The sequence below is a fragment of the Lysinibacillus macroides genome, assembly GCF_001281525.1.
GTDB lineage: Bacteria > Bacillota > Bacilli > Bacillales_A > Planococcaceae > Lysinibacillus > Lysinibacillus macroides.
This window is the reverse complement of record NZ_LGCI01000014.1, coordinates 134,611-192,281: the sequence shown is the minus strand read 5'-3', so window position 1 is coordinate 192,281 and position 57,671 is coordinate 134,611. Positions and strand designations below refer to the sequence as shown.

The following is a 57,671-nucleotide window of genomic DNA, read 5'->3' as shown; positions in this document are numbered from 1 at the left end:
GAATGGTCCAAATAATAATGATTTTTTATTATCAATATAACGTGTATCGAGATGTGGAACAGACATTGGTGGCGCACCAACTTTTGCTTTTCCATATACTTTTGCATGGTGCTGATTAGCAACCTCTTGATTTTTACATGCTAAAAATAGACCGCTAATAGGGAATCCACCAATATGTTTTCCTTCAGGAATACCCGATTTTTGTAGCAACTCTAAGCTTCCTCCACCAGCGCCAAGGAAAACAAAGTTGGCTGTGTGATATTCCATTTTACAGCCATCTAAATCATGAACATGCACTTCCCATGAACCATCACTGTTTTGTTTTAAGCTTTCAACACTATGATTGTAGTTAATATCAACATCTTGTGTTTTTAAATGATCGAATAACATACGTGTTAAAGCACCAAAGTTAACATCTGTACCCGCATCGATTTTCGTTGCAGCAATGTCTTCATCTGCTGGACGATTCTCCATAATCAATGGAATCCAATTTTTTAGTGTTGCAGGATCATCAGAAAATTCCATTCCCTCAAATAATGGATTTTTCTTCATCGTTTCATAACGTTTTTTTAGGAATTCAACATTTTCTTTTCCCTGTACTAAACTCATGTGTGGTAGAGGCATAATGAAGTCTTGTGGATTAGCAATCAACTTATTGTTTACAAGATACGACCAAAATTGCTTTGAAACTTGGAACTGCTCATTCACATTAATCGCTTTTTTGATATCAATGGATCCATCTTTTTTCTCAGAAGTATAGTTCAACTCACATAGCGCAGCATGTCCAGTTCCCGCATTGTTCAACTCATGAGAACTTTCTTCTCCTGCTTTTTCTAGCTTTTCGAACACTGTAATTTTCCAATCTGGTGCTAATTCTTTGAGCAGTGTTCCCAAAGTTGCACTCATGATTCCGGCACCAATTAAGATAACATCTGATTTAATTTGTCTGTTACTCATTTTTACCTTCCTTATATATTAAGATTTGCAGAAAGGATGTAAGCTCTCCTGCTTAGAAGTACAGTAAGCCTTGGAGTAACCGTGGAGCACACCATTTCTGTATCAATTATTACCTTCTTGCAGTTTATCACAATTAATTCAAGAATAAAATATCAACAATTTATATGAGGCTTATCCGTTTTTTTCGAGCCTTTCTATTCATAATTCAAGCAAAAAACCTCCTATTATTTTATAGGTAATTTAGATGATATGAAATTATCGGCAGCTAAATAGTTGACATTTTGATATAAACCAATTCTTTATGTTGTTATATCTATATAATAACATAAAAACAAGGAGATCGCCTTTTTTCTAAACTAGCTCCATATTCATAAGAATTTTATCAAGAAACAGCTATTTTGAATTAATCTTTTAACACTATTCCCCTCTATTTTTTTAAAAACATCCCAAGCATCTTTATCTATTCCGTCAGATGCCTCTATTTATTTTTCTGTAATATTATTTTTTAAAAACAATATCATTATATTAAGATATATTTATTCTCCATATTTTTTAACAGTTAATTCCTTACGACTCACTATATAGCTTACTACTACGTTTTCAATAAGAGCTGTATCTTCATATGAAAGGCTTCCTCTAAATTCTAATGTATCATTGTTCTTCCATACAAGATGATCTGCATAGCTATAGCTTTCATGGTCCATGCGAATCCACGTAGTTAATTCTTTTTGTGCCCCGTATTTGACCCTTGCCGACTCTATTAATTCAGGACTTCCCAGCCCTTCTTCAATATTAAGTATCTCCACAAAATCACTTTTATTAGAATTGGTGACAATTGCGACTAAATTCCGATCTGGCGAAGGAATGATTTCTTTAATATACATTGATGGCGTTGAAAAGCTAACACTGGTTTCAAGCCTATTCTCTTTAATACGCCAAAGAACATTTTGACTACCATAATCCGAATAATTATTAAATAATGTAAATATGATACTATCATCTGCCAATTTATATACATATGGACTTTGAAATTTTTGTGATAAAATATCCACTGCAAAAGCCGCCGCATCAGCAATTTTTCCATTATCATCTTGCATAAAAGGCTTAATTTTTGTAAGTGCCTTCTTTCTCATCTTTTGATTATTAAAGCTTTCAACTAACCTATTAATCGCTATATAAATATACTCGTCATTATCACTATCTAAAGCCTTTAAAAACTTATCAGCATCATATTGTGTAACTGGCATTAACTCTATATTTTCTGTTGTTAAATAACGAATATAAAGCTCCGCATTTTGATTTTTATAGTAAACCGCTGCTAATGAGGCTGTGGAAATAGAACTGATAATCATCAAACATATAGCTATAGCTATCCACTTTTTAGGTAAATTTGTTCTCTTTATTTTCTCTCGACCAGCCGCTTCAATTAAATCTTCATCAATTAAGCCAATCTCTTTATATAAATCCTCTTTCTTCATAATTGAATCCCCTCCTCTTCCAAATAAAATCTTAGTTTATTACGCGTCCTAAATAATCTAGTTTCACCTTGCTACTACTCATTTGAAAATGTATTGCAAGCTCAGCAATGGAATAAGAATACCAATACCTATGAATAAATAAATTACGGGATTGCTGATCTATCGTATATAAAAATTGACTAATATACTTTGCTATTTCGCCAGCCTCATACTCTGTTTCAACCGTATATGGAGAGGCAATACACTCTTCCAGCTCGGCTAATATCATATTAAATTCAGGATTTCTCTTTTTAGCTGTATTATAGCTATATCTATCAAGTGCTATATTACGCATAATTTTGCCTAGAAACACTGCTAGTCTTTTCGGTATGGTTGGGGGTATTGTATGCCAAGCTGCCAGATATGTATCATTTTCACATTCTTCAATATCTCTATAGCTTGACAAAATATTCCTTGCTATCACCTTACAGTAAGCACCGTATTTATCCTTCGTTTCCACAATAGCTTGTTGGGAGCGTTGGATATAGAGAGCAACTATTTTTTCATCTTCCATACATTTCTTCTCCTTTTATTCACTGTTACTTATTAAAGTAGAAAATCTTTAAAATTGGTTGCACTTTAGAACAAAAAATTTTTGTCAACCTTCAATGGCCATATGCTATCCATCTCATTCAAAAAGCCGTACTTGCACAGAGCAAATACGACTTTTTCCACATGCCTTTACAATAACTTCATCAAAAGCTGATAAAACAACCCTTTATATTGAATATCAAGTACACCAGCAATAATAATGACGATAATTATTAAAAATACAAACATCTTCTTATTTTCGGAAATCCATTTCAATAGAGACCACTCCTCTAGCTTTATAGTAAACATCTATAAGTATAGATGAGGTTCCTGCATAATAGTAATCCCTATTTATGTAAAAATAATGTCATTACACATAAGAATATTTGCAATAAGCATTAAAGGCTTAAGCCCATCTATTTGGACTTAAGCCTCTCTACATTTTATTGCCCTGTTATGTTTTCCTTCATTTCATGTAATTGCTGCTTAATCTGCGCTAGGTATTCTTTGTTTTGCTGCACTGTATCTAAATGTTCACCATATTGTTCTGCATTGACACGCGCATTTTCCGCATGCTCTATTTGATTAAAGGCATGCTCTATCGCTATCTCCTCTGGGTGTGATTTCGCATGCTTTAACAAACGATCGGCTTTTTGAACAGAATTACTAAACAATGTACTAGGATGATCTTGCTTCCAACTTGTATCTGAGTGTTTCGCCACTTTATCCATCTTCCCTTCTTAAAAAAGTTAAATGTTCTAAATATAGTATTATAAACAATTCAAAAAATATAACCTGAAGAACACCACATATTATTTCCCAGGTTATAAAAAGGAACTAAGGCATACACCTTAGTCCTTCTTCTCAATGTGTTGAATAGCCGTCAAATATATCTTAGTGCCATGCAGTTCGCTCGCTTACAGGTTGTTTGGTATCTGTTTTCTCTCGCATTTGGGCTAAGTTATTTACATTATCAAGCTCAAATTCAGATCCAAACTCCCCCTGCTGAAGCTTTTGGTGATGATGGTTGCTTTTGCTTGCACTTCTCGCCCCATTGACTTTTGCACTGTTACGATTGTTCTTCATATTTGACATAACCATCCTCCATTGATTATTTGAAAGGTTATAGAGCCATTTGGTTTATAAACCTTTCATCCCTAAAGTTTGCCCATGACTAGAAATTTTATGAATAAAAGCTTTGGATGCTTCTCTTGTTAGACATAAAAAGTCATTATTTAGGGTAAATATATTGGCGTATCTTTACTTATTATCATTCCCAAAAGTTTGAAAAAATTTTTTAAGATCCTTGCAATCCTATTTTCTTTTTGGCTATAATACTTGTATACAAGTATACTTAAAAATAAAAAAGGTGATATTATGAGCGAATCTAAGGACTATTTATATCCACAAAAATGGCTTTCTAAGGCTTCGACAGGAGATCGCGTCGCATATGAACTTAGAATGCGGATTATTGCAGGCATAATTGAAAGCGGTACCATTCTTTCTGAAAATAAATTGGCTGCTGATTTTGAAGTAAGCCGTTCACCTATCCGTGAAGCATTAAGAACACTGTCATCTGAAAATATTATCCGCTTAGAAAAAACAGGCGCTGTTGTACTAGGCTTGTCAGAAAAAGAAATTGAAGAAATTTATGATGTGCGTTTATTGATTGAAACATTTGTGTTTGAACGCCTTATCAAAATAGATACAACTAACCTAGCCATGGAGCTTAGTAAAACCTTAGAAATGATGAAGGTTGCCATAAAATATAATGACGCTGATGAATTTTCTTATCAGGATATACTGTTCCATGAAGCCATTATTCGCTCCATTGGACACTCTTATATCACCATGATTTGGAATAACCTAAAGCCAGTAATGGAAGGTTTTATTCTGCTATCAATGCGGATGCGCTTTAAAGAAAAATATGAAGATTTTGATCGGATTATTAAAAACCATGAATTGTACATTGATGCTATTAAAACAAAGGATAGAAAGCTTATGATTAAATCCTTGCATGAAAACTTCGATGATGTCCAAGGTAAGGTAGAAGATTTATGGAGATCTCAAATGCTATCTAAAGGAGTTGAAGCACAAGATGACTAGCTATATGTTAGGGGTCGATATCGGGACTACAAGCACAAAAGCTGTTCTATTCAGTGAGCAAGGCAAAGTAATTCAACATGAGAATATTGGATATCCGCTTCATACACCTGATATTTCAACAGCTGAGCAAAATCCAGATGAAATTTTTCATGCTGTCCTTCAAGCTATTAAAAATATTATAAAAGATCATTCGGACAAGCCGCTTTTATTTATTTCCTTTAGTAGTGCTATGCATAGTGTTATTGCCATAGATGAAGACGATCAGCCATTAACGCCTGTTATTACATGGGCAGATAATCGTAGCGAAGCATGGGCACATAAAATTAAAGATGAATGGAATGGACATGAAATTTATAAAAGAACAGGTACACCTATTCATCCAATGTCACCGTTAAGTAAAATTACATGGCTTGTCAATGAATACCCTGAAATAGCAAGTAAAACAAAAAAATATATTGGCATTAAAGAATACATTTTTAAAAAGTTTTTCGATCAATATGTGGTCGATTATTCATTAGCTTCAGCTATGGGTATGATGAATCTTCATACATTAGATTGGGATGAAGCCGCATTAACAGTTGCAGGTATTACAAAAGCGCAATTATCTACGCTTGTGCCAACAACTAAGCAATTTACTAACTGCAATGCTAAGTTAGCAAAACAAATTGGCATTAACCCACAAACACCTTTTATCATTGGTGCAAGTGATGGTGTCCTATCCAATTTAGGAGTCAATGCCATCAAAGAAGGAGAGATCGCTGTCACAATTGGCACAAGTGGTGCGATTCGTACAATTATTGATAAACCAAAGACAGATGTGAAAGGTAGAATTTTCTGCTATGCCTTAACAGAGAATCATTGGGTTATTGGCGGACCTGTCAACAATGGCGGTATGATTTTCCGCTGGATTCGAGATGAATTTGCTTCTTCTGAAATTGAAACAGCTAAAAGATTGGGCATTGATCCATACGAAGTATTAACGAAAATTGCCGAACGTGTTAGACCTGGTGCTGATGGATTACTATTCCATCCATATTTATCAGGCGAACGGGCACCTTTATGGAATCCAGATGTACGCGGTTCATTTTTCGGCTTAACCATGTCCCATAAAAAAGAGCATATGATTCGAGCTGCCCTAGAAGGGGTTATTTATAATCTCTATACGGTTTATTTAGCTTTACTTGAATGTATGGAAGGCCCTGTCACTCGTATTCAAGCAACAGGAGGCTTCTCACGCTCTGAAATTTGGCGACAAATGATGGCAGATATTTTTGAATCAGATGTAGTCGTGCCTGAAAGCTATGAAAGCTCCTGTTTAGGTGCTTGCATTTTAGGCTTATATGCTACTGGAAAAATTGATTCCTTTGAAATTGTTGCTGAGATGATCGGTGATACGTATAAACATACACCAAAAGAAGAAGCTGTAAAGGAATATAGACAGCTACTGCCTATTTTTATACGTCTTTCACGACTATTAACAGATGACTATACAGCTATTGCCGATTATCAAAGAAACTTAAATAAATAAGCTTCAGAGGAGGAACATATATGCCATTAGTTATTGTCGGTATTGGAATTATTGCACTATTAATTTTAATCATGGGCTTTAAACTAAATACTTTTATTTCATTAATCATCGTATCGTTTGGCGTGGCTTTAGCTCTTGGCATGCCTTTAACAGAAATTGTGCCAACAATTGAAGCTGGCTTGGGCGGAACACTTGGTCACCTAGCATTAATATTTGGTTTAGGTGCTATGCTAGGTCGATTAATTGCTGATGCAGGTGGTGCACAGCGTATCGCCATGACACTTGTTAATAAATTTGGGGAAAAGAATATTCAATGGGCTGTTGTAGCAGCATCATTTATTATTGGTATCGCTTTGTTCTTTGAAGTAGGGCTAGTGTTATTAATTCCCATTGTCTTTGCCATTTCAAGAGAATTAAAGGTTTCCATTCTATATCTCGGTATTCCCATGACAGCAGCCTTATCTGTTACACATGGATTTTTACCACCACATCCAGGCCCTACCGTAATTGCTGGAGAATTTGGAGCGAATATTGGCGAAGTATTACTTTACGGATTTATTATTGCCATTCCAACTGTTATTTTAGCCGGACCGCTCTTTACAAAGGTGGCAAAAAAGCTAGTACCTGAATCCTTCAACAAGGAGGGAAATATTGAATCTTTAGGTGAGCAAAAAACATTTAAAATAGAAGAAACACCCAGCTTTGGTATCAGTGTTTTCACTGCATTATTACCTGTTATTTTAATGTCGATTGCCACAGTTATTACGTTGTTACAAAAAACAATAGGCTTTGAGGATAACACGCTATTAGCAGCTATCCGTTTTATTGGAGAGGCTGGTACTGCCATGTTAATCTCCTTATTAGTTGCAGTTTATACGATGGGGGTAGCAAGAAATATTCCAATTAAACAAGTAATGGAATCCTGTACAACAGCTATCCTGCATATCGGGATGATGCTTTTAATTATTGGTGGTGGTGGCGCCTTCAAACAAGTGCTGATTAATGGCGGCGTTGGTGACTATGTAGCCGAACTATTTAATGGCACTACGTTATCACCTATTTTACTTGCGTGGATGATCGCTGCAATTTTACGTATTTCATTAGGGTCTGCTACAGTTGCTGCGTTAACAACAGCAGGACTTGTTATCCCAATGCTAGGTCAAAGTGATGTTAATCTTGCATTGGTCGTTCTTGCTACAGGAGCAGGAAGCTTAATTGCTTCCCATGTAAATGATGCAGGCTTTTGGATGTTTAAAGAATATTTTGGCTTAAGCATGAAGGAAACATTTGCAACATGGACATTACTAGAAACAATTGTATCCGTAGCTGGACTAGGTTTTATTTTATTACTTAGTTTATTTGTATAACAATCATCAACATCTACTAAAGGAGCGAAAAAAATGTTAAATACAATAGGTGTTATTGGTTTAGGCGTTATGGGTAGTAATCTTGCTCTGAATATGGCCAATAAAGGTGAACATGTATCGATCTATAATTATACAAGGGATTTAACGGATAAACTTTTGGAAAAAGTCGAAGGACAAATGCTTACGCCCTACTATGTCCTAGAAGACTTTGTACAATCATTAGAAAAACCTCGTAAAGTATTTCTAATGGTGACAGCAGGCAAGGCGATTGATTCGGTGATTCAATCCTTAGTGCCTCTCCTTGAAAAAGGCGATATTATTATGGATGGTGGGAACTCTCACTATAAAGATACTGAACGTAGATACAATGAGCTAAAAGCACAAGGTATCGGATATTTAGGAATTGGTATTTCAGGCGGAGAGATTGGTGCGTTAACAGGCCCTTCGATTATGCCTGGTGGCGATCAAGATATTTATGAAAAAGCTGCTCCTATTTTAACAAAGATAGCGGCACAAGCTGATGGCACACCATGTTGCACATATATTGGTCCTGAGGGTGCAGGGCATTTTGTGAAAATGGTGCATAATGGTATTGAATATGCAGATATGCAGCTTATTGCAGAAGCCTATACATTTTTACGGGAAAATGTAGGCCTATCGGTTGAGGAAATTGCTGATACTTTTGAAACATGGAATCAAGGTGAGTTAAAAAGTTATTTAATCGAAATTACTGCGGAAATTTTAAGGAAAAAGGATGATCTAACAGGCTTACCATTAATTGATGTGATTCTCGATAAAGCTGGTCAAAAAGGGACAGGAAAATGGACAAGTATGCAATCCATTGATAACGGCATTCCTACATCCATTATTACAGAGGCACTCTTCGCTCGCTATATATCTGCGTTAAAAGAGGAACGTGTCCATGCGGAAAAGGTTTTAGCAGGGCCTAACAAAAAACATCTTCAAGACCTAGATAAAAATAGGTGGATTGAATCTGTAAGACAAGCATTATATATGGGGAAAATTTGTGCCTATGCACAAGGGTTTACACAATATAAAATGACATCTGAGCTTTATAACTGGAACTTGCCATTAAAGGATATTGCGCTTATTTTCCGTAGTGGCTGTATTATCCGAGCAGAATTTTTAAATGTAATTAGCGAAGCTTATCAAAATCAACCTGCGCTTGCTAATTTATTAATTGCGCCATATTTTGCCGAAAAAACAAAGGACTATCAAAGTGGATTAAGAAAAATGGTTTGTGAAGGTATTCTATCAGGCACTGCCTTACCTTGCTTAAGTGCTTCTCTTTCCTATTATGATAGCTATCGAACTGGATCCTCTAATGCTAATCTGCTTCAGGCACAGCGCGATTATTTTGGTGCTCACACATATGAACGACGTGACCAAGAAGGCATTTTCCACACCAATTGGTAGTGAGAAGTTTGTTTAAGGGCAAATCTTTGCGCTGAAGGGTGACAATTTATTGTGACCACCGCTTGTTTAGCAGAAAAAAGCTGTGCAAAATGATGTTTACTTTGTACACAGTCTATGTCTAGATTTTTGGGGGCTTGCGTGACAATTGAAGCCTTTTATTGAATCAAGAGAAAGCTCAACCATACATCATCCTGTTATGATTGTATAGTTGAGCTTTTTTTACCCTTTATAAATATATACTCGATTCCGTCCTGCCCGTTTTGCTAAATAAAGTGCTTGATCTGCTTTATTTAAAAGTTGATACAATGTTTCCTCGTGATGTATGACTTCTGCTACACCACAGCTAATGGTAGTTGTAATCATTCCCTCAGTAGTGTGCAGGGGCTGTGAGGCTACACTGTGACAAAGCTGCTCTGCTAAGGCCTCACCCTCTGCCAATGTACTACCTTTAAGCGCAAGTACAAATTCCTCACCCCCATACCTCGCAAAAAGCTCTCCCTTTGTTAATTGACTTTGGCAAACCTTTGCAACATGGACAAGGACTTGATCGCCAATCGCATGACCATACGTATCATTTACTTTTTTAAAATAATCAATATCCATTAAAATCACTGTAAAGGCGGTTGATGCTTCTATGGCCTCGCGATAAGCTTGATTACATTGCTTGAAAAATGCACGACGGTTATAAATCTGGGTTAATTCATCATAATAAGCTTGTTGTTCTAGCATTGTTTGTAAATTTTTCAGCGCTGTAATATCTGTAAAAATAAGTAATATTCCTTTGTCATGCTGTAGTGCTGTAATACGAACCTGATAAGTACGGATAGTTTGCTCAGCTGTTGTCAGAGTTATCTCAAACTCGCGCGTCTCTAATGTAAATGGCATGGATTGTCCAGCTACAATAAACCATACTTGAGCAAAATCCATACCAAACATAGATTTTGATAACTGCGGAAACATTTTTCGACATGCTTGGTTAAACTCAATTAATCGATAGAATTGATCTAACACAATCACACCATCATTAATACTATGAAATATTGCATCTTTGGCAACTGGCATTACCCTAAACAAATGAGAAGAATGAATGGACCATAAGTACAATAGCGAAGAAACCCATAAAGTCATTGGAACAGGATCAATTCCTTGAGGTGTAAAACCCATTAAATATACAAAGCCCATGATCATTGGGATAAATTGACCACACATTAGCGCAATTAATTGCCATCGATATGTCTTAACAGTTTCTTTCCAATGGGCTAATACTAATAAAAATGCTACAAACATACTGGCAAATGTAAATACACCATGAATGATATACCATACACCGATTTCCTGATGAATATAAGGAACCCCACGCACAGGATCAATCTCAAATACTCTATAATGAAAATGGTGTATATCATTTGTAGCAACCATGATTAAACTAATAAAGGGAATTACAAGAAGTATTACTATCTTATTTTTCGTAATATTAAAGCCTATATATTGCATAATAAACAATAATCCTAGAGGAGCCGAAATAGCCATACCAGCATATGAAATAGTTGTCCAAAACTTTATAGCTCCTAGTGTTGTCGCAATCATACCAAAAGCACAAGCAAAGCAGTACAAAGCTACGAAGGCTGTGTAGCCAACAAATAATTGAGCAATTTTTGTATAGTGATAGCGCTTTAGAAATACATATAAACATAAATACAAATTTAATACGCCCGATATGCAACTAAGAGTAATAAAAGCAGTCAATTGCGAATTCATATTTATGTACCTCATTAATTTTTAATTTTAATGTAACATAAATGCAAAGTTTTGTAGATTAGTTTATAAAGGTTTTTATTACAAATTATTACAATTTAATCACTTTCATATTTCTTATAGCAAGGAGTATTTCATATGACTAATTCAGATATTAACTTCCTTTCTGATTTATCCGAAAGCCTCGTACATCCTTTTTATCATAAATATATCGTCTTTACAGGTGCGCTTTCCACAATGACACGCTCAAAGGCTACTAAACATATAAATGCTTGTGGCGGGATAGTGCAAGGAGCCGTTACATCAAAAACGGATTTCGTTATTCTTGGTAATAAACATCGAGGCACTAGCACAAAGCAACTCAAAGCAGAGCAGTTGATCGATCTTGGGGTAGATATTCAAATAATTGTAGAGGATGATTTCTTATGGCTAATTTCCATACCGACAAAGCCTCAAATTTAAAAAGTAAGTCGATTTTTGAGCATTCAAAAATCGGCTTACTATTCTAGTAACTATTTATGAACCTTTGGCGCTGGATAATCAAAGCCCTTCGTATCAACCTCTACCTTTTTAATTTGCTGATCTTCTAATGGTTTATCAGCACCATCTCGCTCAACCGCAACAATGGCATCAACTGTTTCCATTCCCTCAATCACTTTCCCAAAAGCCGCATACTCACCATCGAGACGTTTTTCTTGCTCCACCATAATGAAAAATTGTGAGCCTGCCGAATTTAGATCCTGTGAACGAGCCATTGAAATCACACCACGCTCATGCTGTAGTTTATTCTCAAAGCCATTCAATGAAAACTCACCATCAATCGAATAGTCTGGACCACCTGTACCATTCCCTAATGGATCACCACCTTGAATCATAAAGCCCGGAATGACTCTATGGAAAATAAGTCCATCATAGAATCCTTTTTCGACTAAAGAGATAAAATTTGCTACTGTATTTGGCGCTACAGCAGGCTCTAGTTCAATCACGATTTTTTCATCACTGTTCATAGTAATGGTTACAATTGGATTTTCCTTTACCTCTGATGCATAATCCACCGTATAATCTCCATTGTTCACATCTTCTGTTGTGCCACAGCCTACCAAAAGGAGGACAAGTGTTAGTAATACCAGTAACCCTTTAGAGCGTACAACCATTTTTTCAACTCCTATTGATCAATATTTCACATTATTAACTTTATCGCATTATCATTCTATTGTGAACAAAACTCTTAGATAAGCTACCTAAGTCAACCTCTTTTGAATAACCCTTCTCTCTTAATAAAAGTGTATTAGTCATTTTCATAATGGTATACTTCCTGACTATCATGTAAATCTTGATTTATCCTTACTTCCTATTCTTTAGTTAACAAGGTTAGTAGATATTTTAGAATTATATGAATAGCCTTTAAGACTACTAGAAAAGTAGATTTTCACTAAATAAATATGCTCTTTCCATCAATGAAAATAGATTAATTATTGGGTTATTCAGTGACCCTCCTCCTTTTTGTATTCGTCTTAGTTTATATCTTAATTTTCCATACTTTTAAACAACCTTGTTATTCGTACACAACTCCTTTATCGAGCATTGATTTATTTTGTACTGGATTCCCTAAAATATATAGCTTTTTTAAATTAGGTAAACTTACTAAAGGCTCAATATTTGAAATGGCGTTATTTTCTAAATGAAGTACCTCAATTTGTTGCCAATTCTCCATAAAGCTTAGTGATTGCAATGTGCTATCCTGCATTGTAAATGAATGTAAGGCAGTCATATTCTTAAAGTAAGGCATCATTTTGTTCACATCATTCAACCAATCCCCTCCATCAATTTTAAAAGATGGCTTGTAGAGGGCTAATTGCTCTAATGTATTATTTACAAATGGCTTTTCACTGTTGATGCTAAAAGAGCAACTTCGGCAATCCAATGTTTTTATGTGCTGCAAATTAAATAATTCATGTGTTTCATTGAAAAAATATGCCTCACCTACATGTAATTTTTGTAAGTTAGGTAATTGATTTAACGAGCGAATATTAATAAATTCCTCGCCCTCCACTGTGGAAAGCTGCTCCAACTGTGGAAATTTCAATAGTTGCGTTACATCAAAATTCGAGGAAAGATGAACAGTCAAATCTTTTAATGCTGGTGCATTTAATTTAGGAATAAAGGCTTCATCCAATTCTGTCATCTTTAAATTTTCTGCAATAATTGCTGGCACAATCCCTTTATAATAACCTGTTATTTTCAGCTCTGTTAAAGACGATAAGCTACCTATAGCTTCAAGTGAATCTAACTCGAGAAGGCTTTCTAAGCTTAGCCTCGTCAACGACTGCTTATTTCTAATAGGCTCTATGTTTGTAATAAATGTGTAATTTAAGCAGAGCGACTGTAAATTTGGCATGCTTTGCAGAAAATCCACTGTTTTTAAGTTTTTAGCATGCTCTATACGTAATTCACGCAATTGACTTAACGAATATAGTACACTAAAATCTGCTGCATCCGTATACATAATGTTTAAAGCTTGTAAATCTGTTAACGAGGATAACCAGTGAAAATCATCGACACCGTATATGGCAAATGATTTTAGCTTTAGCTGGTGTAATAAATGAAAATCTGTCACCGACTCATCGACATACGTAATTTCTAGTGACTGTAAATTCGGAAAGTCTAGCAATAAAGCAAGCTCTTGATTATTGCGAATCTGTGTCGTTAGCTCTATAATTTTCGATTTATCCCCTATAAACTCTGCTACTTTAGTAAATGATTCGTTGAATGCTGTTGAATAGCTTTTTAAACCTTTTAAATGCTCAAAGCTTATTTGTTCGCTTTGTTCGATTTCATATTCATTATCTAGCTTTAGCTTCGTTAAACCTGTAAAAGCTTCAAAATCCTTTTGCTCGATTCTTTGTTTATTTAACAGCTTATCCATCATTGTATAGTTAAAAATTTCAGCCTGTTCGTTTGAAAATGGATCATCAAAACTATATTCAAAATGCCACTGCTCATCGAAATTACGAGCAGAGAAATAGCGGATTGTCGCAATTTCTTCTTTAGTAGGTAGCGCATCCCCTTTATTGAAAATATCCTGTAGGAAAAATAGGAGCGCTTCACTTTCAGGCATTGTACGAACCTCTACTTTATGCTCACTATCTGTTTTTGTATCCCCCAACGTAAAATATCCTAAAAACATCAGGATAATAATCACTGGTATCAACAACAGTAAAGCTTTCCATTTTGGAGGCGTATGTGCTGTCTGTTGAGTAGGAGATACTCCATAATAATTGTTAATCGTTTGGTTAATATAATAAACTTTATTTTCCTTCAATAATAACTCTGTATCACAATAAGGGCATGTAATTGCTTGCCCTTCCTTGTATTCAAGCTTTCCATTACAATTTGGACAATTTAATTTAATCAACCCCATTAGCCACCCTCCTTTTCATTTATTAAAGCAAATTTTTATATAGATAAAAATAGGAGAAGATACCCCCTTTACTTGGTCTTGCATTTTTTAATACCACTCGTTATTATATATCTAAATGATATATATCTTTTAGATAGGTGTGAAAATATGAAAAGTTATAACGACACAACATATGCAATATTAGGGATATTAACGACGGAATGTAAATCAGGCTATGCCATTAAACAGTTGATTGATAGAAGCCTTCAACATTTTTGGAAAATTAGTTATGGACAAATCTATCCAACGCTTAAATTAATTTCCCAGGAAGGATTAGCAGAGGTACGCACTTCCACGAGTACTGGAAAACCTGATAAAAATGAATATTATCTAACTGCCAAAGGGCTAGAGGTATTAAAAAATTGGTTAGAGCAGCCCATTGAACAATTTCCAAAAGAACGCAATGAGGTTTTACTTAAATTATTTTTTGGACACTATCAATCTGAGGAAAGCCAACTATTGCTGCTACAAAATTATAAGGAAACACTTGAGGGACGCTATCAAACTTATGTAGCGATTGAACACGCAATCCATCAGGAGACAAGTGAAAATTTAAAGTATTGGCTATTTACATTGGATTATGGAAAAAGGACAACTCAGGCCACAATTGAATGGTGTGATTTTACGCTTGAGCAACTTCAAAAGGAGGAATAGAACATGGCTAACAAAGTTTATACTGGGCGCTATACAGTTGATAACGCAAAGGATATGGTCGTTTTTATTATTGGCATGAGAGTAAATAAACGCCTCGCTGTTCACAAATGGTTTCCTGTATTTACAGCCATGCCTGGCATGGTTAAAGAGCTTTATACAAACAAGGAAAAGCTGGGCTTTTTATCAATGGAAAGCTATTTTGGACTAAAAACAACGACGATGATTCAATATTGGCGTTCGCTTGAAGACTTGCTCGCCTATGCTAAAAACGAAAAGCATTTAGCTGCTTGGAAGCAATTTAATCAAAAAGTAAATAATAATGAGGCAGTTGGTATTTATCATGAAACCTACCAAATTCGTAAAGGTGCTTATGAGGCCATTTATGTCAATATGCCACATTATGGCTTAGGAAAGGCTTTGCCACATATTGCGGTGACTGCCGAAAAGAATTCTGCTTCTAAAAGGCTTAACAATGAATAATTTTGTTAATGAAAAAGCTAGGAGATGTTATAAAAACATCTCCTAGCTTTAGCTATAAAAGAAATAAAATGAACCTTCAATCAGTAGGGGCTTACATCCTATAGCCTCTGCTCAAAAAATATCTTTTAATATGGCATCAAAACTTGTTCGGTGCTTTTGTGATAGTCAAATTTAACAGACTTAAGCTTCAATCGAAATAACACCTACAATCAAAGCTACCAATTACTGTGCCAAAATCAAAGGCATTATTGGACATAAAGAATGTTAAAAAGGTAACTACAATTACTAAATAAGGCCCTAATGCAGGCTGTATAACAGTTACGAAAGTTTGAGCATCCCTGTGCTTCAGAGAAAATATCCACTGCAATTACAATCCATTTGATCTTAATGCAAAATCCCCTTTGCTCTTGCCTTCCTCAGCCATTGTGGGAATTCATTAAGAAGTCGATCATATAATTCTTCATCTGTTATTTTATCTAAATCATCCAAAGCAAAAAAATCAGCATTATCAATAAATCGCCCTGGTAAATCATCTAATTTTTGTAGAACACCGTAATTCGCATTCCCTAGACCAACAAATTGCCAGAAAATATTATGTTGTGAAGCATCAATCAAAATTTTAGCAATCTCTTTATCTTTATAAATCCCACCATCACTGAAAAATATAATATATGCAGGTATGTCCTTGCGAGGCTCTTTTTTTACATAGTGACGGATAATATCCTTCATAACAGGTGGCTCATTATTCCCTGAGCCTAAACCACCAAACATTTTGGGCACAGGATAGGTTTGTTGAATATAATCCTCAAAATCTCTCTCCGTCACGCTTCTAGTCTTCATAAATTTAGAGCCAAAGAACCAAACATCTAATTCACCATTATCATCCATACAGGCAGCAACAGCTAACACTCGTTCAAAAGCACGTTGAACTGTACCATTTTGATACAACCTTGTCATTGAGCCCGATGCATCAAAAACAACAGCTATCCGTGATTTCTCAAAGGCAATTTTTTTCTTTTCCAAGGAGATTGAAACTTTCTTTTTCAATAAATCAATTTTTGTTAAATGAACTTCTTGAACAGGCTCGCTAGAAGAAATAGATGGAACTTCAGGCTCTTCAACCTCCACTCCATACGATTCAGCTAGTGGCTTTAGCCCACCATTAAATCCCCTACCAATCGCTCGAAATTTAAATGTTGCTTGATGTCGATATACTTCAGCAAGAACCAATGCCCTTTCTTCAGTAGCATCATCTATTTGATAGCAAACCTCTCCTTGACTACTTTTTACTGTAATACTCAGCCCTTGAACTGTAGCAAATGTTGCGTTTCCCTCTAATGTTGCTGTAAAAAAGCAATGCTGAATAGTTGGTGAAAGCTTCTCTAACTGTATCGTAAAAACTACTTTATTCGTTTCATTCGTTGTTAACCAAACACTTCGCTCTGGCTCTGTTTCTTGATTGTAAAATACCATATAAGCATCTGATGGCACCTTGCCATTAGCGCCTACTAAAAAAGAACTAACATCTAATATCGACGTAGAACTCCATCGTAACTCCACTGTAATCGTGCCACTCTCTGCAAGAATGGTATTTCCACCCTTTTGTAAAGAAACAATATTAGTCATCTCAAAACTCCTTTATATAGTTAATAAATATTGCTATTTTTCTCGCTATAATTGCTATAAACATCTAATACCTTATCCCTTTAAGACTGATGAATTATGCTGATATTTAAGAAAATTATAACATTTGATTCTAAAAAAAGTTCAATTGATATAAATTTTGAAAGACCCTAAAATTACAGTAAACAAAGATTTTAAATATCAAGAGCAGCCACCTATCTAAATTTGAGATAGATGACTGCTCTTTATGTATAACGCGTATTTGTGATAGTTTAAGCTTACTTTATATTCCTTCATAAGCTATAAGACTAAATATATAATTTCTTAGATAAAGAAATTGCTCCTATCTAACTTAGAAAGACGATTTTTCTTATTTTTAATACAATTTATTTAACATCTGCTTAGGAGTTAGTTCTCTATAAAGCTAATAAATTGAAATAAGCTCTTTTGTATAAGCATGACGTTCATTATCAAATAAATCACGACGATTAAATTCATCAATCAGATGACCTTCCTTCATTACTAGTATGCGCTGACACATTTGGTTAACAGCAGCAAGGTCATGAGATATAAAGAGATAAGAAAGATTTAATGTTTCACGAAGCTCCGTTAATAAAGTGAGCACTGCCCTTTGCGAAATAACATCCAGGCTAGCAGTTGGCTCATCCAAAACAATTAGCTCTGGTTCAATACTTATAGCACGAGCAATTGTTACCCTTTGCTGTTGTCCACCGCTTATTTCATGGGGATATCGGTCAGCTAGACTAGATGGCAATTCAACCGCTTCTAATAGTTGTTTGACGAAAGCAGCCTTAGAGGTAAAAGAAAAATAGCTAAGGTTTAGTTCCTTGGCATACTCCAAATAGGGGTCAACCAGTGAATCCTTTATTTTTAGCTTTGGGTTTAGGGCAGCTAAGGGATTTTGAAACACGATTTGCAGCTTTTTTCGATAAGAATATAACTGTCGTCCATTGAGACTTTCGATTGGCTCATTGTTAAAATAGATGGAACCACTGTTAATTGGTTCAATGCGCAATAAACATCGAGCTAGTGTACTTTTACCACAGCCACTTTCCCCAACAAGACCTAAACACTCACCTTTATTTAATGTAAATGAAAGATAATCTACCGCCACTTTTCCTGATTGATAGGATTTGGTCAGTTCTTTTACTGTAAGCAAACTCATTCTTTTCCTACCTCCTGCAAACCTGATAGCAGACCCTTACCTAAAATTGGTGTAGCATGAATTAGCTGCTTTGTATACGCATGCTTTGGATGGTCAAGTATACGATGCTTCCCACCAGACTCGACAATTACCCCATCCTTCATGATTGCTATACGGTCAGCATACCGTCTTACATGCCGCCAATCATGCGTGATAAATAGAATGGTACAACCTATTTCCTTTTGCTTTTTTGCAAGCAGCTCTAAAATGCGATGTCCTGATACACTATCCAATGCAGTTGTTATTTCATCTGCTATCAATAAATCAGGAGATAGTAAAAGTGCAATTGCAATTGAAGCACGTTGAAGTTGCCCTCCGCTTAATTGAAAGGGATAGCTACTATAAAAGGCTTCATCTAATCCAACTGAATGAAGTGCCTCAATTGACTTTATTTTTCTCTGTCTCGTATCCAGATTGCCATGTACCTTTTGATATTCCTCTAAGTGTTGTCCAATCGTTCTAAATGGTGTAAAGGTACCTTGATAGTCCTGAAAAATATAGGAAAGAGTTTGACCACGAATTGTACGCATTTGCTTTGGCGACAGTGAACACAAATCCTCCTCGTTTAAAAGGATCTTACCTTCTACTTGAAAATTTTTAGGAAGCAATTGTCCTATTGCCCGGGAAAGAATGCTTTTCCCACTTCCACTTTGCCCCACTAATGCAAACCATTCGCCTTTATCAATGGAGAATGGCACATTATCAATAATTTTCTTCTCCCCACTACGAATGGAAACTTGCTCCATTGATAAAATCATTGCTCCACCTCCTTCTTCACATCAAAATGATCACGTAAATAATCGCCCAGCATATTCGTTAGTAACACCACTACTACGATTGCCAATCCTGAATAAATCATTAATTCAGGTCTCGTTTGAAAGTACGGGCGTGATTCATTTAACATTGCTCCCCATTCAGGTGTTGGAGGCTGTACTCCTAAACCAATGTAGGAAAAAGCTGAAATAAGCAAAATAATTTTGCCAAAATCAAGACTTGCGAGCACTAAAACATGCCCTATGATATGGGGAAATAAATGCTTTCTTATGATTTTTATTGGAGAAAGGCCATTCGTACGTGCGACCAGTACATATTCCTTTTGAGACTCAGCTAAAACCGTGCTACGTACTAGACGTGCATAACTTACCCACTTAACCATAATAATAGCAAGCACTAAATTACCTATTCCTGGTCCAAGTAAACCACTCAACACAATTGCTATAATCGTATCTGGAAAAGCTAAAAAACCATCTGCAATACGCATAAATACACGATCCACTAGCCCACGTTTATAGCCAGAAATAAGTCCAAAAGGCACACCAATTATAAGCGCAGCAAGAAGGGCTAATAAGCTATAACCAATTGTCTGCTGAGCCCCTAGTAGTAACCTTGTCAAAACGTCCCTACCAAGTTGGTCTGTTCCTAATGGATGCTGGAGGCTCATCCCCTGAAGTCGTTCATCAAGGTTTGTTAAATTTGGATCATGTTGCAAATGGAAAAAAGTATATAAAACTACAAATAAAATAAAGATTAGACATATTAAAGCTGCTATACCTGACCAACTGAACTTTTTTAATTTTTGCAAATGTAAAGATAAACCACTCATCGATTCGCCTCCCTTTCTTTTAGCTTCATTTCAGGATTTAAGTATCTATAAGATAGGTCGACACATGCATTTACAATAAAAATAATAATCGCCATAATTAAAATATATCCTTGGATAAGGGGATAATCACGTTGACGTATAGCATCGACCACAAGCTTTCCTATCCCTGGATACGCAAACAACACTTCAATTACTACTACACCGCCAATCAGGCTTCCTAAGCTAACGCCAAAAACAGTAATAACAGGAGGAAGGCTGTGTCGAAATGCATGCATGAGAAAAATACGTTTTTCTGATAAACCACGCGCTCGTGCAGCACGGATAAATTCCTGACTGAATGAATCGAGAAGGCTAGAACGAAGCAAACGAACATATACGCTCGAAATAGCTAGACCCAGTGTCAATGATGGTAAAATTAAAGATATGAACCCATCTCTTCCCATAGTTGGAAGCTAATGCATACGAACACCAAATAGCTCAATAAGAATAAGACCTAGCCAAAAACTAGGGATGGCTGCACCAAGAACAGATAAGGTTCTCCCTAATTGGTCGATCCAGCTATTGCGGTAAAGTGCAGATAGCGATCCTAATGGAGCCGATATAACCACCATAACAATTAATGCACCAGCCGCTAATTCCATAGTGGCAGGCAAGCCCATTAAAATCATATCCATTACGGGTTGACCTGTAACATAGGATACTCCGAAATCAAGCGTAAAGAATTTTAGTAGCCATAGTCCATACTGTACAAGCAATGGCTTGTTGAATCCCATATCCTCTCTTAATGCCTCCAGCTGCTCCTGATTAACAGATAGTTCATCAACATTTAAAATCGTTAAAACAGGGTCACCAGGCGCAAGTCTAACAACTAAAAAACTAATAAATGTAATAAATAATAGAAAAATTAGAACCTCAAAGATTTTTCGAGCAAGAATTCTTAGCATCTATTTCACATCCAACAGATTGGTAATCATATAATATTCACTTCTCGTTGTTACCCAATTTTTCACTTTATTTTCTTTATAAGCAACAATTGTAGAAGGATGCAGAACAAATGAATTAATTACATGATCATGAACATAATTAGCTGCCTGCTCTGCTAGTACAGCTCGCTCCTCCTGACCAACAGTTTGATTGAGCTTATCGATAATGGCAGTCAACTCTGACTCATGAGCTCCACTAAAGTTAAGCGCACCAGTTGGATGATAGGTTGCATTTAAATAATAGCCTGCATCCCCTCTTGGAGCCGTTAGGTTGCTATAGGTCGCCAAATCCCAATCCCGATTTGATGCCATATATTCCTCGGGTATATCAATTTGACGAATTTCTACATCAACGCCTATTTGTTTAGCATCCGATTGAAATACTTGAGCGATTAATGGCAAATCTGCTCTCGCACTATACGTTAAAAGTGTAAATTTAAGCGGCTCTCCGTCTTTTTGCATCTTCCCATCTTTAAGGGAATAACCCGCTTCTTCTAAGTACTTAATTGCTATATCTGACCCAGTTTCACTTTTCTCATAGGATGGCGCAAACGGCAATGTTGGTAAAAAGGGGCTAACAGCAGGTTCACCATACCCTAAAAGAATATTATCTACAATTTTCTGACGGTTAATTAAGGCATCCACCGCACGACGGACATTTATATCCTGTAAACTTTTTTGTTGCATATTCATCGTCATTTGATGAACACGGAAGGTCGCAGTAGATTCTACTTTTATCCCCTCTAACGCTTCTAACGATTCCAGACTCTCTACTTCTGGGCGATACACAATATCCACTTGTCCAGACTTCAACGCAAGGGAGCGAGCATTTGCATCCTCATTAAAGGAGAATGTTACTGAATCGAGATTGGAAGCACCATCCCAATAATTATCGTAACGCTTAAGCTCCAATTTACTGCCCGGTGAAAATGACTCTAGTACAAAGGGACCTGTACCGACTGGTTTATTGACAATATCCTCTTCTGTTACATCGATAATTGAAACATTCGGATTCACTAGCTCAGAAATAAACTCTGGAAAAGGAACCTTTGTAGTAATATTTAAGGTATATCCATCTGCATCAATTTTGTCTATTTTAAGAGCGTTCTGAATTGCCACGCTCTCCTGCAATGCCCGTTCAAGAGAAGCCTTCACTGCCTCTGCATCCATTGCTTTACCATTCTGAAATGTAATATCCTCACGAAGATGAATCGTCCAATGTCGACCATCCTCCCCTCCCAGCTTTCAGCAAGCCATGGAGCGACAGTTAAATTTTCCTCATCTAAACGCACAAGTGTTTCTGTTATTCCAGCTCTTAATGGAACATAACTTGAATCAACATGAGGATCTAAAGAATTCGTGGAAAAATTATAGAGAAAGTTAAGATGCTTGTCCGTGGTATTCTCTTTAGCTGTTTCCTTAGAGGGTGTTGTACAAGCACTCAATAAGCAAAGGCATACTAGTAAGATACCTACTTTTAATATTGAATTGCCTATAAACGTTGGGGTATCTTTTATATTTGCCAGGCTGTACCTCTTATTTCCATTAACAAATTTCATAGTTAACTACCTCTTTTCTAATCCGCATTTAAAATAGTAATCATTACGTTTTGATTTATATCGTAATCATTACTATTTAACAACGGTTTTTTTAGCAAAAATATAACTTTTTAAACTACTTATACGGAGGATTTTACAATTAGAAGGGAGGAATGAAGGATAGGAACATGTCCTACAAGGTTAAGCTTCATCTAATAAATATGAAAAAGCCATCTACTCAAAAAATTTTCGAGTAGATGACCATTCATCATATCTATCAAAAGACATACTTATAATAAATTTCTACATAATACCCATAAAGGCTCAAAATACCTAATTGAATTTGCTATAACAGCTTTATACTAGGATTGTTAAAGTTTGCCCATGCTATATTACTATCAATATATCTAACCATTCGATAAGCAACTGGCTTAAACCCACACTTAGGCCAAAACGTTGAAGAGGCAAGGTTGGTCATTCTCCAATCTGTTATCATACTATTGTATCCTTTCTCTTTCATAATTCTATAGCCTTCATTCATTAGCTTTTTCCCTACACCTCTTCCCATTTGAGAATGGTACGTGCCTGCAATGCTTAACTCTACTCCGTTGTCAGGTGTCATCAAATCAGAGGTGATCGGACAATAATATTGAAAGCCTAATTCTTCCGTATCCTTTATCGCAATAAGACATATTTCGTCATTTTCCGCTACTATACTTTTATAGGCAGCTTTTATATTCGATACTACTTCAGGTAACGCAGGCTCAAACGTAGGTGCCACATTATGATACGATTGAATGATACTAGACATTTTCCCCATCATGTCACTATCCATTTTATTAGCAACCCTAATCTCTACATCCGACACATTTTCAAAGGATTTATAATCTTTTATGTTCATTACGGCATGGACTTGCTGGATAAAAAAGCTTAATCGTTGGTAAGCATCATAGTATGTCTGATTGCCAAGAGGGATGATTGTATAGTGCATAAAACAACCCTGCTCAAGCCATGCCTCTGAAACCCTTGCATATAGATTTCGTATCAGTTCAGAGGATTGATCCATTCGGATTGCTACACCCTCATAGGGCACCCATGCATATCTGCCTCTAAGAGTATCGATCTTTATCTCTCCAATGATATAGCCTACTAGCTCATTATTCGTAAATGCTCCCATCCCAATCATTTTGTTATTTATAAATAATTCCTCAAGTATGTGTATTGTATATTTGACATTGAGACAACTGTTTTTTAAAAATGGAAATACTTCACCTTCAACATTTTGCCGATGAATTAGTAAATCAGCCATTGCGGGTATGTCATTAATACTAATTGCTTTGAACTCATATACTTTCAACATTATTCCTCCTCACTTATCCTTATTCATTGACAATTCTATAATAGTTAAGGAGAATTAACTTAACTATAATCTTTTAAATAAATTAAGGATGATAAATCTGTGCATGATTATTTAGTACTTATAGACAAAATCAATCAACAATTTGAGCAGTTTAAATTGTTAGTTTTACAAGAAACAAAAGAGGCGGAGGAATTAGCAAGCTTTCATCTAACTCCTCAACAAGAAATGATAATGTATTATATCATTCGTCATGAACCAGTAATTGCAAAAGATATTGTAAATCATTTTGATATTTCAAAAAGTGCAGTGAGTCAAGTCATTTCAAAACTTGAAGAAATGAACATGATCTATCGCCAGGAAAATTTAGTAAACCGTAGAGAGGCCCTTATTTATCTTGGAGAAAGGGGCCAAGAGTTCCATCAACTTCTAAAAAAAATTGATGCTATTCTTGTAGAAAAATACTACTCGAAGGCAAGCTTAACAGAGTTAAAAAATGTTTTGGATACATTAAATAAGATTGTTGGGACTAAAAAAATTTAAAGCTGTTTGATTCCATATTTAGCATTCAACAAATTTTTCTACACTGACTATTATCAATCCTTTTTCATATTCGCTTTAAAATAGTAGAACTCATCTTCCCTTTTCTCCTCCCTAAGTAATGAGTCAGCTTCTTTACCTTTCACATAATGGTCAAAGAAAGCCAAAGCATACTTATTCATAACTTCATGGAATTGATTTACATCTATATTCCATGATAATAGAGGCGAGAGAAAGGGAAAATCTGTAAAAGTATAATGATCGCCTGCTATAAAAGTAAGCATAAAGGTATCTCCCTTTATCCCCTCTTTATAGTGAAAGTCAGCAAGCTCTGTAATTTTACTATGATACCTTTGAAATTCCGCTGGAGTAATATTTGTATACTGAATTTCTTCATCTGGTATATAAAGATAATCTTCATCTAAAATAAACATAAAAGGCTGTTCAAACCCTGAGCTGGCTACCGGTTCATGTAAGGGGCCATCTATATTGATTCCTCCAGAAATTCTGCTATCGTCTAACAGTGCTTGAGCAGCCGTTGAACCTCCATATGAATGACCAAGTATACCGATTTTGCCCATATCCATCTTTCCATTAAATAAACCTTGAGGATCCCTATGATTAATTATTGTTAATTGATCTAACACATAGCTTATATCTTTTGAGCGCCTTTTAACATCTTTCTCATCATCAATATTAAAAGAATAGGAATAGGCATCTGTCTGATTCATGATTTCCCGTCCATCCGGAAACCTTGTATAAGCTGCATCATTTGTATGGTCAACGCTGACAACAATATATCCGTGACTTGCCAATTCCTCCATTTGGGAGAAGCTTTGCATTCTGGTACTACCATATCCATGAGAAAATAAAAGAACTGGAAATTTGTCTTCTCGATTAGAGACAGCTATATCCTTTATGCTATTAGTTTGCCCATACTTTAAATACTCAAATAAAGAGCGTGGAACAGAAAAAATAAATTCCATCGTTCCTGACCATTCTACATAAGGAAAAGGTTCATACTGCATATCCTTCAATGTGTCCCTTATCTCTGCTGGATACCATATTTGAATCATTAATTCCCGAGCTTTTTGTTCCGAGTCATATCTGGATTCATCTATCAAATGTCTTGAATTCATACCTACTTCGAAAGGGCCCGTAGGCTTTGGAAGTTGAAATACAGGCATCATCGTAACTAAGCCCACACTGCCAAATGAATAAATAAGCATACACAAAATATGTACAAATCTTTTAACTTTCCTGTTATTTTTCACGCCTTCAAGGAGGACTTTTTCTGCATTCTTTTGCATATAGGACTTTATTGTAAATACCGTTAAAAGTATAAACAATATATAGGTCAATCCCATCTGCCACCGATCACCCTCAAACCCTAAATGAATAATTAAAAGGAGAAATGCCATCAGATTAAGGGTTCCTTTCACTTTTACATTAATTCTAAATAGAAAAGAAAAAAGCCATACAATATGAACGACAATCAATATACCTTCAAATAATCTCAATAATCTCAACTCCTACGCCATTAGTTAAGTTAACTTTACTTAACCATATATTATAAGAATATAAATGTCAATTTTTTCAGAAACTTTTTACTGCCATCATAATAATGATTTCTTTAGATATATCATTGTTTCTAAACACCGCCTTTATCATAAAATGTTGCGTATCAGAATAATGAAACAATCTTTAACGCTTGTAAAATCTATGTTCTCAAAACAGGCGTGTTGATTAACCATAATTATACAGGTTTCCAGTTGCCAACCTCTGCTGCCAGTCGAGTGTCTCTCTGATTTCCAAACGCCATTCTACCGGTAAGGCACCGCAAAGAAGCAGGCGTAAAAAGCCAGCGAACGATAGGGTTTTGCAGTAGCTCCCCTTGTTACCTTGTGTATGCAAATATTTGAGCAGAACGTAGGCGATCAGCGCCGCAAACAGCTGGTTGAACACGGCGTTTTCTGTCGTGCCGAAGAGAGCCGGCACATTCAAATTCTGCTTCACCCAGCGGAAGAATGACTCAATCGCCCAGCGTGATTTGTACATTTCAGCTACTTCTTCCGCGGTTACACCCATCAGGCTGGTGATCACGCTGATCGTTTTTCCTTTATAATCGGTAAACTGCACGATACGATGCCGGTTTTTCGTTTGTTTCTGCGGCGTGCCCAGTGTGCAAGTGAAGTCAGCGGTCACGTTGGATCCTTCTGGACGGCTGCCCTGAAGTGATTTCTTTCGGTTGAAATGGATATTGTCCTTTAAACGAAAGACAAAATCCTGGTCACTTTTGAGATACCGGTCTACTTTATCAATCGAAAAGTACGCCCGGTCGCCAACCAAAATAAATCGTTCGTCTTCCAGCTCTTTTCCGATCGGACCATCATGTTTTAATCCCGTCGTCTCCACCACATGAAGCGGCATGCCGGTTTCATTCGAAAAGCCAACATGCAGCTTGATGCCTGCCCGCTCTCCATGATAGAGCGCCCAAGGCAACCGGGTTTTTCCGACGGTGATGGTCGTCGAATCAATCGACAGAAGGGCTTTCGGGAGTTTGATCTTGCGGCGGGCCGCGCGGTTCAGTTTGCCGATCACCACTTCCAGCACACGCTTCATGATCGCGTAATCCTGTCCTTTGAGATGCTTGGAAAGAGACGAGTGATCGACGGGTGTCAGTCCGATATGTTCACCGACATCCGCTGCGTGGCGCAAGCTTTTCCATTCATTCGCAGCTGAATGGATCAGATAGGAAAGAATCACGGAGACCGTGCATTTACGGGCTTTTTCTTCGTACTGAAACTCCTCCAGAATCTCTTGGAGTTCTTCTTTGGAAAGAAATTTTTGAATCAATGTCTCGAGCGTGGTATTCTTATTCATGAGAGATGACCTCGTTTCGTAAATGTTGGTTTGGACACTTACATTTTACGAGAGGCATCTCTTTTTTTCATGTATTAAGCTGGTAGTAGTTGGTTAATCAACACGCGTGATCCAAAACAAATTATCCAGACACTCTAAATTTTGGGATATTTTAAACCGCTTTATTGACTATGAAATTAGCGATCGAATCTTAATAAGTAAGTCATGGTCTGATATTGGCAATTTATTGAAATAACTGATTGAAATAGCATCATCAATTCTTAAGTTGATGATGCTATTAATCAAAAAACCTCACTTACTTATGGTACGGTTCACCGTAGTGATTTAAGAGGCAAAAAACACTTGGAATGAACGGTATTTGGTGAAACAATGACCAAATACCGTTCATTTTGATTGATTATAGCTTTACAATTGTACATAAGATTACAGTATATTTTTATAATCATAAACGAAAATATTGACTTCTTTTCTATTTCAGCTATAATTAAGTTACAGATAAGCAGGCCACTACGGATCGTGTGACTTGTTTATACAACAGTTTCAGGTCGGTACGGATCGTTCGGCCTAATATCAAACTCATTACGGATCGTATGGGTTTGACAAAAGGGCCTATCACAGTGATATGGCCTTTTTCCATCTTAAAATACAAAAAAACGTGTATTTTTTCCCTTAAGAGGGCATATTTATAAGTATCCTCACTACGGATCGTGTGGGGATAACCCCCAGGCCACTACGGATCGTGTGACCTGGGGGTTTCTTTTTAACATTGTTTTATCTTTAGAACCCTTTGCAATTTATTATATAAATACCTTACACTTTGGGCATAATCATCACTTCTATTGGTTCCAAGACGGTGAAAAGCTTGAAAGACCCATACACCGATATCTGCAACTTGTAGTAACGGATAATCCTTATGTTTACCGCAAACAAGCTCTCCAAAAAACTTGTTCAAATTAGAACTACTCAGACAATCTTTAAGAACTTCTTTTTCGCCTGCATCACCATCATCTATTACAGTTAAAATTTGAGCGTGTTCAGATGTGTCGCTTTCTATAAAGCTTAAAAATTGTTCATGTAAATGGCGATATTCCCCCATATTATTATTTCTTAAACTAATAGTAGACTGATAGACGGCCTTGTCCAATACACCAATGTAAAACGTGATATCATGTTTAATGATGATATCAATTATATCTTCTAATACTTTGAAGCGTTCTGTTTCATCCAATTTACTCCATAAAGCGGTCCTATTTATTATATTCTTCGCATGAAAATGGAAATCAGTAAGAAAATTTACATTGGTTCCTACCTCCGCTAAGAAGTTTTCAGCTCTTAGGCCTGATTGAAACCTACTTGCTATTATACCAAGGTACTTTGTTTGAATTAATATTAGGTCGTCGCTTAACTTCTTCCATGTCGAAGGTTCAATATATGGACCCCCATAAATTAGTAATGGTTGATTCGTATCCCGTAAACCCGTATTCCCTGCTTCATCTAAATATAAAATTCCCATGGGCATACCTCCTTATTCGTGCATTTCAGCATCTTCATTAATGTCAGCAGGTGAATTCAGATCTACAACTAAGAATTCTCCTTCTTTTCTACTTAAAAACCGCTTCGCTTTATCCAACTTAATCTCTGGGCAGTATCTCAGAATAAACCTTACAAAGTCTTTATTATTAATACGGATAAATCCGTTTTTTTCTTTGCCTATAAATTCAATAGTGTCTTCTGTAGATTCCTCCTCTGTAACCCCTATTACGACAATATATTTTTTCTCACGATCAAAACCTATTTTTATAGAATGTGGAGATCCTAATGTTGCTATTGAAGCCTTATTAAACACAATACCATATTCCGCTATTGAAACTATAGGCGTACCTAAGTTCGGCGAATACCATTCTATATTAAATTCCATCTATATCGGCTCCTTTGTAATTCCATTTACAATTTTACGCCTTTAAACATATTTACATTTCCTCTATGTTTCGATTATATCACGTGTACATATTACAATACAAAATAATCATAATGTTTTTTGTTCCAATGATACTTTATCAAAATCGCTGATTAACATAATTCCAAGAGTATTTCAAGCCGACTACCACTGTTAATAGAGAAATTGACTAATGATATGATTTATGATAAGTATCCAATTAAAATGAAAGGCGGATTGCATAGGAACCAATCATCTTTATGATAATAATTGATTTCTATTTTTTGAAATGTATAGGGAAGAAAGAGGTTACCCTTAAGCATCAAACATCAAATTTAAAGGATAGAAAAATAAAATAAAGTTTCTCTCCTGACGAAATTAACGTTGAATAATACAAACATGGAATTACTTGTCTATGTAGATCTATAATATAACATCGAAACTGACAAGGAGGTGTACACATGAAGAAAGACAGCTTCACTACAATGAGTAGCAAGGAACGGGTTGCAATTGTAAATGATCTTCTAAGTAAGGATGGCTTTGATTTACAAAAGGTGGCAGAAACACTTGAAATGAATTACTCTACCTTTACAAAACTAATGCAGGAAGATGATTATGTATTTATTAAACGAGATAACCAGTATTACAAATTTATTCGGGATGAAAACCAAATTATAAGTGTTACTACCCACAAGGATCCCGAATTGGACTATATTAAGCAAAACTTCTTAGCCCTAAAATCATTAATTGAGCAATCTAAAAATAACAACGACTTCATTTTGGACAAGCGAATCTTCCAATCTCCTAAATTTGCAACGAAAAACTTCCGTATGTCGGACGAGTTGTATAAACAATTTGTCAAAACTTGCGAAGAGCATTTTCCCCAATACAAGCTACAAGATATAATCGCCCAGTTACTTTTCAACTTCAATGAAAAATACTCCAAAAACAATGGTTGAAATATTTAAAGGCAGTTCCAAAAGTTCAATGCTTATGGAAACTGCCTTTTCATTATTCACAATGTCGGTAAGAGTATCTTATTGGGTGGGTCATTTACTTCCAAAAAGAATTCTTTTGCAACCACTTATCACAACCACAGGAGGAGGGGGCATTTCAAAGGCTTTTACGTAACCTTTAGAAATTTGTTTACAACCTTCTTCCATTCAAATTTTTTTATAAGTTGTAAAAACCCTTTCTTTTACCCGCTCCCCTCCCTTGTGGTTGTACTTTAGATGTTACGACGAATCTTTATTCCCTTGAAAATGATCCGTTTGCTATTGGATTCTTCGGTTCTTAGTAGTTGTTTTGGATAATCATTTTGAAGCGATTTGTTGAATTTTGTTTGTGAGATGGGTTGTAATCCATTCTCAAGGCACATTTGCTTGTAATATTGATAAAGTTGGCGACTATATTCAAATTGCTCTGGGATAAGTTCGCAATGCTCTTCTACAAACCAAATGACGTTATTTGACTGTTTGCGATAGTCGGCGAGCAATGCCTTATTCGATTCGCTTTTCGTAAATTGAAATTTGTTTTTAATAAGACGATGAAGTCCTTCCAAAGCCCATTGAATGATTCCATCCAGCTCGTCTTGGAATTTTTGCAATAGAAAAGGATCTATTTCTGTTTCAGGCACTTGTCTTAAAAATGGGAGAATAATCAAACGGCGGTAAAAGCCGTCTGTTCGGTCAACATAATTGGAAGGTAATTCATTACAGGAGAAGACGAGCCTTGCTTTGTTTGAAAAAGAAAAGGGAGTGCCGAACTTTTCTTCTGCAACAATGGAATCTCCACTTACAAGTGTCTTGAAAACGCCTGTATCTTGAATGGATTTATTGGGGAGGTCAGCGTAGATATTTGCAAGTTTTCCAAGTAGAAGGCTTGCTTTAAATCGTTGGGATAGGTCTTGTAAAGCTACGTTGCTAATCTGACTTTTCCCTAATATTTGCTCAATCACCTTTAGGAATGTTGATTTTCCACTACGTCCTGGTCCATACAAAATGAATGCCTTTTCGGCGGCCACGCTCGGAATTAACAAATAACCTACTAACTCTTGGGCAATTAAAGCGTCTGAGGAATCGAGGGATTCTTGGATAAACTTTTTGAATTGAGGGCAAGTTGCAGATGGGTCGTATTGTGCGTTCACTTGAACAGCGGTATAAAAAAGAGGAGAGTGGGGAAGAAGAGTCTTATTATTCAAATCGTACATACCATTTTTGAAGTTGATCATATCCGTCAAGTTGGGATTATCCATTAAATCCCCTTCATAAGCGATGCGTGTTTTCCATTGCTCCAAAGTGTCCTGGATATGATGGCTCTTACTATGCTCATCTAACAAATTTTCTTGTATAAGGCTTTTCACCTTGAGCAACGGCATTTCCTTGTATACGCCATGTTCGTATTTAAAAAACCGTTCACTCGAATAAATGAAATTTGCGGTTTCAGCTAAGTGCTTTGCTAAAACTCCAGGTTTAAACCTCATTGATGTTTGTGTTTGCTCATACCACGCTGGTAAATCCTTTTTTGCATCTTTATTGTCTACTTGCTTAGGCTTAAGAGGGGTTCGTATCTCATTTGTCGTAAAAACTACAGATGTCCCTTCTATTGCCTTATTAATCACAACTTCTCCGTAAGTGGAACCATCTGCATAGTGAATCTGATCCCACTTCTTCCGAAACAACCCAGATTTACGGAACATCCGATCCATCTCATTAGCATCTTTCGCTGTGTAAAAAGCTAATGCATTACATAGGGCTAAGTCAGCCTCACTTTGCGAGGAATGATAGTTTTCCCAGTGTCCATCATACAAACTTCTTAATCGTTCACCCCCTTTACTTGAAAACATAATATCCAGTAATCCTTCTTCAGTAAGTCCTTTATTAAAACTTTCCTTTTGCTTCATTGTCACGTTGTCGTCATCCTCCTTTTTGGTCATATATTTCTGAAAAATCTCATGCACTTCTCTTGTGCAGTCTTGAATTGCTTCTATTGGAAACAAATGATTGGCTGTTACAGTGAAATAGCGTTTATGATCATACATTTCAATACCATGATCGGCATTTTTGGAAGGACCATTCGGCTTCCTTCCAATTGCAATAACGTGAATTCCCCTCCCACTTGGAGAATATTCGATATATGCCTTGTTCGCAAAGCTTTGCACAACTTCATTTGCCAAAGAGGAAAGCTTACCTTTTTCATTAATGCAATCATCCAAATCAATTCCAATAAAAGGATCATGGTCTGAAAATACAAAACCAATTCCTGAAATTCTGTTGTTACCTTGCTCTATTTCGTAAACTGCCTCATTGAAAGTAAGCCAGTTTTCCTTGTTATTCACATCAATCGCCTTGCCATTTGAAGGATTTACAGGTACTTTTGTAATCCTCTCACCTTTTTGAATCGCTTGATAGCAGACCCATTGATTCATTTCTTTTAATTGTTTTGGAATATTTTCAAACATATTAATTCCTCCTTTCGGTTGATACAACTTATTTATATCAGGTTGTCAACACGTCGGGAATGCTTTATTGGTTCGAGCTGGTCGGACCATACCTTAAAGGCTCACTGTTACAAAAGTGAGCCTCAGATAGCTAAGTATATTAATATGTAGATTCACCAATTAACGCCATTGCCGAATCATAGAGATTATCATAGTGCAGTAATAAGATACCTTCCGTTAACTTTTGTCGTTTTAATTGATAAGTTTTTTCGTTGAAGTCATTTCGTCTTCCAGCAATTACAGCATAGTGAATACGGGTACTGTCATATTTCATAAACTCAACTGGTAACAACTTCTTGGGATCTTTATACTTATTAAACGTTTCATAAAGTGTTGCATAATTTGCTTCTAACCAGTATTTCCAGTCGATTACTTGCCTCTCTCCTTTTCTAATTGCATCACCTAAATGACCATCAGCCAATGTAATATTTTTATTCGGATGTTCCAACTCTACAAAAATAAATTCATAACCCCCAGAATTCCTTCCAACAATTAGGTAATCAACTTGATATGTATTTCCTAATTGGAATTCTGGAAAAATAAATGCATCATGATGACCGAAATTATAAGGGCCCTTCATGATAGATGCGATTATAAAGTAAGCTCTGTTTTCACGAATCCAATTGAGAATAGATCTTTCATTTGAGTTAGGATTGTCTATCATTTGATGAAATTTTTCAGTTAACTTCGTAAGCTGTTCTATCTTTTGTAGATCGACTATATCCAAATGATTATTGGGAAACAAACTTTCATAGTGTCTTACTGCGGCTGGATATTCTCTATACTTACTTCTCCTAACGACAAAATTCCCCGACCTATGAACAACCTCTTTATCCTTTAAGATTTCCCATTCCTTCAATTCCTCTTTTGTTAGAACTGTAAAATCTCTTGAATATATTTTCACATCACATACCCCATCCAAATTTTCTTTCGATAATAAGAAAAAGAATCGGCATTACCGACTCTTTCCATTAATTATGGTTACGTTCAAAATCTTTTTCAACTAACCCCCAAAGCCTTAAACACAGCATCAATCGGATCCGCATAAAAAACTGGCTGTACTTTAACTAATAAATCTGGCGGAACTGTTTGCAAATCCATAACCGATGATGCTGGTATCAACACTTTCTTCGCTCCTGCGTCAACACATACCTGCAAGACGTTCGCAAATTCTTCTACTTTTGCAATGGTTCCTCCTACGGTCATGTTGCCAATAACGACGGTACTTTCTTGTACAGGCTTGTCCAAAGCTCCTGAGCAAAGTCCAATCAGTTCTGCTATCGCAAGTTCTTGTGTTAAACCAATCCCTTGTAGATCACTAACATGCATTAAATAATCTTTCGTCTTTGTGCTAATAGTATTGCTTATAGCTTTACTGTTAGCAGTAAAGAAACGAAAAGCTGTATCGAGACTTTCTTTTGCTCCTCGGTGTGATCCAACCCCTGATTTATCGAATTTACCTGTTCCGCCTACGACTTGGTTTTCAAGCTTGTAAACGCCAATCATGCCCGAATCACTTTGACCGACAACATACACATGACCTGGCTTACCCATACCCTCAGGAATCAGTTTACCGCCCCCCTGCTCAGGGACAGAGACGTATTCTTCTTCCATCGTTTCCTTATCAAGATACGAGAACATGACATCGTAGAACTCCATGCCCCCAATTTTCTTAAGCTGTTCCTTTACACGACGGCGACCTTCAAGGGCATATTGTAAAATTTCTTCAATATCTTCTTTCGTGTATTCACCATGAGGATAAATAAGTTTCACCATACCCGACACCGTTTTTCGCACTGCTACGGTATCCCGTTGATTCAAATTGTTCCCAAGCTTGTAATATCGGTCAATTGAATCTGCAAATGAACGTTTTCGCATTTCCCTAAAGAATTCAGCGATGTAATCCACTATGAAGCCGTACTTATCGGTAAAAAAGTCTGGCCGCATTTTCGGAATTTCCCACCCAGGCATGTAATAATGCATCCGATCAAAGAATGCAGTATCATTTGCCATTTCTTCAGGGAATGGGGCGAAAAGATGGGAAGTTTTCAGCAGTACATCTACACTTTGGTTAATATTCCCGACAAATACCATAGATGCCGAGGCGTTCTTCTCTTCCTTCCCTCTGGCAAAAGAGCCAGATGCCATATAGTCCTTCATAATTTGAATGCCGTCTTTATCTTTAAAGCGAATACCAGCTACTTCGTCAAATGCTACACAATCCCACATTCCAACAAGCCCGATTTTACGAGTGGACATATTGTAAAAGAGGTTCGCTACTGTAGATTGACCGCCTGACACAAGGATGGAATTTGGCGAAATTTCTTTGTATACATGAGATTTCCCCGTTCCTCTTGGACCTAATTCACACATATTGTAGTTATTTTCAACAAGTGGAACGAGACGTAGAAGTAGATGCCACTTTACTCTTTCTTCTAATTGTGTAGGCTCCATCCCTGTAGAACGGATAAGAACGTCAATCCATTCATCTTTTGTAAACTGTTTTCTACCTTCAAAAATCTCATTGATGTCCATGTTCGGCATTTGAATCGGCTGTAGGCTACTAACACTGAAAGGATTCATGACTCTTACTTCTTCATCATAGAAGTAATCAATCTTCACCATGCACCAAATTCCGCCCACTAAAAGCTTGTCATATTCCTTTACAAAGTTTGAAGCAATTGGCACTCCCTTTAATCCAAGGTTTGAGAATTCTGCCTCATACGTGTCTATTTTCGGATTCAGTGCAACCGTTACTTTGTCAATAATCGAATACTGCCCAAGCTCCCGAATGCGTGATTTTATCTTTTCCGCTTCATCTGGGCGAACGAAATTATCGGATAAAATCTTTTTAACCCGTTCCACACCTTCCCGAATACTTTCTTCGTCATCTGTTGCACAGTACATTCCTAATAAGTATTCAAGTACATAGACGGGAACATTAGCCCCTTCTTTTATTAACTTCGTCAAATCTTTACGAACAACACGACCAGCAAAAGCTTCATTTAATTTTTTATCAAGATCAAGTGTCATTGTTTCTTCTGCTCTTTCATCCATTCTCTCCCCTCCTCACGTGGAATTCAAAAATCAAAGTCACTAACAATTCCCAAATTAATTTTAAATGGAACTTTTTCAGTTATAATGCCTGTTTCCGTATCCTTAATCATTAAGTAATATGTTTTATTGCGATCATAAGGGATACTCTTCATGACAAACTGTAACTTGAATGTACGTTCGGCTGGATTATCAAATGTGCGATCTCCAATAATCGTTTCTTCATTTGATAGGATGTTTCCTTCAGCATCAGCCATATAAATGATGACTGTACGAGGATTCATCTTTTCCTCCACCTTCTCCGTTTGGAAGAAGTTTAAATTGAAAATACTATTGGTAATTCTTCGAGTCGTACTTGTCAATTTAATATCCACTTTCGAAATAGCTTGTACACCCTTCTGTCCCGCACGTCTATTCTTGAAAGAAAGCAATGGCACAACAATCTCTTGTAAACTTGCACCGCCATGTACGAAGTTAACACCAGTTCCTTGCATCCGATTACGAATCGTTCCATTTGGAACATAGGCCGTCAATTCCAGTTCATTTTTAATGACAGAGGATAAATTAATTGCCATTTGACCTGGAAGATCTCTTTTTTCCTTCGAAAGAATGTAACGTCGTTTCACTTCAAGCTTATCCATTTGTACTTGTTCGATTTTATCGCTTTCTTCTAAAGGTTCCCGTTGATAAAGGAAACCATGGTCTGCCGTAATATATACATTTGTCCCGCTAAGATCATCCCTAATGATTTTCACCAAATCATATAACTGATTCAACGCCGTTTCCACTGCATTAAACGTGTAGATTTCTGTAGATGCTTTGTCACCCATCGCATCAATGGTGTCATGATAGATATAGATGAGCTTCTTCCCTTTGAATGTTTCACGTCTACCTGCTTTGTTCATGTCTCTTATATCTTGATAATGAATAGCAATGCTTTCTTCTACCACAGTTTCAATAATTGCCTTTCGATTTTCGAGACCTGATGAATCCTTGCCATTTACTAACACACGACCAGATGCATCAAAATCAATCGTTTTATGTGGAAGAAGAGAAGCCATACCAAGCTTTGTCACAGATGGAATAACGCTAAGCATTGTCTGTACATCACAAGTTCCCATCGTTTCGGCATTCAGTCGTTCTGCTAATTCTAATCCCACTTCATATCGCATCGCATCCGAAATAATGACAAATACTCGTTCACCTTTACTAATATGTGGGGCAACGATGGAAGAATAAAACCTTTGTTGACTAAGTACACCTGGTAGTGACCATTGCCCTGTCATTTCTGCTTTTACTGCTTGTGACCAATTTGTACTTAGTTCTCCCATATAACTATTTGTATAAAGGTGTTCTACAAGATTTTTCAGCTTCTTTAGTAATTCATGGCTACTTTCTTCGTCATAAGCCACATAAAACTTACGGTAATATGTATCCATGACGTGATATTTTTTGTAGTATGCTTCATATATGTCAACTGCTTGTCCTGAAGGGATTCCTTGATTATAATCTTTATGAAACTCTTGCATTTTCACTGTGTAATAAAGAGCATCATAAATATGGGTATATTTCTCGTAAAAGTGTTTTGCCCGTCTAAGCTTAATTAATTTTGTATACTCTTCATAGTCCTCAAGCTTTTCCAATAAGCTATTCGCAATGTAAATAATGACAGCTCGATCAATATAAGAAAAGGTTTCCGCTTGTTTAAATTCATCAATCGGAACAGACTGCAATATATTCGGAAGCTGAATTTCTTGTTCCACCATTTCTGCATAAGCATTAAATACTTCGTAATCGGTCTTGTGGTGCATCCAATGGTCAATGAAAACAAGGGAATTTGCTTTATTACGGACAGCGATGAAATCTTTTACGTCTGTTAAATACTGCTCGTTTACCGAATGGCTAAATGCTGTCACAGCCAGATGAATAAACAATGTCTTTAACGTCTTCGATTCACGCTCATAGCCATAATAGTTGGCAACATAAGTCCAGAACACATTAATATCAAAGAACTTGTCCATTTGTGCTAAATGCTTATTCTCGCTATCATTCAGCGTATTCATCAGAACAGTTCTTAAGACTGCCTCAAAGTCAGGTGTCCTCACATTGCAAAGAACACTCATAATTGCAAGCTCAATCGTTTCCTCACTATACGCCTCAATCTTAAATGCCTGAAACTTACGGAATCGTTCTTTATTGTTAAAAAACTTCTCATATTTCTTTATTACAGCTCGAAGCGACGGATCTATTTGAAGTTCACTTAAAATGAGCGAAATTCGATCAGCATAAAATGTCTTTGAATACAACACTGTATCCGCTAACCAGTTATCTTCTAAACTAAGTTCCATATTTGTATAAATTAAATAAGAAGATGTAGGATCTTCTTCCTCTAATAAATGCTTCGTATAAAATTGATTGTTTTCCGATAATGTTTGGACTTTAACCCCATCCATTGTCAATTGATCAATTTCCTCAATAAAATCCTCATCCTTGTCCACCCAAAAGACAATCTTACGCTGTTCTCCATCACTTAAAGGTTCCTTGAAGATGTCTTGGAGGGCGGAGACTATTTGAGTCATATTCATTCTACTCACCTGCTTTCTAATACAACAACTATTACTTATTGTAATCGCTATTTATTCCTTCTTATTCCCGTTATGCTTGTGTCCTTTAATTGTTCCTATAAGATAGTGCAGGAAACGATCAGGTCACGTTCTTACCAAGGATATGGCAACATTTTTCTTTATAGGTGATATAAGCTTCTTACATCTGTTGGCTTTGTTCTGGTTTATTTTTTACTGAATACGATAAGTCAAATGAGTAAAAATGATACCTTATTTTTCTTCAATGCTTGAAAAAATTTATTTCTATTGTAGTGGGGTTCTAACTTTTTATAGCACTGCCATTTATTCATGTACCATTCATGCAGTAAAAGCCATTTATCAGATTCAAAATTAAATGTAGTCAGATGTTCTATTTCTTCTTTTAAGAGACTTGATAACTTTTCTTCGCTATCCTTCCCTGATTTATAGATGATGCTTAGTAAAATGATTTTAGTAATATCATCATCGCATTTCTTATATAGATGCTCTAACTCAAAAACAGTAAAGTCGTAATTAATTTTTATTAGTGACCATAATAACCATTGGGATTCATTATGTAGATGGTTATTCATACTGATTTCTAAATTCTTGAATATTTCCTTACTTAACCTTTCAGAGACTAAGTCCATATACTTTAAAATTAACTCAACAATATTTTGACTTATTGAAGGTCGAATTAACAAATGTCCTATCAGGAAGGGTTCAATAGCAGTCCAACAATTCCTCAGGTCAACTCTGTTATAAAGCATTTTATACAGATATTTGTATGCTCCCTTTTCTCCCAAACTTGTAAGTTCGTCCGCTTTAAAAAATAATAACCTTAATGAATGCTCATCCTTTTTCGTATTGTACTTTTCAATATAATAATCATATTCACTTTTAACATCCCTAATCGAGTGATATGGATAAAGCAATAACTGAGATTTATTTTCAATCTGTAAGACTCAAATATTTCAATAATTTTATTTTTCAACTTGTGTACATCATATTCACTTCTAAAATAAAATTCATAATCATCTACATAATGCATAAACTTAAAGTCGATACTATGAATCTTAGATAAATCTTCAAGTTCCTCATTAATTTTAACCAACAGCAATTCGGAAATAATTCTTGAGGTAAAGGGGCCTGTCGGAATGCCTGAGGTTTCATTAGAATTAGTTCCTCTCACTAATTCATCCAAGCTCTTTCCCAAATTATCATTTTTTACCCTGATATTTCTCTTTGCTTCTTCCCTGCCTATTACAGCCCACTCGATGGAATGTGTATAAATACTATCGTAGAAATTTGCCAAATCAAACTTGTAACAATATTTATATCCCATTGATTCATTCATTTTGTCTTTTAGATTCTTAATATAGGTCGATTTTACAATTTTAGGTTTCTTTTCTCTAAATAAGGGAACGTTGAATACCGAAATATCTTCATATATCTCTCCCAAATAATAAAATGGATTGGATAATGAATGTCTGTTATTGGAGAATCTATTCTCTAACTCTTTATGCATAGATAACACATAATTAAATAAATGAATTTGTTTAGCTGGATTTGGTATTTTTATATTTCTTCTCGACAGGTCATTTTTGGAAATAGTAAAACTTACACACTCACAAGCATTCTTTTGAGGAATATCCAGTAAGTTTCTATAGTTTTCGAAAAACTTTTCAGAACTAAATATAGGTGGAAGTTGTTCTGGTAAATAACCATATTTAACCAACTGTTCCTCTATGTTTATCTTCATTTAATCACCTAAATTTTATCGTGAATAAACACTCTATTCTAAATCGCTTTTCCTCCGTATATTAGAAGAGGAGCAAACCAAATCAATCTGCTCCTCGAAAAAGCTAAATCTTTGCTACTAACCCCTTAAACTTTTCATAATTCACTTTCACACCATCATCCAAGTCAATTTCGATTTGCATGTCTGCCATGTGGTGCAATAGTTCATCATAAGCTTTCAACTCGTCAATTTTTTTATCGAGGCCCTTTAGCTCTCTCTTCGCATTGCTAATTTCTTTCGTAGTAAAATCGCCTTCTATAATTTCGAGCAAGTCTTTTTTCTCCGCATCCATCCGTACCTGCACTTCATGTAAATAATCTGTACGAATACGAGAAAGCGTTGTTTTATCGTAACGATGCATATAAATTAGACAATTAAACGCCTTTTCTTTACCAGAAGTAAATAGCCAATAAATCGGTCGCTTCTTATAAACTTGGACATGATCCTTATAGAAATCATTTAAGAAATAACGACGCAACGCTTCCCTGGCAGTTTCATTTGTTTTACGCCCAATTGCATCCGTAATAAAATCAAGATTCTCCTCAAGCGTTTCGTCACTAAACGTTACACGCACAAAATCAACAAATCTTGTCACAATGTCATCCTCGAAATACGCACCTGCTAATATTGGCAAAATGTTATCCTCATCAGCTGTGAATGTTTGATAACGTGAAGCATTAAATTCGCCACCAGCATAGATAAGACCTTCTTCATCAAGAGAATAACGACCGAAAGAACAACCGATAGCGTAGGAGATGAAACTTTTGATATCACGTTCTAAATGAGCTTTTCGAATAGTTACATCTTCATCCACTATATCTGGTGTTAATTCCTCTTGAAGACTGTAGATTTCAATGAAAATCCGATTTATCTCTTCCTCATTCTTTTTTAGCTTATTAAATAGTCCTGCTGTATAGTTCTTCCAGCGTTTAAAAACATCATTAACTCTTGAAACATTTTCAGAAACTCCAATGAAAGGATGTTTTTTATAATCCCAAGAAATTTCGAAAGAATCCCAATCTCTTTTTGAAATATCAATATTTTGATCAACAAGTTCATCAATTCTTTCAATTTGTTCATTATCAATAATTATTGGAAGTTTATTCATATTCCCTGCTGTCAAATTTAGGGTTGGAGCAATAATCTCAAATGATTTTAAAGCTACTTTAGTATTAACATAAGCTAAAATATATTTTAAATATTTCTCCTCTTTTAGAAACATCGAATCTCCCGATTGATCAAAGATAAAATCTGGTGGTAAATATCTTAAATAAAAATCTGAACTACCAATTCTCTTCCATGTAATACCCTTCCGAAAATAGTATGATTCATTCCTAATAACAGATCCTTTTTCTGCTTTTATTTGTTCTCCATCATTTTCCCATAACACGACATTATTATGATTTCCATACCACTTTCTACTTTCTCCACCACAATTATATTTTTTCCACTTATTAGACTGAGTAGAAATACTTGTTTGTTGATATGAAACTTCAAACCAGTTTCTCATATACAAATCATTATTTCCTGTCTGCATACCAGTACAGCAATCTGCAATTTCATTTAAAGTGGTTCCTTTTTCAAATACTGAAATGAAATTATTACTCACCCAATATGCAATGGGGTTACCTGGAATCTTTCTAAATTCTTCTTGATTAAATAAATAACGAAATGGAGTAGCGGAGTCTTGTACTGCCTCAATTGCTCTTACTTTCTTGTCTAATGCTGTTTTTCCGTCAATTAATCGTATATAAGTGCCTTTTATATCTTTTATTTTAGAATTTCTTAATACAAAAGTTGTTGATTGTACGACTTCTCCACCAATCTCCTCAAAAGCTCTCGGTCCGAGGTGGAGCATTGTGTCGATTACTTTGAAATCAATGATGTTTTGACGTAACTTTTCATAACTTGTTAAGAACATCCATGAATGCTGATTAATAGCTGAATATAATCCATTTTCTTTTAAATAATGATCAACTTCCATAAAGGAAGCGAATAAGTCTGATTTGGAATCAGGATAATTCTTTTTCAGAAAATCAGACAATTCATTGTTCATATTTCCAGAACCCATATACGGTGGATTCATTACAACAACGTCATATTGCTGTCTCATAATTTTCGTTTGTTTAATAAGCAATGGAAGTAGTTCTAATGATTGTTGACGTTTTTCCTCTTGAAAGATATCGGTTACTGGATTCTCTTTTATTTCCTTTAATCTATTTTGTAAAAATGCTGTATCTGTTTCCGTTATTTTGATAAGGGAACCGAATGTCTTAGCATTTTTATATTGGTCGAAAAATGCTTTTGTTGTATTAAATTGTTCAGCATTATCTTGACCAGCAATAAAAGTAATTGCTTCATCTGACCACCCATTGGTTTCCTGAATAGATGCTAAATTCATCGTCAACCCATCTCGTTCGATGCTTCGAAGAAATCTACGATTGTATTGGAGTGCTTTCATTACCACTGAAAAACTTGCTAATTGATAGGCACGATCGTCAATATCTAAACCATATAAGTTTTTCTCAATGATAAGGCGTGGAATTTCCCTCTCCATATATCCACACTTACTATAAATTTCATATAGGATATCAAACATATAAACTAAAATATGTCCGCTACCCATTGCTGGATCGAAACATTTAATATCTTCTACATTCAATTCCTTATTTATATAGGGAGCAATTTTTTCTTGAAAATCTTCTTGCTGATGTTTAATGAAAAACTCCCAGTTCATAATTAAATCTTCATGCTCTGGATGTGCTTCAGTCCAATAACGTCCAAGTGAATTTTGCACCATGTATTGCACAATCCAGTCAGGTGTAAATAGTTGTGTAGCATAAGGGATTTCTTCTGCTTTATATTTTGCCTTCGCTTTAAATACACGATCTTTTTCATCGGCAATGTAATATTGATAAAGCCAGCCAATAACCTCTATTTTCTCCCAATTATCCTCTGGAATCACTTCTTTATCCGTTAACTGACGGACAAATGAATCTGTTCCGAGCAAACCTTCTGGGAATAAGATTTCCTTATAATCTTCCAGTGTTTCAAACATGAATGGCATATAGCGGTTCAAATCATTACAATGCATTTTAATGAGATACTTAAATAACTCATCCGTTTTGTTGTTCATTTTCAGGTCATACACATATTCTTTATCCAACTCTAAATCAAGGGATAATGCTTCTTTCATCATATCTGGCTCTGCACTATCACCATGAGATGATGATAAAACCCGAACCTTCGTTGGTAAATAGTCATTCACTTCCATAAAACGAAGGGCAATAAAACGGTTGAACCACGTGTATGCCGTCTCTTCAATTACTCGGTCAAAGCCGATTTCATTAATACGGGTAACCAATTTATTCCTTTGTCGTCTTTCCAAATCAGAAAGCTGTCTGCCGTCGATAAAGACGGCATCGGAGCTTTCGACATTTGCTTTTTGAATAGAGTCGGCAGTAATCCCAATTTTTCTTGCTTGTAGCTCTACCCGTTCCAGCAGTTCTTTACGAGCTTCTGTCGCAAATTTTTTCAATGCACTTTTATTCATCTATTCCACCCTTATTCAACAAACTCTATTTGTTTATTTGCCTTAATGATCTGCTTTAACTTATTGGATAGCGTGTTGATGTATAGGTCTACATCTTCTTCCGTCGATAATGTTTTCACAGTAACAAGTTCGGTTACTTTTACCGTCTGTTTCTGTACGACCGTTTTAACAGGTGTCTCAACAATAGTACCTGCATTTCTTTTCTGTTCTTCTACTTTTTTACGTTGCCATTCTGTAATTTCCTGTTGAATCTCTTTTAACGTTCTATCTCTAAAACTATCGCTCTGAGAAATTGTTGCATCTACTTTAAAGATGTCCGTAAATTGGGCAAGGTTTGCTTTTAACCCATCATAATAACCTTCTACACGCAGTTTTGTTTCGTTTGAAACTCCGTATTGTTTGGCTTGTAGAATTAATTCATTATAATCCGCTTGTAGTTTTTCAAGGGCGTTTGTCTTTTTCTCATCTAATACTGAATTTATCTGTTGCTCCAATGCATGAAGCAACTCTGGGATATCCTTAATTTTACGATAAGGAATTGGATCTTGAATGATATTTCGAAGCTTGTTCATTGCTTCCTCTACTTCATTCCCAGATAAATAGGCTTTATTTTCATCGAATTTGATTAGACCAGCCAAACCTTGATCAAAGATTTCTTTCTGGTTCGTTCCGAAGAAGCTTTTTACATATACAATATCTTCTTCCCAATCAGCTAAATCATCTTCAAGATCTTTTAATTTTGTGAAGAAAGAGGAATTATCAAGCTGGTTATTAAACTGCTCAAAATACTCCAAACCTTTGTTAAGGAGGCTCATGCCAGGGTATTTCCGCCCCTCGAAGCGAGCTTTATATGCGTTAATTTCAGCAATCTGATTAGCAATAAGCGTACGTATATCCTTCACAAGACCGTCTTCATCATCAGCCAAATCTGTTGTATTGAATACTTCCTTACAAACCCGTTTAGCTGTACGAATGAGTGCTTCATCCACTTTCACTCGTTTTGTAATAATTCCTTTGTCCGCTTCAGTTGTCTTTCCAAAGATCGTCAATAGTTTGTTTGTATCCTTCTCTGGCTCCATGTATTCAGAGTTGTAGCGAATACGAATTCTTTGTTCTTTTAGTAACTCAGCTACCAGACGTGCGATATCGAGCTGTTTCCAGCCATATGGTTTGTCCTGAAAACGATCATACACAAGCTTTACTCGCATCTGTTTACCAATTTGCTCTTGTAGGTCGATAAACTCATACACCTCTCGTTTGGCAAGTTCATTAGGATTTGAACTAATTTGTTCATCAAATGAGATTTGTTGATCATCGGATGCCAATATGGAAATCAATTCACGTTCATTATCCAGATGCTCTTTAACATATCCTAATTTCGTATATACGTTATCTACTAATTGTTTTAATGCTGTATTGAATTTCTCTTTTACATTTGAGCCTTTAATATCCATTTTCTCACCATTTACAAAGAAAACAGCGTCTTTCACAGCATCTTCTAACAACTCCTGAACTCTTCGTCTTCGATCACGAACTTCAGCCAATTTATTGTTTAAAATGTTTTGTAAGTTTTCTGGAAGTTGTGGAATATTCTTTTTTCTACGATGTTCTTCAATACGCAATGCTTCTTCCATTTCCTCAACATAGATTTCATTGCCACCAAGTTTAATAATCATTTCTCCGCTTCCCGAACTCATCATCATTAATTCCTGATCCGATTTAAAATATTGCTCAGAAAGAGGAGAGAAAATTTGCACTCCGATACTCGCTGTTTGGCTACCATGATTTTTTTCGTCCATTTTTTGATTGAATGGGAACATATATTGTTTTGAATAAACAAATTTTTTATCACCATATAATCCGTCAAAAATATACGACCTTAATTCTCGCTTTAATATTTCTTCTTCAATTTTTGTATCTTTTATTTCCTTATTTATGTCCTGTTCATCATCAGTTAGGAACGAATAATTATCACCATTCTTCTGGATGAGTGTTTGTGAAATCAGTTTTCGTAAAGAAGCTTTGATTTTTTCTTTAAGCTGAAGTTTGTCCTCATCAATACGTGTAACCATAAGTGTTGCGATATTATCAATGTTTGCAGGAAGTTCCTTGATATACTTAATCATGAATAATACCTTCAACAAATCTACATTAAAAGGATCATCTTTTAGTGCAGGATTTTCTTTAGCACCCTCTATAACCCTTGAAATGGATGGGTTTAGGAATTCCTTAATCGTATCGTAGAAAGCATAGAATGGAATAAGCGAACCCTCTTCAGCATCTTTATAACGAAGTCCTGCTTCCTTAAACGCTGATAGCATAGAACGTTCCCCTTCGGATAAATGCTTCCCTGAAGAACCATGCTTCCGTACCTGTTCAAAAACATTTTGCAATAGCTTGAATTGGTATGGAACAAATGGGTACACATCCCCAAATTCTAAGTCGTTATCATAACCCCGTAAGTCTGCTGTACTCTCTCGGAAGCTGATTAAATTTTTGAGGATTGCACTCTTATTCGGATAATCCGCTCTAAGCTTATTCAATACATGCGGATATTTTTCTAATATACGCTTCTTAATAACTTCATCTACTGAAATGGATGATAGGGATAGTCTTGTATCAAAACGACCTTGAATTCGTGAAAAGTCGTCACCTTTTACCTTCACAATAGAATCAATGCTTTCTTGTGAAGTTACCATGATCCACACTTTACCTTGGGCATATGTTCCTAAATCCTCAGTTAATGTCTGGAGGTTTAGCATTAAGTTGCGACTATCGCCGATATATTGCCCAATTTCATCTACAAGAAATACTAAATGGAAATTAGGGCCTTTACTATCAATGTACTCTTTTACATCCTTGGCAAATTTCTCGATGCTAATTTCAAAGTTATTTACACCATTTTCAAACCAATTTCGGGCTGATTCTTCTGTCATATTCGTCGCCTTCACTAATGCACCGATGACAAAATCCGCATCAAAATAGAAGCTGTTGCGACGATCTTCCCATGACTCACCAGCAAGAGCCTTAAATTCCGTTTTAAACGTTTCATAAACTCCTTGTTTGTCTAAATACTTTTCCATCTCCGCAACGCCAGGAATATCCCCATAATAGCCACGATGCTCGTAAAACACCTTCATGAAGACACGTAGAATTGCATCTTCCTTTGATTTGTTATCGAGTGAGCTTTTTGAATCAATGTTAAAAAGAATCACTTCTGTATCAACATCCGCTGTACGTTTCATATTCGCATATACAAGTGAATCCTTGATTTTTTCCTCAAAGAAATCAACGGGCTTCTTTCCCTGTACAGCTCTGTTTTCTAATAAATACGCAAGAATTTTAAGGAAGTGTGATTTACCAGATCCGAAGAACCCTGAGATCCAAACTCCCATTTTATCTGTCTTGCCATTAATCCCCTTTTGATAGTTTTCATAGAACTTGGAAAAATGTCGATGTAGCTCTTGTGTTACAACATACTCATCTAACTCCTGATAAATATCCGCTTCGTTTGTTTGAGCAACTTTAATAACCCCACGAATATCACGTTCAATATCTTTTAAGAACATCTCTTTTAGTAGCATCTAATTTCCCCCTCTTCCTTTAATCAACTAAGCGGAATGCACGATAGTAGTTATCATCTTTGAATTTACCAAAAAGCTGTAAATCCTGACCGCTGTATTGCCCTGGATAAAACAAAATCACAGGGATCTTATCCAATACCTCTTGAAGATTATTCAAGATATTATGGGATCGTACAAATGGATATACTTTACCAACGCCCGTCAGGAAAACAACATTATGCTCTCCCATCTGTTCTTTAATTTTTTGCAGGAAGATTTCAGGTTTCGCAAATGTTGTCATGGCTTTAAATAAAGCATCTTTCCCCTGCCGTTCTTCCATATCAAAAATACGGTCAAAGATTCTTTTTTCTTTAGTTATCTCAATTAACATTTTGTATAGATCAAACTCAATAATTCTACGATTATAGAGACCATTATTAAATTCTTTGTGAAGAATTTTAATAAAATCCCGTACTTCTAATTCATCTTTTGGATCATAATCAAAGATATAAAAGCTAATTTCATTTCCTAATCCACGTCCCTCGATGAATTTGTCTTCCTTTATACGATTACTAATTTTCTTCAATCTTTCCTTCAAAGTAGCCATATTTACTCTCCCATCGCCTGAACATACTTTGCATCACCAATGCGGATTAAATGATCCTTTATTTGCTCGTCAACAATAAGACGACTTAACTCCTCGCCTCGTCTTTTTTTTAGTAATCCGCTTTCGAATAACACTTGCATAAATGCCCGTTTCAGCTTTTCCGTATTAATGGCACTCCAACTGGCGACCTTTTCACTTTGTTCCGCTTTTGTAGTAAAGAAGACGTTTATGTCTTTCTTTTCAATTAAAAGGTCGTTATTATGGAGTTTCTCGCCTATCACTTCATTCATGAATTCGAAAAACAGCAAATCTGTTTTCATAATGGCATATAAATTGATAACCTTCGCCATCTCAATAGAGCCTTCTAATAAGAGGTCAGCTAAACTTTTGTCAATCACTTCTGCTCTCCGCATAACGGATGGCAATGCACGATTGATTCTACCTTTGTTTTCAAATTGAAAGAGGTTCTCTTCAATCACTTTAGCTCTTATTTCTGATGATGTTAAACCCATTCGCTTTAATTTAATAACTTGTTTAAGTTCAAATAATAAATAGGATGCACCATTCAAACTTGAAGAGTATTCTAAATCTATTGTCATCTGATCCTACCTTTCACACAAGACTATTAACCTATTTCTTTTTCTAAAATTTTTCCAACAATCGCTAATCGTCTTTTTCCGCTTTGCTGTTGAACCACCTTGGTAAACTCATTATTCTTTATCAGCTTCTCCTGATTATGTTCGTACATACTCTTAATACCTTCTATAAGTTCATCTTCCTTTATTTCTTCTTGCCAATATGCATCAACCAATTGATTTAACGCTGTAGCTAAATCTCGTTGAGTGCGATAAAAAAGCCTTACTTCCACGAAGTTCACCTCGTACAATTGAATTTCACTTAACTCTTATTTTACTCTTACTCTATTTTTAATTCAATTTTATCCTGGCCATTCGACTTATTCTCCTAAAATGATACAAGAAACAAAAAAGACTTCACATCTCAACGGACATGAAGCCTTTAATGGTGTTACTTTGTTAACAACAGTTCGGATAATTCCTCCATCTGAATTCTATAACTGTCCTCGGTTGGGAACGGTTGCTCTGGTAACTTAATTGGAAATTGAACAAATTTTTTCTTTGTATGTTCTTCATAATCCTTTTCTGAATGAGGTATGCCAAGTTCTTTTCCTCCAAGAATATAGAGGGAGAATCCATCTATCATTTTCTGAAAGACCTCCGCAATTTTCTCAAAGGTTTGTTCATAATCCTCGTCTGGCTTGAAATAAACCCCAATTCTCCTTTTCCTAAAGCACAAATCCTTGTGAATAGTAGCAACGAGTTCCCTTTCAATACCTTTAAATGATTCGTACCAATCCTTTTCTGCTTTGTCGAAGTATAGCTCGACAAATGCAAGATTCCGAACATCTTCTGCTGAGCATCTATAAATTATCCCTGTTTTACCCGCACCGCAAGTAAGGATTCGATCATTTCGATTTGTCTTTTTATCGTAATGGAAATTTAGAAAGTACGGTATTTTGCTACGTAACACTTGTAACATTGCTCGCTTTACATCTTCAGTTCGGTCAAAGTCAGGTAGTGATGGATTTGTATTAATCTGCCCACAATGCGATGGATGAATTTGGTGGTTCACTAATTCAGCATTTAGCAGGGGATTCAGTTCCCTTAACAGATAAAAGTTCTTATATATATCCAAACGATACATTTCATTTAGTTTTTCCAATACAGCGATGGTATCTTCATGAAGCGAAAGGGCATAAAAATCAACAAACTCTTTTTGATGCGACTCAAACCATTTTTTCAGTTCATCCAAAATTTCATCATCGAATGATTTGGCAATCCATACGATAACTGATTCATTATTTTTTTCAATCATCTCTATTACTCTGTTCAGATACTTCTTATTTGCTTTCGTGACCTGTACTTCGATAATAACAGGAATTCTTCTCTTAGAATCAACTCCACGAATATCCATGTGATTGTATGCAATACGTTGTTCAAGCGTAATATTATTGACCTGAAATCCAAGTGCATCTGAAAGCAATTGCGGATTTTCCTTCAAGAATATAGATAGTAAATTTTCTTTCTTCGTACCACTCTTACCCATGCCATTCCATCCTTTCAAAATTTGATTATTCCTTCTCTTTTGGGTTTGGTAAAAAATAAATACATGAAAAAAGCACCTACCAGATTCGTTAGCCGATTCGGTAAGTGCTTTGCCTTTTATTTATATAATTATTCTTCAATTGATTCTTCAAAACCATCTTTTTCACCTCTTTTTGCTATTTTCTGTGAATTATAAAGGGGTTATTGGCTATAGTCAAGTATTCTAATCGAACACTTACTCGACTTAAAAATCATATGTATATCTTCTATATACTTTCGATATATGTTATATAAAGTTTTGTATACCTGGTATCACAGAAATGAGAGTATAAAATATTTTGTGTAAATAGAAAATTCCATAGAAAAAGGAAGACCCTTTCTTGGTAGAATTAAGTCACCACAACCAATCCTAGAAAAGAGGTCTTCCCTATGAATCAGTTTACAACAGAAATTGTCGATGCACTAGTCAAAAAACAAGATATTACCGAGGTTTTTCGTTCGCACTTGGAAATGGCGATCAACTCGCTACTGGCGACAGAGCTGACGGAATTTTTGGATTACGAAAAATACGATCGTATCGGGTTCAACTCAGGCAATTCTCGCAATGGGTCTTATTCGCGTACACTTCACACGGAGTACGGCGATTTAACGCTTCAAATCCCGCGGGATCGCAACGGTGAGTTTAAACAACAGACAGTGGTACCATATAAGCGCTCGAACGATACGCTGGAAGAAACGGTCATTCACTTGTTCAAAAAAGGCATTACGATGGCGGAAATTGCGCAATTAATTGAGAAAATGTATGGGCATCACTATACGCCGCAAACGATTTCGAATATGACAAAGGCTGTTTCAGAAACGGTAGAAGCCTTTAATAACCGTCCTTTGCACAATCGTTACGTCTGCGTGTATTTAGACGCGACGTATATTGCCGTGCGTCGTGATACGGTGTCAAAAGAGGCCGTCTATATTGCAGTTGGTATTCGTGAAGACGGCTCTAAAGAAGTGCTTGGCTATACGATTGCCCCAACAGAATCGGCCTACAACTGGCAGGAGCTACTACAAGAGCTCAAAGACCGTGGTGTAGAAGACGTACTTTTATTCGTATCAGACGGCTTAAAAGGCATGGCAGACGCTGTGTTTAATGTGTTTCCAAAGGCAAAATATCAGGTGTGCCTTGTCCATGTGGCACGCAATATCATGCATAAAGTCCGAGTAGAAGATCGCAAGGAAGTGTGCGAGGATTTTAAAACGATTCACCAGGCAAAGAACGCTGAAGCAGCGAAAAAAGCGCTCGAGACGTTCTGCGAAAAATGGGGCACATCGTATAAAAAAGTCGCACAAGGCTTACTCGAAAACCCGTATTTACTGACGTTTTACGGCTTTCCCAAGGCGATTTGGCGAAGCATCTACTCGACGAATTTAATCGAGTCGTTCAATAAGCAAATCAAAAAATATACAAAGCGCAAGGAACAGTTCCCGAACGAAGAATCGTTGGAGCGCTTTTTAGTGACGCAGTTCGAAGACTATAATCAACGTTTCGCCACACGCTGCCACATCGGCTTCAATCAGGCCCGTGCAAAGCTAGAAGAAATGTTTGAGCAGCTGCACGAACCGGCAAACTAGACCGGGACGCGCCAGCGCGAAATTTGAGTGTGTAGGAAAGGGCTAGCCCTTTCCTACACACTCAAATCAACACTTCGAACAAGGACAATTGAATACCCAGGTGATGAGTTCCCTTGAACGGGTGAATCGTCATTTACACAAAAATATTGACAGTACCACAGAAATCTATGTTTTATATGAAACTTATATTTATATTATTAATATTCTGTATCTGTTCTTTATGTAAACGGCAACAGAAAGCCTGTTACCGCCGAAGAACTAAATCTCCTTTAATTCGCTGATCAATTCTCCGATCACCTGCAATTCCTGCAAGAGACTTTCTTTTGACCAGTCCGCATCGAGGGTTGCTTCAAGGATTTCAAGTAGTATTTCTTTTACCTCTGCACTTAGTATTTCCCCGTCATGCTGTACCTGGTGATTGAACAATAATTCTTTTAAACCTATTGTCTCGCCTTTGTTCCAGTTAAGACTCGAACCCGCAAGTACCCATGGTTCGACTCCTAATGCTTCTGAAAGTGCCACAAGCTTGGGAAAGCTCACAGATTTTCTTTTTGATTGCTCAAGCCTATAGATGTACGAACTTGAGATGCCAGTTTTAATTGAGAGATCATTTAAGGAAAGTAAGCGCCAAATACTACACACCTTCTAATAATTGCCGAGTTTTGTGATAATCACATTAACATCAATTGTTAGGAGGTTTTTTATGTCACCAGAGGAACGAAAACAGATGTGGCAAGAACGCATCGATGCCTGTAGATCCAGTGGAGTGCCAAGTGTAAAAGCTTGGTGTAAACAAAATCAAGTAGGTGTCCAAAGTATGTATAGCTGGATGAAACGATTGGATACTGAACCGACTCACGTCGCTTATCCTCTTACACAATGGGTTGCCATCGATTCATCCAATTCGATTGAAGAAACATCTACTTTAACAGTTAAGGTAGGAGATGTTTCAATTGAAATTAAAGAAGGCTTCAATCATGCACTTTTTAATGAAGTGCTTCAGGTTCTTCAGTCACATGTTAAGTAAAACACCCATTGAACGAGTCTATTTAGCGACGGGTTCAACAGATTTGCGAAAGTCGATCGATGGATTGGCAGCGATTGTTCAAATGAGTTTTCAACTGGATCCTTTCTCTTCCAATCTATTTGTCTTCTGTAATCGCAAACGAGATAAGTTAAAGATTCTCCATTGGGATCATAATGGGTTTTGGTTGTATTATCGCCGTCTTGAAAAAGGCATTTTTCAATGGCCAGACGAACAAACATCCAACCCTCAATGCATTAGTCCTCGCCAATTAAATTGGTTGCTTGATGGACTTCCATTAGAACAAAAACAAGCACATCAAAAAATGGATGCAAAATTTATCATTTAAAGAGAGTTGACAATCCATGTCACCTCTCTTTATGGTATTCTATTTTCATGGAAAAAAATACGCATGAACTACAAGATACAATTGAAGAACTCGCAGCAAAAAATGCGGATTTAGAAAAACAAAAAGAAGTCCTAGAGGCAAAAGTAAAATGGTTGGAAGAACAATTCCGACTAAGCCAACAAAAGAGATTCGGGACATCTAGTGAAAAAACAAATCCGGATCAAATCGAACTATCTCTTTTTAATGAAGCTGAAATCACAGCGGATGTAAAAGTGGAAGAACCTACGCTTGAAACGATTACGTATAATCGAAAGAAGTATGTAGGACAACGAGATGCGAAACTTGAAAACTTGCCTACGGAAACGATTCATTATCGTTTATCCGAAGAAGAGCAGGTCTGTTTGTGTTGCGGTGAAACTGTGCATGAAATGAGTACGGAAACGCGACGAGAATTAAGGATTATCCCTGCTCAAGTGAAAGTCGTGGAGCATATTCAACATATTTACAGCTGTCGTAAATGTGAACGTGAAGGAATCGAAACACCGATTGTCACAGCTAAAATGCCTGCGGCAGTTTTTCCAAAAAGTCTCGCTTCGCCTTCTTCAATGGCATATATCATGAATCAAAAATACGTAGAAGGAATGCCATTGTACCGAATTGAAAAACAATTTGAACGACTTGGTGTCTTTCTATCACGCCAAACGATTGCCAACTGGGTAATATATGGTTCAATGAAGTGGCTCTCACCGCTTTACAATCGCTTGCATGAGCTTCTACTTCAACTTGACCGTCTGCACGCAGACGAAACAACAGTTCAAGTTTTAGCAGAACCCGGAAAGGCTGCAAATTCCAAATCCTATATGTGGTTATACCGATCTGGCCGTGACATAACACCGATTGTTTTATACGATTACCAGACTTCGCGCCACAGTAAGCACCCAAAGGCATTTCTTAAGGGGTTTTCGGGATACCTTCATGTCGATGGTTATGCAGGATACCACGATTTGAAGAATGTGGAGTTAGTTGGATGTCTAGCTCACGCACGAAGAAAGTTCGATGAAACGCTCAAATCGTTGCCTGCCAATGTAGATAAATCTACAACTCTAGCGGCTGAAGGACTCCAATACTGTAATCAATTATTTAAAATTGAGAAACAGATAGATGAGGAAATCAAAAATTGTAGCCCAGAACAACGGAAAGAAGAACGTCAAAAACGCAGTCAACCCGTGTTGGATGCTTTTTTAGCATGGCTAAAATCAAAACGCCCTCAAGTTCCACCAAAAAGCAAACTAGGTGAAGCAATTAACTATAGTTTAAACCAATGGCCTAAACTTATTACCTTTATGAAAGATGGGCGTCTTGAAATTGATAATAATAGAGCGGAGCGTTCTATTAAACCATTCGTTATGGGGAGAAAATCGTGGCTGTTTTCCCAATCTATGAGAGGTGCAACTGCCAGTGCCATTATCTATAGCATTGTAGAAACTGCCAAAGAGAACCGGTTAAATCCCATGAGCTACTTAAACTATCTTTTTGAACAATTACCACAAATAGATCTAGATGATCAGGAAGCACTTGATCAGTTCCTTCCGTGGTCAAAAACCATTCCAAAGGAATGCCGTATTCCTGATAAAGTTAAGTAAAGAATACACCAATGCCCACCTGAAAAACTAGGTGGGCATTATTTTACGCTTACTAAGGAAAGCCCTTGTTCTACTCTCAACCTTTTTAACATTTTGCCAAAATCATCTGTCATTTGTTGTGTTTCCTTCTTCAAAAACAATCATCTCCTCATTCACGTTTTTCCAAAACGGAAATCCTGTTTTATGATCGACTGATCCTTATTATCATAGATAGGAGATGTGTTTTAATAACACAAGATAGAAAAAAAGAAAGAACCATCCGAAGCCTCGAAAGCGGAATGGTTCTTCAAATGGATCTACTTATTGCCGTACTGAACTTCAAGTTCAGTTATCGCAATATCGTGCTTACTAATATTATAACCACAATTAGCCATATATCAACTGCAATAATTTTGAAGATATTACAGCCTTCGTTCATGCATCACCATACTTCACCGCTTTAATGTACGAAACCTCAGACACATATGCTATTTACTTTTTTCTACAAGTTCTTATAATGTGAGTTGTAAGTGCTACAACCCCTATTACTACACATCTCTTCGAAACAATACCTCGAAACAAAACCCCGAAAGAAAGGAAGATTCATTTGCAAAACAACTATATCTTTGACTTCGACACCCATTATAAAGAACTGATTTTTGGCGAAAAAGATAAACAAAAAATAAAGGCAAATAACTTTCTACACCTATTTGTGGATTTGATTATCGACAATCTCGATGAATATCAAAAGACAACCGAAAGAAAGGAGAAAGTATCTTGAAAAAAGCAGTTGGTTATTTAAGGGTAAGTACAGATATTCAACTTGATGGCTATTCTATTCCTAAGCAAGATCGGGAAGTAAGAAGACATTGCGAGTATGCCAATTTTGAATTACTGAAAATCTACAATGAGGGATCAGGTTCTGGATCTTCTATAAAAGAAAGACCTGAATTTAGGCAACTCCTTCATGACGTTCTTTCTAATGAGAAGGAATCTATCTATATTGTTGTATGGAAGCTGGATCGGTTTGCTCGTAATTTGAAAGAAGCAATGGTTTTATTAGATGAAATCCACAAAAAGGGTCACTACTTGGTTAGTATTTCTGAAGGAATTAACACTGAAACGGAGGGATCTATACTTTTACTCCAGGTTTTATTTGCAATGGCAGAGAACGAACGACGGAACATTTTATTCCATTGTAAAAATGGAATGAGAGAACGTGCGGAAAAGGGCCTTTTTAACGGCGGAAGGGTGTTTGGTTATTCTTCTACACCTGCAAAGAAGCTTCAAATTAATGAACATGAAGCGAAAATTGTTAGATTTATTTTTGATAGGTATGTGGTAGATGGATGGGGATATAAAAAAATCGCCTCCTATCTGAATAACCATTATACTTCGGATGAAGATAATTCAAGAAGTTGGAGTATCTTTTCTATAAAATCAATCGTAACCAATCCTATTTACGCTGGTTTTATACGATGGGGTGAAAAAGGGAAAGAACGGAAAATTTACAAAGGGCAACACCACGCAATTATTAGTGAAGAGCAATGGTTTAAAGCACAAAGCTCTTATAGTGAACGTAGCTATCAGCCTGTTAAAATTCATAAGGGATCATACTTTTTATCTGGTTTCCTTAAATGTCCAGAATGCAATTCTTCAATGGTTCAGCACAAATCATCAGGTGGCAAATATCTTTATTATCAATGCAGTCAAAATAAGAATAAAGGTTTATGTAAAGCAAATTTAATCAATAAAAACGATGCTGAACAGAAGGTCCTCACCGAACTATCCTCGAAATTAAAAGCCACCGAAATAAGAACGTTCCTATCTTCAAAATTATCTTCCCAATTAAAGTTGGATATACAACCCAAACATGAGCAATTCAAATTCTTTAAAAAGAGATTAAAGGAATTACAAACAAATAAAAAGCAGTTATTCGATTTATATTACAAACAGATAATTGACGAAGATGCATTGTCCGATCAACTTAGTCATTTACAAAATTCCGAAAAGGATATCAATGATAAACTAAAAAGAGTGGAATCAAGCATTGAATTAGAAAATAATTTGAATGTAGGGTTAATTGTTAATAACATTTTAGATAACTTCGAACAGTTTTTTCAGTCATTGGATGATATAAAGAAAAAGGAACTGTTGAAGGAAATCATTCAAGATATTCAAGTTACAACCGTTCCCCTTGGGAAAAAGAGAGTGAAAAGGGTCGTGAATCAAATCAATTATAACTTTGAAATAAATTCTATTTCAAAACTTGTGTCATAATATAAATTCTTTGTTGGGAAAGAGAACGTTCTTTCCCTTTTTCTTTTTCCATTATACACTGTTATCGAAAGGAGGCATTCTAATGAATGAAATAAAACGAGTCGCTATTTATTGTCGTGTCTCTACAGAGGAGCAGGCAAGTGAGGGTTACAGTATTACAGCTCAACTACAAACCCTTCGCAATTATGCAGGTCTGTATGGTTGGCAAGTGGTAAAAGAATATGTCGATGAAGGGGTCAGTGGTAAAAACATTTCAGGTCGCCCCGCTATGCAACAATTGGTGGTTGACGTGGAGAAAGATGAGTTCGATGCCGTTCTTGTTTGGAAAATCTCTCGGCTATCCCGTAACATGTTAGATACACTGACTGTGCTGGATAAGTTTGAAGAAAATAGTGTTAAATTTATCTCTTACTCAGAGAACTTTGACACTGGAAGTCCCATCGGCCGACTTGTTGTGCAATTAATGGCTTCCATTGCCGAAATGGAACGCAATACACTGTCAGAAAAT

Annotated in this window: 47 protein-coding genes and 2 pseudogenes (2 of these 49 only partly in view); 16 read left to right on the top strand and 33 right to left on the bottom strand. The window is 36.2% G+C overall.

Going from position 1 to position 57,671, the window contains the following annotated elements:
• The 6 genes from ADM90_RS22805 to ADM90_RS22785 all read right to left on the bottom strand — a co-directional run.
• A protein-coding gene (locus ADM90_RS22805) for a malate:quinone oxidoreductase (RefSeq protein ID WP_053997144.1) crosses the window boundary here: on the bottom strand, positions 1-957 show its 5' portion. It extends 525 nt beyond the left edge of the window; 957 of the gene's 1,482 nt are visible here — the first part of the coding sequence; it begins with the start codon at positions 955-957; its stop codon lies beyond the left edge, outside the window.
• Positions 958-1,493: 536 nt separating this feature from the next.
• Complete coding sequence (locus ADM90_RS22800) at positions 1,494-2,435, bottom strand: hypothetical protein (protein WP_053997143.1); 942 nt, start codon at positions 2,433-2,435, stop codon at positions 1,494-1,496.
• Between the two features lie 31 nt (positions 2,436-2,466).
• Complete coding sequence (locus ADM90_RS22795; protein WP_235473800.1) at positions 2,467-2,988, bottom strand: RNA polymerase sigma factor; 522 nt, start codon at positions 2,986-2,988, stop codon at positions 2,467-2,469.
• 167 nt (positions 2,989-3,155) lie between these two features.
• Entirely contained in the window at positions 3,156-3,281 is a 126-nt protein-coding gene (locus tag ADM90_RS25415) for a hypothetical protein (RefSeq protein WP_268766666.1), read from the bottom strand.
• A 167-nt stretch (positions 3,282-3,448) separates the two neighbouring features.
• Positions 3,449-3,727, bottom strand: a complete 279-nt coding sequence (locus tag ADM90_RS22790; RefSeq protein WP_053997266.1) for a hypothetical protein — start codon at positions 3,725-3,727, stop codon at positions 3,449-3,451.
• Between the two features lie 172 nt (positions 3,728-3,899).
• The gene (locus tag ADM90_RS22785; RefSeq protein ID WP_053997142.1) at positions 3,900-4,100 is read right to left on the bottom strand and encodes a hypothetical protein; all 201 of its coding nucleotides are present in this window, start codon (positions 4,098-4,100) and stop codon (positions 3,900-3,902) included.
• A 282-nt stretch (positions 4,101-4,382) separates the two neighbouring features.
• Between ADM90_RS22785 and ADM90_RS22780 the strand changes: the two genes are divergently transcribed.
• The 4 genes from ADM90_RS22780 to gnd are packed head-to-tail and all read left to right on the top strand — an operon-like array spanning position 4,383 to position 9,443.
• Positions 4,383-5,111, top strand: a complete 729-nt coding sequence (locus ADM90_RS22780; RefSeq protein ID WP_053997141.1) for a GntR family transcriptional regulator — start codon at positions 4,383-4,385, stop codon at positions 5,109-5,111.
• Positions 5,104-6,639 (top strand): gluconokinase, encoded by a 1,536-nt coding sequence (gene gntK / locus ADM90_RS22775; protein WP_053997140.1) that lies wholly within the window; start codon positions 5,104-5,106, stop codon positions 6,637-6,639. The genes ADM90_RS22780 and gntK overlap by 8 nt, the downstream gene beginning before the upstream one ends.
• Positions 6,640-6,659: 20 nt before the next feature.
• Positions 6,660-8,006, top strand: a complete 1,347-nt coding sequence (locus ADM90_RS22770) for a GntP family permease (protein ID WP_053997139.1) — start codon at positions 6,660-6,662, stop codon at positions 8,004-8,006.
• A gap of 33 nt (positions 8,007-8,039) precedes the next feature.
• Positions 8,040-9,443, top strand: a complete 1,404-nt coding sequence (gene gnd, locus ADM90_RS22765) for a decarboxylating NADP(+)-dependent phosphogluconate dehydrogenase (protein WP_053997138.1) — start codon at positions 8,040-8,042, stop codon at positions 9,441-9,443.
• A 219-nt stretch (positions 9,444-9,662) separates the two neighbouring features.
• Here gnd and ADM90_RS22760 read toward each other — a convergent pair whose 3' ends face one another.
• Positions 9,663-11,201 carry a histidine kinase N-terminal 7TM domain-containing diguanylate cyclase gene (locus ADM90_RS22760; RefSeq protein WP_053997137.1) on the bottom strand — a complete coding sequence of 513 codons (1,539 nt, stop codon included), beginning with the start codon at positions 11,199-11,201 and terminating at the stop codon, positions 9,663-9,665.
• Between the two features lie 135 nt (positions 11,202-11,336).
• On the opposite strand from ADM90_RS22760, the gene ADM90_RS22755 reads away from it, so the two are divergent.
• Entirely contained in the window at positions 11,337-11,660 is a 324-nt protein-coding gene (locus ADM90_RS22755; RefSeq protein ID WP_053997136.1) for a BRCT domain-containing protein, read from the top strand.
• 50 nt (positions 11,661-11,710) lie between these two features.
• On the opposite strand, the gene ADM90_RS22750 is transcribed toward ADM90_RS22755, so the two are convergent.
• The gene (locus ADM90_RS22750) at positions 11,711-12,352 is read right to left on the bottom strand and encodes a peptidylprolyl isomerase (protein WP_053997135.1); all 642 of its coding nucleotides are present in this window, start codon (positions 12,350-12,352) and stop codon (positions 11,711-11,713) included.
• A gap of 401 nt (positions 12,353-12,753) precedes the next feature.
• On the bottom strand, positions 12,754-14,619 hold the full coding sequence (locus tag ADM90_RS22745) for a leucine-rich repeat domain-containing protein (RefSeq protein ID WP_053997134.1): 1,866 nt from the start codon (positions 14,617-14,619) through the stop codon (positions 12,754-12,756).
• A gap of 147 nt (positions 14,620-14,766) precedes the next feature.
• On the opposite strand from ADM90_RS22745, the gene ADM90_RS22740 reads away from it, so the two are divergent.
• Both ADM90_RS22740 and ADM90_RS22735 read left to right on the top strand, forming a co-directional pair.
• Entirely contained in the window at positions 14,767-15,312 is a 546-nt protein-coding gene (locus ADM90_RS22740) for a PadR family transcriptional regulator (protein ID WP_053997133.1), read from the top strand.
• 3 nt (positions 15,313-15,315) lie between these two features.
• Positions 15,316-15,792, top strand: coding sequence for a DUF4188 domain-containing protein (locus ADM90_RS22735; RefSeq protein ID WP_053997132.1), 477 nt, complete (start codon positions 15,316-15,318; stop codon positions 15,790-15,792).
• A gap of 384 nt (positions 15,793-16,176) precedes the next feature.
• Here the strand turns inward: ADM90_RS22735 and ADM90_RS22730 are convergent, their stop codons facing one another.
• From ADM90_RS22730 to ADM90_RS22700, 7 genes and pseudogenes are all read right to left on the bottom strand, one after another.
• Complete coding sequence (locus ADM90_RS22730; protein ID WP_053997131.1) at positions 16,177-17,418, bottom strand: vWA domain-containing protein; 1,242 nt, start codon at positions 17,416-17,418, stop codon at positions 16,177-16,179.
• Between the two features lie 421 nt (positions 17,419-17,839).
• Positions 17,840-18,601, bottom strand: a complete 762-nt coding sequence (locus tag ADM90_RS22725; RefSeq protein WP_053997130.1) for an ABC transporter ATP-binding protein — start codon at positions 18,599-18,601, stop codon at positions 17,840-17,842.
• Positions 18,598-19,398: an ABC transporter ATP-binding protein gene (locus ADM90_RS22720; RefSeq protein ID WP_053997129.1), complete on the bottom strand. Its 801-nt coding sequence runs from the start codon at positions 19,396-19,398 to the stop codon at positions 18,598-18,600. The genes ADM90_RS22725 and ADM90_RS22720 overlap by 4 nt, the downstream gene beginning before the upstream one ends.
• Positions 19,395-20,243: a nickel transporter permease gene (nikC, locus tag ADM90_RS22715; protein WP_053997128.1), complete on the bottom strand. Its 849-nt coding sequence runs from the start codon at positions 20,241-20,243 to the stop codon at positions 19,395-19,397. Before nikC ends, ADM90_RS22720 begins: the two co-directional genes overlap by 4 nt.
• Positions 20,240-21,187: pseudogene (gene nikB / locus ADM90_RS22710) on the bottom strand (nickel ABC transporter permease). Before nikB ends, nikC begins: the two are co-directional and overlap by 4 nt.
• Positions 21,188-22,785, bottom strand: a pseudogene (gene nikA / locus ADM90_RS22705) (nickel ABC transporter substrate-binding protein).
• 325 nt (positions 22,786-23,110) lie between these two features.
• Positions 23,111-24,121 carry a GNAT family N-acetyltransferase gene (locus ADM90_RS22700; RefSeq protein ID WP_152928072.1) on the bottom strand — a complete coding sequence of 337 codons (1,011 nt, stop codon included), beginning with the start codon at positions 24,119-24,121 and terminating at the stop codon, positions 23,111-23,113.
• 102 nt (positions 24,122-24,223) lie between these two features.
• On the opposite strand from ADM90_RS22700, the gene ADM90_RS22695 reads away from it, so the two are divergent.
• Positions 24,224-24,664 carry a MarR family transcriptional regulator gene (locus ADM90_RS22695; RefSeq protein WP_053997126.1) on the top strand — a complete coding sequence of 147 codons (441 nt, stop codon included), beginning with the start codon at positions 24,224-24,226 and terminating at the stop codon, positions 24,662-24,664.
• A 53-nt stretch (positions 24,665-24,717) separates the two neighbouring features.
• Here ADM90_RS22695 and ADM90_RS22690 read toward each other — a convergent pair whose 3' ends face one another.
• The 4 genes from ADM90_RS22690 to ADM90_RS22675 all read right to left on the bottom strand — a co-directional run bounded on the left by ADM90_RS22690 (position 24,718) and on the right by ADM90_RS22675 (position 29,462).
• Positions 24,718-26,181 (bottom strand): alpha/beta hydrolase family protein, encoded by a 1,464-nt coding sequence (locus ADM90_RS22690; protein ID WP_053997125.1) that lies wholly within the window; start codon positions 26,179-26,181, stop codon positions 24,718-24,720.
• A 226-nt stretch (positions 26,182-26,407) separates the two neighbouring features.
• Positions 26,408-27,544: an IS4 family transposase gene (locus tag ADM90_RS22685; RefSeq protein WP_053995988.1), complete on the bottom strand. Its 1,137-nt coding sequence runs from the start codon at positions 27,542-27,544 to the stop codon at positions 26,408-26,410.
• Between the two features lie 760 nt (positions 27,545-28,304).
• Positions 28,305-29,057, bottom strand: a complete 753-nt coding sequence (locus tag ADM90_RS22680; RefSeq protein WP_143759470.1) for a DUF3800 domain-containing protein — start codon at positions 29,055-29,057, stop codon at positions 28,305-28,307.
• A 12-nt stretch (positions 29,058-29,069) separates the two neighbouring features.
• Positions 29,070-29,462, bottom strand: coding sequence for a hypothetical protein (locus tag ADM90_RS22675; RefSeq protein WP_009499345.1), 393 nt, complete (start codon positions 29,460-29,462; stop codon positions 29,070-29,072).
• 479 nt (positions 29,463-29,941) lie between these two features.
• On the opposite strand from ADM90_RS22675, the gene ADM90_RS22670 reads away from it, so the two are divergent.
• Positions 29,942-30,439, top strand: coding sequence for a hypothetical protein (locus ADM90_RS22670; protein WP_053997124.1), 498 nt, complete (start codon positions 29,942-29,944; stop codon positions 30,437-30,439).
• A gap of 269 nt (positions 30,440-30,708) precedes the next feature.
• On the opposite strand, the gene ADM90_RS22665 is transcribed toward ADM90_RS22670, so the two are convergent.
• From ADM90_RS22665 to ADM90_RS22610, 12 genes are all read right to left on the bottom strand, one after another.
• Positions 30,709-32,940: a phage/plasmid primase, P4 family gene (locus ADM90_RS22665; protein WP_053997123.1), complete on the bottom strand. Its 2,232-nt coding sequence runs from the start codon at positions 32,938-32,940 to the stop codon at positions 30,709-30,711.
• 139 nt (positions 32,941-33,079) lie between these two features.
• A complete protein-coding gene (locus tag ADM90_RS22660) occupies positions 33,080-33,883 on the bottom strand; it encodes a Shedu anti-phage system protein SduA domain-containing protein (RefSeq protein ID WP_143759468.1) in 804 nt (267 codons plus the stop codon).
• 95 nt (positions 33,884-33,978) lie between these two features.
• The gene (brxL, locus tag ADM90_RS22655) at positions 33,979-36,036 is read right to left on the bottom strand and encodes a protease Lon-related BREX system protein BrxL (RefSeq protein WP_053997122.1); all 2,058 of its coding nucleotides are present in this window, start codon (positions 36,034-36,036) and stop codon (positions 33,979-33,981) included.
• 23 nt (positions 36,037-36,059) lie between these two features.
• On the bottom strand, positions 36,060-38,618 hold the full coding sequence (pglZ, locus tag ADM90_RS22650) for a BREX-1 system phosphatase PglZ type A (RefSeq protein WP_053997121.1): 2,559 nt from the start codon (positions 38,616-38,618) through the stop codon (positions 36,060-36,062).
• A 227-nt stretch (positions 38,619-38,845) separates the two neighbouring features.
• Entirely contained in the window at positions 38,846-39,421 is a 576-nt protein-coding gene (locus ADM90_RS22645; protein ID WP_152928071.1) for a hypothetical protein, read from the bottom strand.
• Positions 39,422-39,456: 35 nt separating this feature from the next.
• Positions 39,457-40,377 carry an RNA-directed DNA polymerase gene (locus ADM90_RS22640; protein ID WP_053997119.1) on the bottom strand — a complete coding sequence of 307 codons (921 nt, stop codon included), beginning with the start codon at positions 40,375-40,377 and terminating at the stop codon, positions 39,457-39,459.
• 103 nt (positions 40,378-40,480) lie between these two features.
• Positions 40,481-43,969: a BREX-1 system adenine-specific DNA-methyltransferase PglX gene (gene pglX / locus ADM90_RS22635; protein WP_053997118.1), complete on the bottom strand. Its 3,489-nt coding sequence runs from the start codon at positions 43,967-43,969 to the stop codon at positions 40,481-40,483.
• An 11-nt stretch (positions 43,970-43,980) separates the two neighbouring features.
• Positions 43,981-47,553 (bottom strand): BREX system P-loop protein BrxC, encoded by a 3,573-nt coding sequence (brxC, locus tag ADM90_RS22630; protein ID WP_053997117.1) that lies wholly within the window; start codon positions 47,551-47,553, stop codon positions 43,981-43,983.
• Positions 47,554-47,572: 19 nt separating this feature from the next.
• Positions 47,573-48,139, bottom strand: coding sequence for a DUF1788 domain-containing protein (locus ADM90_RS22625; protein WP_053997116.1), 567 nt, complete (start codon positions 48,137-48,139; stop codon positions 47,573-47,575).
• A gap of 2 nt (positions 48,140-48,141) precedes the next feature.
• Positions 48,142-48,738 carry a DUF1819 family protein gene (locus ADM90_RS22620; RefSeq protein ID WP_053997115.1) on the bottom strand — a complete coding sequence of 199 codons (597 nt, stop codon included), beginning with the start codon at positions 48,736-48,738 and terminating at the stop codon, positions 48,142-48,144.
• 26 nt (positions 48,739-48,764) lie between these two features.
• Positions 48,765-49,007 carry a TIGR04540 family protein gene (locus ADM90_RS22615; RefSeq protein WP_053997114.1) on the bottom strand — a complete coding sequence of 81 codons (243 nt, stop codon included), beginning with the start codon at positions 49,005-49,007 and terminating at the stop codon, positions 48,765-48,767.
• 158 nt (positions 49,008-49,165) lie between these two features.
• Positions 49,166-50,281: a PDDEXK family nuclease gene (locus tag ADM90_RS22610; RefSeq protein ID WP_053997113.1), complete on the bottom strand. Its 1,116-nt coding sequence runs from the start codon at positions 50,279-50,281 to the stop codon at positions 49,166-49,168.
• Between the two features lie 410 nt (positions 50,282-50,691).
• Between ADM90_RS22610 and ADM90_RS22605 the strand changes: the two genes are divergently transcribed.
• On the top strand, positions 50,692-51,888 hold the full coding sequence (locus ADM90_RS22605) for an IS256 family transposase (protein ID WP_053997112.1): 1,197 nt from the start codon (positions 50,692-50,694) through the stop codon (positions 51,886-51,888).
• A 258-nt stretch (positions 51,889-52,146) separates the two neighbouring features.
• On the opposite strand, the gene ADM90_RS22600 is transcribed toward ADM90_RS22605, so the two are convergent.
• Complete coding sequence (locus ADM90_RS22600) at positions 52,147-52,530, bottom strand: helix-turn-helix domain-containing protein (RefSeq protein ID WP_152928070.1); 384 nt, start codon at positions 52,528-52,530, stop codon at positions 52,147-52,149.
• 61 nt (positions 52,531-52,591) lie between these two features.
• Here ADM90_RS22600 and tnpA point away from each other — a divergent pair, with 61 nt between their 5' ends.
• The 6 genes from tnpA to ADM90_RS22575 form a co-directional block, all read left to right on the top strand.
• Positions 52,592-52,915 (top strand): IS66 family insertion sequence element accessory protein TnpA, encoded by a 324-nt coding sequence (gene tnpA, locus ADM90_RS24415; RefSeq protein ID WP_053993084.1) that lies wholly within the window; start codon positions 52,592-52,594, stop codon positions 52,913-52,915.
• Complete coding sequence (gene tnpB, locus ADM90_RS22590) at positions 52,905-53,261, top strand: IS66 family insertion sequence element accessory protein TnpB (protein ID WP_053994328.1); 357 nt, start codon at positions 52,905-52,907, stop codon at positions 53,259-53,261. Before tnpA ends, tnpB begins: the two co-directional genes overlap by 11 nt.
• Before the next feature lie 47 nt (positions 53,262-53,308).
• Positions 53,309-54,904 carry an IS66 family transposase gene (tnpC, locus tag ADM90_RS22585; RefSeq protein ID WP_053993086.1) on the top strand — a complete coding sequence of 532 codons (1,596 nt, stop codon included), beginning with the start codon at positions 53,309-53,311 and terminating at the stop codon, positions 54,902-54,904.
• Between the two features lie 586 nt (positions 54,905-55,490).
• Complete coding sequence (locus ADM90_RS24610; RefSeq protein ID WP_009499328.1) at positions 55,491-55,664, top strand: hypothetical protein; 174 nt, start codon at positions 55,491-55,493, stop codon at positions 55,662-55,664.
• A complete protein-coding gene (locus ADM90_RS22580; RefSeq protein ID WP_053997110.1) occupies positions 55,661-57,163 on the top strand; it encodes a recombinase family protein in 1,503 nt (500 codons plus the stop codon). The genes ADM90_RS24610 and ADM90_RS22580 overlap by 4 nt, the downstream gene beginning before the upstream one ends.
• 82 nt (positions 57,164-57,245) lie before the next feature.
• On the top strand, positions 57,246-57,671 hold the start of the coding sequence (locus ADM90_RS22575; protein WP_053997109.1) for a recombinase family protein. 1,290 nt of this gene lie beyond the right edge of the window; 426 of the gene's 1,716 nt are visible here — the first part of the coding sequence; it begins with the start codon at positions 57,246-57,248; its stop codon lies beyond the right edge, outside the window.

What these genes read in the sequence shown, in the direction of transcription:
- ADM90_RS22800 (WP_053997143.1), bottom strand. Translation starts at nt 2,435, where the DNA reads ATGAAGAAAGAGGATTTATATAAAGAGATTGGCTTAATTGATGAAGAT.
- ADM90_RS22795 (WP_235473800.1), bottom strand. Translation starts at nt 2,988, where the DNA reads ATGGAAGATGAAAAAATAGTTGCTCTCTATATCCAACGCTCCCAACAA.
- ADM90_RS22785 (WP_053997142.1), bottom strand. Translation starts at nt 4,100, where the DNA reads ATGTCAAATATGAAGAACAATCGTAACAGTGCAAAAGTCAATGGGGCG.
- ADM90_RS22780 (WP_053997141.1), top strand. Translation starts at nt 4,383, where the DNA reads ATGAGCGAATCTAAGGACTATTTATATCCACAAAAATGGCTTTCTAAG.
- gntK (WP_053997140.1), top strand. Translation starts at nt 5,104, where the DNA reads ATGACTAGCTATATGTTAGGGGTCGATATCGGGACTACAAGCACAAAA.
- ADM90_RS22770 (WP_053997139.1), top strand. Translation starts at nt 6,660, where the DNA reads ATGCCATTAGTTATTGTCGGTATTGGAATTATTGCACTATTAATTTTA.
- gnd (WP_053997138.1), top strand. Translation starts at nt 8,040, where the DNA reads ATGTTAAATACAATAGGTGTTATTGGTTTAGGCGTTATGGGTAGTAAT.
- ADM90_RS22760 (WP_053997137.1), bottom strand. Translation starts at nt 11,201, where the DNA reads ATGAATTCGCAATTGACTGCTTTTATTACTCTTAGTTGCATATCGGGC.
- ADM90_RS22755 (WP_053997136.1), top strand. Translation starts at nt 11,337, where the DNA reads ATGACTAATTCAGATATTAACTTCCTTTCTGATTTATCCGAAAGCCTC.
- ADM90_RS22750 (WP_053997135.1), bottom strand. Translation starts at nt 12,352, where the DNA reads ATGGTTGTACGCTCTAAAGGGTTACTGGTATTACTAACACTTGTCCTC.
- ADM90_RS22745 (WP_053997134.1), bottom strand. Translation starts at nt 14,619, where the DNA reads ATGGGGTTGATTAAATTAAATTGTCCAAATTGTAATGGAAAGCTTGAA.
- ADM90_RS22740 (WP_053997133.1), top strand. Translation starts at nt 14,767, where the DNA reads ATGAAAAGTTATAACGACACAACATATGCAATATTAGGGATATTAACG.
- ADM90_RS22735 (WP_053997132.1), top strand. Translation starts at nt 15,316, where the DNA reads ATGGCTAACAAAGTTTATACTGGGCGCTATACAGTTGATAACGCAAAG.
- ADM90_RS22730 (WP_053997131.1), bottom strand. Translation starts at nt 17,418, where the DNA reads ATGACTAATATTGTTTCTTTACAAAAGGGTGGAAATACCATTCTTGCA.
- ADM90_RS22725 (WP_053997130.1), bottom strand. Translation starts at nt 18,601, where the DNA reads ATGAGTTTGCTTACAGTAAAAGAACTGACCAAATCCTATCAATCAGGA.
- ADM90_RS22720 (WP_053997129.1), bottom strand. Translation starts at nt 19,398, where the DNA reads ATGATTTTATCAATGGAGCAAGTTTCCATTCGTAGTGGGGAGAAGAAA.
- nikC (WP_053997128.1), bottom strand. Translation starts at nt 20,243, where the DNA reads ATGAGTGGTTTATCTTTACATTTGCAAAAATTAAAAAAGTTCAGTTGG.
- ADM90_RS22685 (WP_053995988.1), bottom strand. Translation starts at nt 27,544, where the DNA reads ATGAATAAGAATACCACGCTCGAGACATTGATTCAAAAATTTCTTTCC.
- ADM90_RS22680 (WP_143759470.1), bottom strand. Translation starts at nt 29,057, where the DNA reads ATGGGAATTTTATATTTAGATGAAGCAGGGAATACGGGTTTACGGGAT.
- ADM90_RS22675 (WP_009499345.1), bottom strand. Translation starts at nt 29,462, where the DNA reads ATGGAATTTAATATAGAATGGTATTCGCCGAACTTAGGTACGCCTATA.
- ADM90_RS22670 (WP_053997124.1), top strand. Translation starts at nt 29,942, where the DNA reads ATGAAGAAAGACAGCTTCACTACAATGAGTAGCAAGGAACGGGTTGCA.
- ADM90_RS22665 (WP_053997123.1), bottom strand. Translation starts at nt 32,940, where the DNA reads ATGTTTGAAAATATTCCAAAACAATTAAAAGAAATGAATCAATGGGTC.
- brxL (WP_053997122.1), bottom strand. Translation starts at nt 36,036, where the DNA reads ATGGATGAAAGAGCAGAAGAAACAATGACACTTGATCTTGATAAAAAA.
- pglZ (WP_053997121.1), bottom strand. Translation starts at nt 38,618, where the DNA reads ATGAATATGACTCAAATAGTCTCCGCCCTCCAAGACATCTTCAAGGAA.
- ADM90_RS22640 (WP_053997119.1), bottom strand. Translation starts at nt 40,377, where the DNA reads ATGAAGATAAACATAGAGGAACAGTTGGTTAAATATGGTTATTTACCA.
- pglX (WP_053997118.1), bottom strand. Translation starts at nt 43,969, where the DNA reads ATGAATAAAAGTGCATTGAAAAAATTTGCGACAGAAGCTCGTAAAGAA.
- brxC (WP_053997117.1), bottom strand. Translation starts at nt 47,553, where the DNA reads ATGCTACTAAAAGAGATGTTCTTAAAAGATATTGAACGTGATATTCGT.
- ADM90_RS22625 (WP_053997116.1), bottom strand. Translation starts at nt 48,139, where the DNA reads ATGGCTACTTTGAAGGAAAGATTGAAGAAAATTAGTAATCGTATAAAG.
- ADM90_RS22620 (WP_053997115.1), bottom strand. Translation starts at nt 48,738, where the DNA reads ATGACAATAGATTTAGAATACTCTTCAAGTTTGAATGGTGCATCCTAT.
- ADM90_RS22605 (WP_053997112.1), top strand. Translation starts at nt 50,692, where the DNA reads ATGAATCAGTTTACAACAGAAATTGTCGATGCACTAGTCAAAAAACAA.
- tnpA (WP_053993084.1), top strand. Translation starts at nt 52,592, where the DNA reads ATGTCACCAGAGGAACGAAAACAGATGTGGCAAGAACGCATCGATGCC.
- tnpB (WP_053994328.1), top strand. Translation starts at nt 52,905, where the DNA reads ATGTTAAGTAAAACACCCATTGAACGAGTCTATTTAGCGACGGGTTCA.
- tnpC (WP_053993086.1), top strand. Translation starts at nt 53,309, where the DNA reads ATGGAAAAAAATACGCATGAACTACAAGATACAATTGAAGAACTCGCA.